The sequence below is a fragment of the Paraburkholderia sp. RL18-101-BIB-B genome, from assembly GCF_046026985.1.
GTDB lineage: Bacteria > Pseudomonadota > Gammaproteobacteria > Burkholderiales > Burkholderiaceae > Paraburkholderia.
Genome location: NZ_JARESV010000020.1, coordinates 1 through 56483 on the forward strand (window position 1 = coordinate 1; position 56483 = coordinate 56483).

53 protein-coding genes (1 of these 53 running past the window's edge) are annotated in these 56483 nt (G+C 61.9%); 25 read left to right on the top strand and 28 right to left on the bottom strand.

Annotated elements, in window-relative coordinates:
• Positions 1-123: 123 nt before the first annotated feature.
• The 4 genes from P0D73_RS25455 to P0D73_RS25470 all read right to left on the bottom strand — a co-directional run bounded on the left by P0D73_RS25455 (position 124) and on the right by P0D73_RS25470 (position 4376).
• Positions 124-1011 carry an anti-sigma factor family protein gene (locus P0D73_RS25455; RefSeq protein WP_408176734.1) on the bottom strand — a complete coding sequence of 296 codons (888 nt, stop codon included), beginning with the start codon at positions 1009-1011 and terminating at the stop codon, positions 124-126.
• Positions 1008-1553 (bottom strand): RNA polymerase sigma factor, encoded by a 546-nt coding sequence (locus P0D73_RS25460; RefSeq protein ID WP_132374479.1) that lies wholly within the window; start codon positions 1551-1553, stop codon positions 1008-1010. The genes P0D73_RS25455 and P0D73_RS25460 overlap by 4 nt, the downstream gene beginning before the upstream one ends.
• 195 nt (positions 1554-1748) lie before the next feature.
• Positions 1749-2822, bottom strand: coding sequence for a catalase family peroxidase (locus tag P0D73_RS25465; RefSeq protein ID WP_408433247.1), 1074 nt, complete (start codon positions 2820-2822; stop codon positions 1749-1751).
• Between the two features lie 453 nt (positions 2823-3275).
• Positions 3276-4376 carry a TIGR03118 family protein gene (locus P0D73_RS25470; protein ID WP_408433249.1) on the bottom strand — a complete coding sequence of 367 codons (1101 nt, stop codon included), beginning with the start codon at positions 4374-4376 and terminating at the stop codon, positions 3276-3278.
• Between the two features lie 320 nt (positions 4377-4696).
• Between P0D73_RS25470 and P0D73_RS25475 the strand changes: the two genes are divergently transcribed.
• Together P0D73_RS25475 and P0D73_RS25480 are read left to right on the top strand one after the other, a co-directional pair.
• Positions 4697-5140: a universal stress protein gene (locus P0D73_RS25475; protein ID WP_408176738.1), complete on the top strand. Its 444-nt coding sequence runs from the start codon at positions 4697-4699 to the stop codon at positions 5138-5140.
• Between the two features lie 146 nt (positions 5141-5286).
• Positions 5287-6849, top strand: coding sequence for a class I adenylate-forming enzyme family protein (locus P0D73_RS25480; protein WP_408433252.1), 1563 nt, complete (start codon positions 5287-5289; stop codon positions 6847-6849).
• A 119-nt stretch (positions 6850-6968) separates the two neighbouring features.
• Here the strand turns inward: P0D73_RS25480 and P0D73_RS25485 are convergent, their stop codons facing one another.
• Together P0D73_RS25485 and P0D73_RS25490 are read right to left on the bottom strand one after the other, a co-directional pair.
• Complete coding sequence (locus P0D73_RS25485; RefSeq protein ID WP_408311363.1) at positions 6969-7376, bottom strand: DUF2784 domain-containing protein; 408 nt, start codon at positions 7374-7376, stop codon at positions 6969-6971.
• A 323-nt stretch (positions 7377-7699) separates the two neighbouring features.
• Positions 7700-7906, bottom strand: coding sequence for a hypothetical protein (locus P0D73_RS25490; protein WP_408282350.1), 207 nt, complete (start codon positions 7904-7906; stop codon positions 7700-7702).
• A 348-nt stretch (positions 7907-8254) separates the two neighbouring features.
• Here P0D73_RS25490 and P0D73_RS25495 point away from each other — a divergent pair, with 348 nt between their 5' ends.
• Together P0D73_RS25495 and P0D73_RS25500 are read left to right on the top strand one after the other, a co-directional pair.
• Complete coding sequence (locus tag P0D73_RS25495; protein WP_408311366.1) at positions 8255-9505, top strand: metal-dependent hydrolase family protein; 1251 nt, start codon at positions 8255-8257, stop codon at positions 9503-9505.
• A 55-nt stretch (positions 9506-9560) separates the two neighbouring features.
• Positions 9561-10931, top strand: a complete 1371-nt coding sequence (locus P0D73_RS25500) for an MFS transporter (protein ID WP_408311369.1) — start codon at positions 9561-9563, stop codon at positions 10929-10931.
• A gap of 120 nt (positions 10932-11051) precedes the next feature.
• On the opposite strand, the gene P0D73_RS25505 is transcribed toward P0D73_RS25500, so the two are convergent.
• Complete coding sequence (locus P0D73_RS25505) at positions 11052-12509, bottom strand: NCS1 family nucleobase:cation symporter-1 (protein WP_408176746.1); 1458 nt, start codon at positions 12507-12509, stop codon at positions 11052-11054.
• A gap of 407 nt (positions 12510-12916) precedes the next feature.
• Here P0D73_RS25505 and P0D73_RS25510 point away from each other — a divergent pair, with 407 nt between their 5' ends.
• The 4 genes from P0D73_RS25510 (at position 12917) to P0D73_RS25525 (ending at position 16332) form a co-directional block, all read left to right on the top strand.
• A complete protein-coding gene (locus tag P0D73_RS25510; protein WP_132374490.1) occupies positions 12917-13384 on the top strand; it encodes a FecR family protein in 468 nt (155 codons plus the stop codon).
• Positions 13385-13431: 47 nt separating this feature from the next.
• On the top strand, positions 13432-13995 hold the full coding sequence (locus P0D73_RS25515; protein ID WP_408433254.1) for an OmpA family protein: 564 nt from the start codon (positions 13432-13434) through the stop codon (positions 13993-13995).
• A gap of 37 nt (positions 13996-14032) precedes the next feature.
• Positions 14033-15517: a CHASE2 domain-containing protein gene (locus tag P0D73_RS25520; protein ID WP_408433256.1), complete on the top strand. Its 1485-nt coding sequence runs from the start codon at positions 14033-14035 to the stop codon at positions 15515-15517.
• 371 nt (positions 15518-15888) lie between these two features.
• Positions 15889-16332 (top strand): hypothetical protein, encoded by a 444-nt coding sequence (locus P0D73_RS25525; protein WP_132374494.1) that lies wholly within the window; start codon positions 15889-15891, stop codon positions 16330-16332.
• A 75-nt stretch (positions 16333-16407) separates the two neighbouring features.
• On the opposite strand, the gene P0D73_RS25530 is transcribed toward P0D73_RS25525, so the two are convergent.
• Positions 16408-16848 (bottom strand): NUDIX hydrolase, encoded by a 441-nt coding sequence (locus P0D73_RS25530; protein WP_408176752.1) that lies wholly within the window; start codon positions 16846-16848, stop codon positions 16408-16410.
• Positions 16849-17196: 348 nt separating this feature from the next.
• Complete coding sequence (locus P0D73_RS25535; protein WP_408176754.1) at positions 17197-17436, bottom strand: hypothetical protein; 240 nt, start codon at positions 17434-17436, stop codon at positions 17197-17199.
• Positions 17437-17644: 208 nt separating this feature from the next.
• On the opposite strand from P0D73_RS25535, the gene P0D73_RS25540 reads away from it, so the two are divergent.
• Positions 17645-17956 (top strand): hypothetical protein, encoded by a 312-nt coding sequence (locus P0D73_RS25540; protein WP_408176756.1) that lies wholly within the window; start codon positions 17645-17647, stop codon positions 17954-17956.
• A gap of 36 nt (positions 17957-17992) precedes the next feature.
• On the opposite strand, the gene P0D73_RS25545 is transcribed toward P0D73_RS25540, so the two are convergent.
• The 7 genes from P0D73_RS25545 to P0D73_RS25575 form a co-directional block, all read right to left on the bottom strand.
• A complete protein-coding gene (locus tag P0D73_RS25545; RefSeq protein ID WP_132374497.1) occupies positions 17993-18685 on the bottom strand; it encodes an NnrU family protein in 693 nt (230 codons plus the stop codon).
• A gap of 253 nt (positions 18686-18938) precedes the next feature.
• The gene (katG, locus tag P0D73_RS25550) at positions 18939-21200 is read right to left on the bottom strand and encodes a catalase/peroxidase HPI (RefSeq protein WP_408433259.1); all 2262 of its coding nucleotides are present in this window, start codon (positions 21198-21200) and stop codon (positions 18939-18941) included.
• Between the two features lie 1621 nt (positions 21201-22821).
• Positions 22822-23559 (bottom strand): aspartate/glutamate racemase family protein, encoded by a 738-nt coding sequence (locus tag P0D73_RS25555; protein WP_408433261.1) that lies wholly within the window; start codon positions 23557-23559, stop codon positions 22822-22824.
• Positions 23556-24773 carry an S-methyl thiohydantoin desulfurase domain-containing protein gene (locus P0D73_RS25560; protein WP_408433263.1) on the bottom strand — a complete coding sequence of 406 codons (1218 nt, stop codon included), beginning with the start codon at positions 24771-24773 and terminating at the stop codon, positions 23556-23558. The genes P0D73_RS25555 and P0D73_RS25560 overlap by 4 nt, the downstream gene beginning before the upstream one ends.
• Positions 24763-27081 carry a sigma-54 interaction domain-containing protein gene (locus P0D73_RS25565; RefSeq protein WP_408433265.1) on the bottom strand — a complete coding sequence of 773 codons (2319 nt, stop codon included), beginning with the start codon at positions 27079-27081 and terminating at the stop codon, positions 24763-24765. The genes P0D73_RS25560 and P0D73_RS25565 overlap by 11 nt, the downstream gene beginning before the upstream one ends.
• Before the next feature lie 388 nt (positions 27082-27469).
• Positions 27470-28114: a helix-turn-helix transcriptional regulator gene (locus P0D73_RS25570; RefSeq protein ID WP_168794008.1), complete on the bottom strand. Its 645-nt coding sequence runs from the start codon at positions 28112-28114 to the stop codon at positions 27470-27472.
• A gap of 174 nt (positions 28115-28288) precedes the next feature.
• A complete protein-coding gene (locus tag P0D73_RS25575) occupies positions 28289-29257 on the bottom strand; it encodes an ornithine cyclodeaminase family protein (protein WP_408282387.1) in 969 nt (322 codons plus the stop codon).
• 239 nt (positions 29258-29496) lie between these two features.
• Here P0D73_RS25575 and P0D73_RS25580 point away from each other — a divergent pair, with 239 nt between their 5' ends.
• The 3 genes from P0D73_RS25580 to P0D73_RS25590 all read left to right on the top strand — a co-directional run bounded on the left by P0D73_RS25580 (position 29497) and on the right by P0D73_RS25590 (position 32804).
• Positions 29497-30285 carry an ABC transporter substrate-binding protein gene (locus P0D73_RS25580; protein ID WP_132374506.1) on the top strand — a complete coding sequence of 263 codons (789 nt, stop codon included), beginning with the start codon at positions 29497-29499 and terminating at the stop codon, positions 30283-30285.
• Between the two features lie 107 nt (positions 30286-30392).
• Complete coding sequence (locus tag P0D73_RS25585) at positions 30393-31634, top strand: NAD(P)/FAD-dependent oxidoreductase (protein ID WP_408433268.1); 1242 nt, start codon at positions 30393-30395, stop codon at positions 31632-31634.
• A 45-nt stretch (positions 31635-31679) separates the two neighbouring features.
• Positions 31680-32804: an aminotransferase gene (locus P0D73_RS25590; protein WP_408176767.1), complete on the top strand. Its 1125-nt coding sequence runs from the start codon at positions 31680-31682 to the stop codon at positions 32802-32804.
• 28 nt (positions 32805-32832) lie between these two features.
• Here P0D73_RS25590 and P0D73_RS25595 read toward each other — a convergent pair whose 3' ends face one another.
• Together P0D73_RS25595 and nhaR are read right to left on the bottom strand one after the other, a co-directional pair.
• On the bottom strand, positions 32833-33234 hold the full coding sequence (locus P0D73_RS25595; RefSeq protein ID WP_132376896.1) for a hypothetical protein: 402 nt from the start codon (positions 33232-33234) through the stop codon (positions 32833-32835).
• Positions 33235-33298: 64 nt separating this feature from the next.
• Positions 33299-34195, bottom strand: coding sequence for a transcriptional activator NhaR (gene nhaR / locus P0D73_RS25600; RefSeq protein ID WP_408176769.1), 897 nt, complete (start codon positions 34193-34195; stop codon positions 33299-33301).
• A 148-nt stretch (positions 34196-34343) separates the two neighbouring features.
• On the opposite strand from nhaR, the gene P0D73_RS25605 reads away from it, so the two are divergent.
• Positions 34344-34838, top strand: a complete 495-nt coding sequence (locus tag P0D73_RS25605; protein ID WP_408176770.1) for a CBS domain-containing protein — start codon at positions 34344-34346, stop codon at positions 34836-34838.
• 81 nt (positions 34839-34919) lie between these two features.
• Complete coding sequence (locus P0D73_RS25610; protein WP_408433271.1) at positions 34920-35879, top strand: Tim44 domain-containing protein; 960 nt, start codon at positions 34920-34922, stop codon at positions 35877-35879.
• A gap of 108 nt (positions 35880-35987) precedes the next feature.
• Here the strand turns inward: P0D73_RS25610 and P0D73_RS25615 are convergent, their stop codons facing one another.
• From P0D73_RS25615 to P0D73_RS25630, 4 genes are all read right to left on the bottom strand, one after another.
• Positions 35988-36407, bottom strand: a complete 420-nt coding sequence (locus tag P0D73_RS25615) for a RidA family protein (RefSeq protein WP_408282397.1) — start codon at positions 36405-36407, stop codon at positions 35988-35990.
• Between the two features lie 41 nt (positions 36408-36448).
• On the bottom strand, positions 36449-37273 hold the full coding sequence (locus tag P0D73_RS25620; RefSeq protein WP_408176774.1) for an isocitrate lyase/PEP mutase family protein: 825 nt from the start codon (positions 37271-37273) through the stop codon (positions 36449-36451).
• Positions 37274-37313: 40 nt separating this feature from the next.
• Positions 37314-37856 carry a carboxymuconolactone decarboxylase family protein gene (locus P0D73_RS25625; protein ID WP_408176775.1) on the bottom strand — a complete coding sequence of 181 codons (543 nt, stop codon included), beginning with the start codon at positions 37854-37856 and terminating at the stop codon, positions 37314-37316.
• Positions 37857-38141: 285 nt separating this feature from the next.
• Positions 38142-39104 (bottom strand): AraC family transcriptional regulator, encoded by a 963-nt coding sequence (locus P0D73_RS25630; RefSeq protein WP_408176777.1) that lies wholly within the window; start codon positions 39102-39104, stop codon positions 38142-38144.
• A gap of 281 nt (positions 39105-39385) precedes the next feature.
• Here P0D73_RS25630 and P0D73_RS25635 point away from each other — a divergent pair, with 281 nt between their 5' ends.
• Entirely contained in the window at positions 39386-40024 is a 639-nt protein-coding gene (locus P0D73_RS25635) for a septal ring lytic transglycosylase RlpA family protein (protein WP_408433273.1), read from the top strand.
• Positions 40025-40392: 368 nt separating this feature from the next.
• Here the strand turns inward: P0D73_RS25635 and P0D73_RS25640 are convergent, their stop codons facing one another.
• Complete coding sequence (locus P0D73_RS25640; protein ID WP_408433275.1) at positions 40393-41250, bottom strand: c-type cytochrome; 858 nt, start codon at positions 41248-41250, stop codon at positions 40393-40395.
• Positions 41251-41364: 114 nt separating this feature from the next.
• On the opposite strand from P0D73_RS25640, the gene P0D73_RS25645 reads away from it, so the two are divergent.
• The 4 genes from P0D73_RS25645 to P0D73_RS25660 all read left to right on the top strand — a co-directional run bounded on the left by P0D73_RS25645 (position 41365) and on the right by P0D73_RS25660 (position 44172).
• Positions 41365-41658: a GYD domain-containing protein gene (locus P0D73_RS25645; protein WP_168793996.1), complete on the top strand. Its 294-nt coding sequence runs from the start codon at positions 41365-41367 to the stop codon at positions 41656-41658.
• Between the two features lie 62 nt (positions 41659-41720).
• Complete coding sequence (locus tag P0D73_RS25650) at positions 41721-41930, top strand: hypothetical protein (protein ID WP_132374516.1); 210 nt, start codon at positions 41721-41723, stop codon at positions 41928-41930.
• 82 nt (positions 41931-42012) lie between these two features.
• The gene (gene glnA / locus P0D73_RS25655; protein WP_408433277.1) at positions 42013-43518 is read left to right on the top strand and encodes a type I glutamate--ammonia ligase; all 1506 of its coding nucleotides are present in this window, start codon (positions 42013-42015) and stop codon (positions 43516-43518) included.
• 183 nt (positions 43519-43701) lie between these two features.
• Positions 43702-44172 (top strand): universal stress protein, encoded by a 471-nt coding sequence (locus P0D73_RS25660; RefSeq protein WP_132374518.1) that lies wholly within the window; start codon positions 43702-43704, stop codon positions 44170-44172.
• A 124-nt stretch (positions 44173-44296) separates the two neighbouring features.
• On the opposite strand, the gene P0D73_RS25665 is transcribed toward P0D73_RS25660, so the two are convergent.
• Positions 44297-45196, bottom strand: a complete 900-nt coding sequence (locus tag P0D73_RS25665) for a LysR family transcriptional regulator (protein WP_408433279.1) — start codon at positions 45194-45196, stop codon at positions 44297-44299.
• A gap of 155 nt (positions 45197-45351) precedes the next feature.
• Between P0D73_RS25665 and dld the strand changes: the two genes are divergently transcribed.
• The gene (gene dld, locus P0D73_RS25670; RefSeq protein ID WP_408433281.1) at positions 45352-47091 is read left to right on the top strand and encodes a D-lactate dehydrogenase; all 1740 of its coding nucleotides are present in this window, start codon (positions 45352-45354) and stop codon (positions 47089-47091) included.
• Positions 47092-47217: 126 nt separating this feature from the next.
• Here dld and P0D73_RS25675 read toward each other — a convergent pair whose 3' ends face one another.
• From P0D73_RS25675 to P0D73_RS25690, 4 genes are all read right to left on the bottom strand, one after another.
• Entirely contained in the window at positions 47218-47421 is a 204-nt protein-coding gene (locus tag P0D73_RS25675; RefSeq protein ID WP_408433283.1) for a hypothetical protein, read from the bottom strand.
• Positions 47422-47706: 285 nt separating this feature from the next.
• Positions 47707-48297: a hypothetical protein gene (locus P0D73_RS25680; RefSeq protein ID WP_408176787.1), complete on the bottom strand. Its 591-nt coding sequence runs from the start codon at positions 48295-48297 to the stop codon at positions 47707-47709.
• Between the two features lie 313 nt (positions 48298-48610).
• Positions 48611-49615: a hypothetical protein gene (locus tag P0D73_RS25685; RefSeq protein ID WP_408433285.1), complete on the bottom strand. Its 1005-nt coding sequence runs from the start codon at positions 49613-49615 to the stop codon at positions 48611-48613.
• A gap of 427 nt (positions 49616-50042) precedes the next feature.
• Complete coding sequence (locus P0D73_RS25690; RefSeq protein ID WP_408433287.1) at positions 50043-51236, bottom strand: MFS transporter; 1194 nt, start codon at positions 51234-51236, stop codon at positions 50043-50045.
• A gap of 190 nt (positions 51237-51426) precedes the next feature.
• Between P0D73_RS25690 and P0D73_RS25695 the strand changes: the two genes are divergently transcribed.
• The 5 genes from P0D73_RS25695 to P0D73_RS25715 all read left to right on the top strand — a co-directional run.
• Entirely contained in the window at positions 51427-52389 is a 963-nt protein-coding gene (locus P0D73_RS25695; RefSeq protein ID WP_132374524.1) for a GlxA family transcriptional regulator, read from the top strand.
• Between the two features lie 187 nt (positions 52390-52576).
• A complete protein-coding gene (locus P0D73_RS25700; protein ID WP_408282415.1) occupies positions 52577-53518 on the top strand; it encodes a PTS sugar transporter subunit IIA in 942 nt (313 codons plus the stop codon).
• A 367-nt stretch (positions 53519-53885) separates the two neighbouring features.
• A complete protein-coding gene (locus P0D73_RS25705) occupies positions 53886-54641 on the top strand; it encodes a hypothetical protein (RefSeq protein WP_408433289.1) in 756 nt (251 codons plus the stop codon).
• 137 nt (positions 54642-54778) lie between these two features.
• Complete coding sequence (locus P0D73_RS25710) at positions 54779-55687, top strand: LysR family transcriptional regulator (RefSeq protein ID WP_132374527.1); 909 nt, start codon at positions 54779-54781, stop codon at positions 55685-55687.
• 115 nt (positions 55688-55802) lie between these two features.
• A protein-coding gene (locus tag P0D73_RS25715) for a class II aldolase/adducin family protein (RefSeq protein ID WP_408433291.1) crosses the window boundary here: on the top strand, positions 55803-56483 show its 5' portion. It continues 189 nt past the right edge of the window; only the first 681 of its 870 coding nucleotides appear in the window; it begins with the start codon at positions 55803-55805; its stop codon lies beyond the right edge, outside the window.

The following is a 56483-nucleotide window of genomic DNA, read 5'->3' on the forward strand; positions in this document are numbered from 1 at the left end:
CCCCCCCCCCCCCCCCCGCCCCCCCCCCCGCCCCCCCCGGCCCCCGCCCCCCCCCCCCCCCCCCCCCCCCCCCCACGCCACGGCCCGATGCGTCACTGTCGCGTGACGCGCTCGGGCATGCCGTTATCCGGACACGGGACGCGCGATCGGCGAGGCATCGCTGAAAAGCGGCGCCATGTCGAGATTGGAGATGCGCTTGCCGAGCGCGGCGAGATTGACGTTGCCCGACTGCCCGATGAGTGCATAGCTCAACTCCGCTTGCCGCCACGTTGCGACGTCCATGGCATCGACCGTCTTCGTCGCGACCGGCTGGTCCGGCTTCGAGTCTTTCATCACGCACAGCGCAATCGGCGGGCCATTTTGCGGCAGATAGACGATCTGCACGAGCGGCTTGTTGTTAAAGCGCAGCCGTTGCACCGACTTGAACGTCAGCCCGGCGCTCGTCAGGTCCGGCACGCGCAGGGCGAGCTTGTCGTCGCTGCGGATGTCCCTGACGATCTTCGCCGCGGCCGCCGGATCTTCCTCCGTGTACGCGAGGGTGTCGCGCGTGTACAGCTTCTGATACCCGACCGCCGCCGCCACCCACGGCGATACGTCGGCGTTGGCGGCCATCTGCATGCCGCCGCCCGCAAGCGGGCCGACCCGCACGAACAGGCCGCAGGCGAAAGCGCCGGCGACGCAGGCCGCCGCAAGCCAGACCGGCATGCCGCGCAGGCGCGAGCGCACGGGTTCGGAGGGTGCTTTTTCGCTGGCGGGCAGGACCGGGTCGTTCGATTCCCGGGCGCGCTGCGCGCGGACCATCTCGTCGATCTTGAGCTTCAATGAATCGGGCACTGGCGGGAGGCTCTGTTGCGCGAAGGCGTCCGCGAAATCGAGCCGCGAAGCGCGCAACAGTGCGACCTTTTGCCTTGCTTCGGCGGACTCGCGCAGTCGCGCTTCGACCGCGCTGCGATCCTCGGGCGACAGGCCGCCATCCACGTAAGCGAGCAGTTGAGCGTCGTCAGCCATCATGCGATTGAATCCTTTTGTGTCTTCGCGGGCCGGGCTTTCGGCGTCTCGCCGCCAAGCAGCGCGCCGACCGCCTGGCGGGCGCGCGACAGGCGGCTCATGACCGTGCCGATGGGCACCTCGAGCACGTCGGCGGCCTGCTGATAGCTCAGGCCTTCCACGGCGACGAGCAGCATCACGACGCGCTGCGCCTCCGGCAAGCGTTCGACTGCGTCGATGATCTGCCCGTGCATCAATTGCGTTTCGGGACCCCGGTCGACGGGGTCGGGAAGATTTTCGAGGAAGTCGTCATCCCAATCGAAACTGGACCGTCGTCGCACGCTGCGGGCGCGCAGCTCGTTGATCCAGGTCGAATGGACAATCGAGAACATCCAGCTCAAAGGAGCCGTGTCGGGCTGAAGCTGATGGGCGCGTTCGAGCCCGCGCAGGCAGGCGCGTTGCACGAGATCCTCGGCGTCATGCTGGTCCCCCGACAGGCGAAGCGCGAACGCCCACAGGCGCGGCAGCATTTCGGGAAGCATGCCAGGTAAATCTACACCGTTCATTGAACGAAAATCTCCCATGTTCCCCGAGACGGGTTCGACAGCATTGCGAACCCGTCGACCTCGCACAAAAAATTGCACTGTCGTTCGCCACCGTTTTTTTTTGCTACGAAGTTCGAACGGTGTAGTTTAACTTGAGACCGCACAACGTGTGAAAGCCGTCTTTATTCCATCGAGGAGATCTCGATGCCGCCCTTTCTAGCGGCGGTGCGTGCCAATTCCCGCCTCTTCGCGCGTGCGCCGGTTGAAAGAAACCGCGTAGACCGCCGAGCGCGCGGCGAGTAGCGGATCGTCCGAGGGCGCGATGCCATAGGGAAGGATCAACGGATCGAAATTGATGTCCCGGCAGGCGCCGTCGATCTGGCTTTCGGCGCGCTCGATCACGATCGTGCCGGCGTCCACCCGATGCAATTCGCGCTCGGGCGGCCATGCGCGCGTCGCGTCGTCGACCGGATCCCCCGGGCCTGCCGGCGTGAGCATGAGGTGCCAGGAGACGGGGCCGGCCTGCAAGCGCAGATAGAGATCGTGTGCCAGAAAGTCGGGATCGCGCGCCGGGTTCGTGCGTTCGGTCGACGGCGCATAGGGCGTGTCGGGAACCACACTCCAGCGGACGAAACGTGTGTTGCCATCGGCATCGACGAAACGGAACGCGTCGATGCTGAAGTAGCTCGCGTTATAGAAAGCCGTGGAAGGCGGATGGGTGTCGACCCACTGGTGAAAGGCCATTGTTTCGGGGTGCTGCGCAAGAAACGCGTTCAGTTTCGCGGGATCCGGCCGGCCGGTCCGCGCATCCGGGCGCAGCGCCACCAGTTGTTCGTACAACGCCTGTGGCGTGGCGACCTGGAAGATCGGCACGGAGTTCATTGCGGTGCGCCATTGCTCTGCGTTGCGCACCGAGAACAGCAATGCAAAGCTGCGCACGGATGCGTCGGCGTCGTCCTGGGCGGGATTGCCGCCCGGTGCGGAGAGGCGGCCGATCACAGGCGTGCGGCCGCGCTCGAACACGCTCGCGCGCGAAAGCGCGGCGCCGTTTCCGTTGCTGTCGAAATAGCCGCGCACGCACACGCCCTTGGCATGATTGCGGCGAAAGCCGGGGTGCCTGCCCATGCTGTTCTCGAAGGCGTCGATCATCCGGGCGGGCGTCAATGCGGGCTCGCTGCCCGGCCAGCGAATCCAGCCGGCGACCCACGCGAACGCTCCCGCGACAGCCGCAATGACGATCACGATGAAGGCGTAGCGAAGCAGAAGCGCTGATGGCTGGGGTCGGGACATGATGCAGCGTGAAAGCGAACGCGCCGATCCAAAAAGCTGACGAGTATAGAGCAGGGTACGTTTCGGTGCAGGGCCGCGCAATGAAATCCATTCGCGGCGAAACGCATGTTTCGCTATCTCGCGGCGGAATAAAAAGGCTTATGGGGTGTTATGCGAAGACGCACAGACGGACGTTCTTGCCGTGCAACTGACCGGGCAACGGCAACAGGCGCTGGACTATGAGGCGGGAAAAACGCCGGCGCACTCGACTACCACCCGCACCAGAATTTGCTTCAGCCCGATCGCGCGGCCGACGCGCGGACTCTCGCGTCGTTCGTAGTGGAGGGGCTGTTCATCGGCGTCGGCATGGGTGGCACCGGGTTTGGCTTGCGTGGTCAGAGTCGGCGTCCGCGGCGCATGCGGATCCTGAGAGCGTCCTGGGTAGGCGCCGCTCGCGCCGCGTCCGCCGGCTGGTTACTGGGCGACGTCGAGCCGGCCGTAGACGCCGGTCGTCGGTGTCGGGCCGGCGGCGAAGAACAGGGTATTGAGCGGTTGATTGGCAGCGTTGTTGCCGAACGAGATGCCCCAGATACCCGGCTGTTTGAAAGTCGATCCGTCAGCTTGTGTCACTGCACCGATGAACGCCCCGGAATTGGGATCGAACGCGTCGAGCGTGCCGTCGCCGAAATTTCCGACCAGCAGATCATTGCTAAGTGCACCGAAATTCGCCGGCGCCACCGCAAGACCCCAAGGCGAATTCAGCGATCCGCCCACGGCAATGCGCTTCGTGAGGTGCCCCGCTGTATCGAACGCGTCGACCGCGCCGTTGCCGGGGCCGTTCACCTGTGTGTGTCCATCGGGACCGAGCTTCGCAAACGTCACATAGACGGTCGTACCGACTACACGGATGCCGAAAGGGGACAAGCCGGCAGGCAAGTTGGGATCCTTGAATTGCCCGTCGAGTTGGATCTTGTTGAACGACTTGTCGAACACATCGACCTTGCCGTTATGAAAGTCCGCCGCGTAGAGCAGGTTCTGACCGGCATTCGTGCCGATGGCAAGGCCCTTGTAAACGGCGCCGCCGGTGCCGTCGTCGTGCGCGTTGACGGCTTGCGTCGGCAGTACTTTCGGTGACCAGCCGGCGATCGTGCCGGCGTCGGTGGCCCAGAGGAAGACCGCGTTGCTCGTGAGGCCGTTTGCGCTAATGCCGAAGTCGGTGCTGGTATTGAACACGATGCCCGTCGGCCCGGCAGCCTGTCCACTCGCCGCGGGCGGGATCGTCACGACGAGCGACTGCACCACGCCATTGCCGTCATAAAGCGTCGACTTTTTCGTATTGTTGTCGGACACCCACATGACGCCGGTCGGGTTGAAGGCGATACCCCAGCCGTTCTTGAGATTGGCGTCCGTGTTCGGTGCGCTTACGCTGCCATCGGAAACCAGCACGGTGGCTTTGAAAGGACCGGTGGCCGGGGCCGGTGGTGTGGAATTGTCGCTGCCGCCGCCACACGCGGTGAGCGTTGCCGTGCAAGCGGCGAATGACCAGGCAAGCACTGCCTTTTGACGCAGTTTCATTTCGCGATTCCTTTTATGTTCGGAGTAGCGCCCGCCGCAATCGTCTTGTATCTGCGATGCACGCGAACGAACGATCCCTGAGTGCGCAAAGGAATGGGCATGCAATCAGCGAACAGTGAGTCCGCGGATTGAACTGCCCGATCTCTTTGGCGCTGAATCGTCCTCCTCCGAACGCCTGGTGTTTCGGTTTTATTCCGTGACGGCAAAGAGCCGCGAGCGAAAAGAAGCGTTGCGCTTTTCTGGAATACCTCGTCGGCCACGGGTGTTATGGGGATGACGCAACCGCCGCCACTCCCTTCGTCGCACGATTCGAGGATCCCATGCCTGACCACTACAACCTGCTCGTCTACTACGATGGATCGCCTGAATCCAGATCGGCATTACTGCGCGCGACCCGTTTGGGATATGCGTTGACCGCTACTGTTCATGTACTGTCGGTAGTGGATATCGGCTCGGCTGTGGGCAGCAGTCTTGGATACTTATCGGACGTCGCGTGTTCACAGATGGAAGGCACGGCGAAGCAGACCTTGAAGGAAGCGCTGGATCATTTGAGAGAGAGCGGAACGGTTGCACGCGGCTATGTCGCAGTGGGGAACGTGGTCGATAGCATGGCTAACTATGCAGGCTTGCTCAACGCGGATCTGCTCGTGCTGGGTCACCGGAATCCGCGTGGACTGGCCAGATGGTTAGGCCAGCCATCCAATCACGCGGAGCTGGTGAAACGCGCGGCAGGGCGTGCTGTTATTACCGTGCCGCTGGACTAGATGACGGCGCCATGGATCGACTTGTCGTTGTCATTGACACGGGAAGAGGAGTTGGTTCAACACAGGTGCCGGAATAATCTGCGAGCGTTGTCTGTTGTGAGGGCAGACCTGTCATTGACAGCCAATCGACCCTTGGAGCAACCGCCATGTCTTGTCCCGGAACACGCCCGCAACCCATACGAGAACCGCAACTCATTACGCTGCACGAACGCCTGTTCGGCTCTGCGGCAGCCCGCCCGCATGCCATTGCGCTGATCGCCGGAGATGACACATGGACCTACGATCGCCTGACACGGTATATCAGAAGGCTTTCGCAAGGCCTGCTCGCTCACGGTCTGAGACCTGGCGATCGCGTTGCGCTGCACATGACGAACAAACCGGAAGCCGTCGCCGCGTATTACGCGTGCATGCTGACAGGCATGATTGCGGTGCCGCTGAACAACCGGCTCACACGCGCGGAACTCGAGCCGCAACTGCGACGGTTGCAGGTTTCGTTGTATCTGGGCCAGCTGGATCTATACGGTGCGATTGCCGGCATGGATGCTTCGATTCTCGTTGCGGACAAGCGCTTTCTTGTCGACGGCTCGGCGCAACGCGCGGGCGGCAGAGCATGGAGTGAGTTGATCGAGCACGAGGCAGACGAGATGCGGCTCGAGCCGGTGCGCGTCGATGAACCGGCGCTTCTGCTGTCGACGTCCGGCACCACGGGAGAACCGAAGTTCGTCACGCACACCCCGCGCACTGCGTTCGCGATGATGCAAGCTTGCCAGGCCATTGCGTCGAGGCCATACGACGTCACGCTGATTGCCACGCCCATGATGCATGCTGCAGGGCTCTTCACTGCGCTCGCGACGCTCGCCACAGACGGCACCTGCGTCCTGATGGACCGATTCGAACCCGCGGCCGCGCTTGACCTGATAGAACGGCACCGTTGCACGATGATGATGTGGTTGCCGTTCATGTATTCGGCGGCGATCGTCGAGCAGATCGCGCAGCCACGCAACGTCGCGTCACTGGGCACCTGCCTCGTCGGAGGCGACGCGACGCCGCCGAGTCTGCAGGAGGAGTTTTTGCGGGTGTTCGGCGTCAGGATGCGCAATTTCCTCGGCATGAGCGAAAGCGCGGGCACCTTCACCTATGGATTCGATAGCGGGCCCGTGTGCCGCGCGGTTGACGTGGACCGCGTTCGTCTCGCCGACACAGAAGGCAACACGGTCAGGCGCGGCGAAGCGGGCGAACTGATGCTGCGCGGACCGAACCTGTTCGTCGGCTATTGGCTCGGCCCCGGGCGCATCGACGACGCACGCAAGGATGGTTGGTGGGCCACCGGCGACGTGATGCGCCAGGACGAGGCCGGCGACTTCTGGTACGTCGCCAGAAAGAAAAACCTGATCATTCGCGGCGGGTCGAACATCTCGCCGACCGAAATCGAGCATGCGCTCACGGTCCATCGCGGCGTGCGCGAGGCGGCGATAGTCGGCGTGCGGGACGCCGTCCTCGGTCAGCGCGTGATCGGTTTCGTTGAACTGACCGAAACCGCGACGCAGGTCGAGGACGTGTTGCGTGATCTGTCCACCAGGGTTGCGAACTACAAGATGCCGGAGCGGCTCATCGTGGTTGACCAGTTGCCGCGCAATTCGTTAGGCAAACTGGACCGGGCCAAGCTGGAAGCAATCGGCGAGCGACTGGACGATTGGCGCGCCGCGTGAGCGGGCAATATACGTGCGCCGGCGGTGGAACACGTATCTGCGCGATACGGGCCGTGGACATTCAGATGGCCATCGCACCGGTTGCTCGTCTTTGGTGTGTCCAGCGCGTTAGTTCTGACTCACGAGCGCATTGCTTTCGAACGACGTGCGCTCTCAGGAGGAATCAGCCGCCAGGTCAGCAACACCACCAGACCGAAAGCGACGTACAGAAGCGTGAAGACCCAGCCCGGCAAATCGTAGTAGAGCAGGCGGCTCACCCAGCGCTGGATGAAGCCTTGCGTGAATCCTTGCGTATCCAGCGAACCCGTACGCAGCCAGTCCTCCAGCGTCGTCAACGGGCACGCGATACCCAGCAGCGACAACGTGGCCACGATAACGATCGCTGACAGATGAACGAGCCGGAAGAAACGCTGGCGTATCCACTTCCAGCGGAGGCCGGCGCCCGCCCAGATCGCGACGAATCCGCACACGATGAACAACGCAAGCAGCGCGTGCGCGACAAGCACCGCATTGGCTAGCCAGTTCATGATCGGCTTTCTCGTGACCTGCTCGCTGCGGGTCCGCTTGAATCAATCAGGTCCGCAAGACTGCGCGCAATATCCGCATAAGCCACTTGATGCCGTGACTATCGACGCATCCGGCAGCGCGCCTTCAGCGCCTGTGGCGCATCACTTCCCAGCAATCGTGATGGTTCATTCGTCTGAGCTGCCGACGCCTGATCATCTCGAGCCAATAATGTCCGGCGACCAACAGCATGGCGACACTCAGACCACACAGACCCACGACGATTCCCGCCCCCGATTCGGCCATGCAACACTCCTTGACTGTGCAACTGATCAAGCGATACGTGTCATTCGTCGTTCAGGATACGAGCGGCGGCCTTCAGAAAAATTTGTCCGTCCTCGGTAATGAGAGGGCGTTGTTGCCCGGAAGCGAGCTCTTCCAGCGTGACGAGTTGGCGCTCCAGAAGCGCTTCCAGATCGGCACCGTCCAGACTCGGTAGATCCGGTGCATCCTTGAGCAACATGAGGGTCGCAAATTCGTGTGGACTGAGCATCGTCGTCTCCTGGCTGAGCTTGCTGCCTGGCTGGGAACCTGATCCATTGGCCTCGCTTCGCGAGCAGGATCAATTCGGTGTGGTGGCCGCTGCGGGATGTCACCTTGCGTTTGGGTGGCATGTCGCGCGCCGAGGTGCCCATCTTAATGCGGACAGCTGCAATAGATCAACATGTGGGAAAAGCTTTTTTTGGATCCGCTTTGCGGCATGTGTTGGTCAGCGCCATACTTGATACATGCGGGATTTATCCTGATGAATATCCTGGCAGCGCTTCCATACGCCAGCCTCCATACTCGAAGCGAGGCCCGTATGCCCGGCGCTGCGGTCGAAACCTGAAGGAGATAACACTTGACCAGCTTTCTCTTACGTAACGGCGCGCTTCTCGATCCCACCCGTCCTGATCTGCTGGAAGGCTTCGAAATTCTCATCGAGGACGGCTTCGTCCGCGAAGTGTCCGATAAGCCGATCAAGAGCAGCAACGCGCACGTGATCGACGTCAAAGGCAAAACGATCATGCCGGGGCTGATCGATCTGCATGTGCATGTCGTTGCAATCGAGTTCAATCTGCCGCGCGTGGCGACACTCCCCAACGTGCTCGTCACGCTGCGCGCCGTGCCGATCATGCGCGCGATGCTGCGCCGCGGCTTCACCACCGTGCGCGACGCGGGCGGGGCAGGGTATCCATTCAAGCAGGCGGTCGAATCGGGGCTCATTGAAGGTCCGCGCCTCTTTGTATCCGGCCGCGCGTTGAGCCAGACGGGCGGTCATGCCGATCCGCGCGCCCGCTCCGACTACATGCCACCCGATTCACCGTGCGGATGCTGCGTGCGCGTGGGCGCGCTCGGCCGCGTGGCGGACGGCGTCGATGAAGTGCGCCGGGCCGTGCGCGAGGAACTGCAAATGGGCGCCGACCAGATCAAGATCATGGCTTCGGGCGGGGTTGCTTCACCCACCGATCCGGTCGGCGCATTCGGTTACTCCGAAGACGAGATCCGCGCCATCGTCGCCGAAGCTCAGGGGCGTGGCACGTATGTACTGGCGCATGCCTATACGCCCGCGGCGATCGCGCGCGCCGTGCGTTGCGGCGTGCGCACGATCGAGCACGGCAATCTGATCGACGAGGAGACCGCACGTCTCGTGGCGGAACACGGCGCGTATGTCGTGCCGACCCTCGTCACTTACGACGCCCTTGCAAGCGAAGGCGAGAAATATGGACTGCCGCCGGCCAGCATCGCCAAGGTCGCGGACGTGCATGGCGCGGGACTGCACTCGATTGAAATCATGAAGCGCGCCGGCGTGAAGATGGGCTTCGGCACGGACCTGCTCGGCGAGGCACAGCGGCTGCAAAGCGATGAGTTCCGGATTCTGGCCGACGTCATGTCGCCGGCCGAGGTGATCGCGAGCGCGACCGTCGTTGGCGCGGAAGTGCTCGGTATGCAGGACAAGCTCGGCAGAATCATGCCGGGCGCGCATGCCGATGTACTGGTGGTCGATGGCAATCCGTTGAAGTCCGTCGATTGCCTGTTAGGCCAGGGCGAGCATATTCCGCTCGTAATGAAGGATGGCCGGATCTTCGTCAACGAACTCGAAAGCGCTTGACCTTATGAGCCCGCCCGCGTTCGCGGCGCCCCAATGTCCCAATCGGAGCTTGTCCATGTCGATGATTGCCGCTCGCATCGAGCGATTGCCGTTTTCAGGTTTTCACCGCCGTCTGTTGTTGATGGGCGGCCTCGGCTACACCTTCGATGCGATGGACGCCGCCGTGCTCGCATTCCTGCTGCCGGTGCTGCGCACGCAATGGGGGTTGACGAGCGTGCAGACCGGCGTGCTGGGAAGCGGTACGTTCATGGGCTATTTCGTCGGCGCGATGCTCGCGGGCATGCTCGGCGACATCATCGGCCGACGCAAGGTCATGATGTATGCGCTCGTGATTTACTGTGTCGCGTCCCTTGCCAGCGCGCTCGCGAACGACTGGGGATTTTTTCTGGCGACGCGCATTGTCGCCGGCCTGGGGACGGGGGCGGAAAGCGCCATCGTCGCGCCGTTTCTCTCCGAGTTCGTGGCACGGCGATATCGCGGCAGTTTCACCGGCAGCCTCGCGGGATTTTTCTCGTTTGGCTTCGTGGCGGCCGCACTGCTGGGCTATCTGGTGATTCCGCTCGCCCCCAATGCATGGCGCGCGGTCATGGTGATCACGGCGCTGCCCATTGTGATGCTGCTCTGGTGGCGCCGCGCGTTGCCCGAGTCGCCGCGCTGGCTCGAGGCACGCAACCGGCACGCGGAAGCCGATGTGATCGTGTCGCGAATGGAAGCGGAGGTGATGAAAGCCGGCATACAGTTGGAGCCGCTGTCTCCCGCGCGCGAGGGATCCGTTCCGCTCGCGGCCGGGCGGGCCTCGATCATCGCCAACGTCAAGGCGCTGTGGGCGGCGAAGCTCGCGCGCATCACGGCCATGACGTGGCTGATGTGGCTATCCATCACGTTCAGCTACTACGCGTTTTTCACGTGGATTCCCGGCTTGCTGGTTCAGAACGGGATGACGATCACGCGGAGCTTTTCGTATTCGCTCGTGATTTACATCGCGCAGATTCCCGGATACTTTTCGGGCGCGTGGCTCAACGAGAAGATCGGCCGCCAGGCGACGATTGCGTCGTACATGATATTGGGCGGCATCTCGGCGCTCGGGCTTGCGTTGACGGGTACGGATACCGGCATCATGGTGTCGGGCATCCTGCTTTCGTTCTTCATGAACGGCACCTATGCCGGCGTTTATGCCTACACCCCGGAGGTTTTTCCCACCGACGTGCGCGCGACGGGCACCGGGCTCGCTTCGTCGATTGGCCGGCTGGGCGCGATTGCCGCGCCTATCCTCGTCGGGTACGTCTATCCGCTGCTGGGCTTTGCCGGCGTGTTCGGGGCGACGACGCTTGTGCTGCTGATCGGCGCGTTGGCGGTGTTGCTCATGGGCGTGCCGACCCGCGGAAGATCGCTAGAGGACATTGCGGCAGGGCAGATCAACCAGTGAGAAAAACAAACCCGGCTATCGCGACGAACCGTCCGCCTGCGGGATGCAGCGCATGCTAATGCTTGGCTCTGCCTCGTGGAGCTGAACGCGGGTCACCGCGTCCAGCTCCACGAAGAAGCCTTAAGCGCGGGTCGTCACGATGGCCGTACGTGGCCGCAGCGTCGCCATGATCAGATAGGTGCCGCCACCAATCAGCACGCCGAAGAACCAGCCATAAGTGTTCCACCAGACCGGCAGCAGGTTGGTGAAGTTCGGCAGAAAGGTCGAAAACACGCTGCCGATCGCCGCCGCGATCAACGCGTTGACGTTCCAGCCGCCTTCGTAACGGTACTCGCCGTGCTCCTGATAGAGCGCCGCGACGTTGATGTTGCCCTTGGCCACCAGATAGTAGTCCACCAGAATGATCCCCAACAACGGGCCCATCGTCGCGCCGATGGCGTTGACGAAGTGCGCGGCGTTGCCTTCCCACGGCGCGAACGGGTAGAGCACCAGCGCGATGGCCGCGGCAATATAGCCGCCTTTCTTGAAGCTGATCTGCTTGGGGAACACATTGGAGATGTCGAACGCCGCCGAGACGAAATTGGCGACCACGTTGATGCCGAGCGTGGCGACCGCGAAGGTCAGCGCAGCGATGAGCGCCAGTACCCAGCTGTCGAACTTGGCTGAGATCTGCTCGGGGTGCAGCAGGACTTCGCCATACACCTTGAAGGCGGCGATGGTGGTGATGCCCGCGACCAGCGAGAACGCGATCAGGTTGACCGGCAGGCCCCACAGATTGCCTTTCTTCACGGCTTCGCGATTCTTTGCGTAGCGCGAGAAGTCACAAAAGTTCAGGTACAGCGCCGCGAAGTAGGTGATCCAGGTCGCGCCCACTGCCATCAGCGCCCAGAACGATCCCGGCTCGCCGCTGACACCGGCGTCTTTGGTTTTGTCGAGCAGCACGTCCATCGGAATGCCGTGCGAGAACGAGAAGCCGCCGGCCTTCACGCACAGGCCGATCGCGAGTATCAGCATCGCGACCCACACCGCCGGGCCGGCCCAGTCCTGAAACTTGCGCACCGTCTCCATGCCCTTCTGGATGATGAGCAACTGCAGCGCCCAGATCACCACGTAGCAGATCACCTCCAACCCCGAGTGGCCGAGGAAGTGCGTGCCCTTGTAGAACGTCATCATGCTGTCGTTGCGGATAAGCAGAGCGACCAGCGCGCCCGCTGCCGCGGCCGTCTGCGCGCCGTACCAGAAGCAGGCCACCACGGCGCGCACCAGCGCCGCGAGGTTGGCGCCCCACACGCCGAAGGAGGCGCGCGCCAGCACCGGGTAGGGCACGCCGGTCTTCTCGCCGGCGTAGCCGATCAGGTTCATCAGCGCGAAGATCACCAGCGAGCCGATTCCGATCGCCAGCACGAAGTTCGTAAACGTGCCGCACAGCAGGAACAGGCTGGCTGCGAGGTAGTAACCCCAGAGGCTGTGCACGTCCGAAGTCCAGACATTGAAGATGCTGAAGGCACCCCAGTTGCGTACCCTTGAAGGGGCGAGATCTTCGTTGTAGAGGCCGGGGGAAGGGTTGCGGATTTCCATCTGTCTTCTCCTTTGAGTTCGTGGAACTGAGGAAACACTGCCGGAAGTCCTGGGCGGCAATCCCCCCGCGTCTGAAGCAAGCTCGTATGCAAGAACTGTATGCACTTTGATGCGCAGTTCTGAATGGGTTAACCCTTAATCGAACGGCGCGGCGACACAAACAGGCTGCCAATCAAGTGTCTCGTGGCGATATGCGCGGAAGCGCACAGAGTCACCCAGGGGCGCGGCGCTAGTCTGATCGATGCCGTAGAAAAGTCTCCCCGGCTTCCCAGGAGCCGTATTTCTGCAAGTCTTTCGCAAGCCCCAGCTCTGCGAGCGGTCAGGCAATGATTGCTCACACACCAGGTCGACATCAGGGAGCCGCGCTGTCCCGCGGAATGCAGCGTTTACGCCATCAGGTGCCACCGATGCGTCTCCAAGCCGCCCAATATGCGTTGCTTCTAGCCTGCGGGTGCATGGCTGTCGCGGATGCACTTGCCGACGATGCTGCCGGCGTCGTCAAGACCGTCAAGGGCACGGTGCAGATCGAGCGGTCCGGAGCAAGTTCGGGCGCGGCCATTGGCAGCGAGGTGTATGGCAAGGATCGTATCGTGACCGGCCCGCAGTCCTCCGTCGGCATCACGCTGCGTGACACCACCCAGCTCTCGGCCGGCGCCGATACCATCCTCGACCTCAACAAATTCGCATTCAATACCACGACCCATGACGGCGTGCTCGACGCCTCCGTCAAACGCGGCTCACTGGCCGTGATTTCCGGAAAACTGGCGAAGGCGAATCCGGATGCCGTCCGTTTCAGCACACCGACTACCACGCTTGGCGTGCGCGGCACTGAGTTCATCATCGAAGTCGGGGATAAAGGGGAGGGCGCACATTGAAGGCTGCAATCCGACGTCGCGGGCTGGCATGGGCAGCGGCATTCGTCATGCTGGCCTTGCTGGCCGCGTGCAGCACTCCGGACAAAATCATTCTATTGCCGGATCCCGACGGCAAGGTCGGCGCGGTCGTTGTCCACAGTGCGACCGGAGAGCAGACCATAGACAAGGCCTATGCCGGAGTCGACGTCACGAAGGGCGGCGCCATCGAAAAAACGCTGGATAGCCAGTCCACTGTGCAGGCACGATATGGTGAACTGCTCGCGGCCCGGCCGCCGCGCCCCATGACCTTCACGATCTTTTTTCTCTTCGATTCCGCCACCGAATTGGCCCCGGAGTCGGCCGCCACGGTTAAGAAACTGAAGGCCGTCCTCGCGACCTGGCCTGCGCCCCAACTCGTGGTGGTCGGTCATACCGATCTCGCCGGCTCGCAGGACTTCAATGACAAACTGTCCATGCAGCGGGCGCAGACGGTGGCGACATTCCTGATCAAGCAAGGCATTCCTGCCCAACAGATTGAGATCGCCGCCCGGGGCAAGCGCGAACCACTGGTCCCCACGGCGGATGGCGTTCCCCATCGCATGAACCGGCGCGCGGTCATCACCGTCCAATGACCCGCGCCAGTCATCGGCGCTGAGTGGCCTTCCGTCGATGAAACGCTATTTCGACCCATGGATTGCCCGGACCAGGCATCTGCTGAAGGCCGCCCAAGGGCGTCCGGTGGCGCTGGCGTTGTTGTTCGGCCTGAGCCTGCTCAATCTGACCAGCGAATGGCCGAGCGACATACCGCGTCCGGCTTTCGTCGACGCGCTCGACGCGGCGCTGCCTGATTCCTTCAAAACCGCCCGGCAAATTCTGTTCGATCAGTATCAACGTCACTTCCCGCGGGTTCCGACCGCGCAGCCCGTGACCATCGTGGAGATCGACGAGGAGACGCTGGCGACCGTCGGTCAATGGCCGTGGCCGCGAAATCGACTCGCGAGCCTGGTGGATGCCATCGACGCACTGAAACCGCTGGCCATCGGTCTCGACATCTACATGCCCGAACCGGATCAGACCTCGCCCGACAAGGTGGCCGCCAATCTGCCGAAATCGGCTGCGGCTCTGGCGGCCGGCTTGCGGGCGCTGCCCAGTCACGAGGCCATTCTCGAGCGATCGTTGCGCGCCGCGCCGACCATCCTGGGGGCCGCGCCGCTCGATCACGCAACCTCCGCCGCGAGCACCGATCTGCGCAGTGCGCCGATCCTCGTGCATGGCGCCGACCCACTCGACTCTGTGCAGCGGTTCGACTATGTGCTCGCCAGCTTGCCCGAATTGCAGGCGGCGGCTCACGGTCAGGCGATGCTGAGCGTGGCACTCGAACAAGGCGTGGTCCGGCATATTCCGTTGATCATGGGTTTGCGGGAGAAGCTGGTCCCCAGTCTGCCGATGGAAATGCTCCGCCTCGCCACCGGATCTTCGGCGATCGACGTGTTTGCCGACACATCGGGCGTGCAGGCGGTGGGCGTCGCGGATGTGCAGGTGCCCACGCAACCCGGCGGCGACATCTGGTTGCATTTCGCATCCATTCGCTCGACGCTGAGCCGCTACGTGTCGGCGCGCGACGTCCTGCAGGGCACAGTCGACCCCGACCGGATCCGCAACAAGCTGGTGCTGGTCGGCCTGACCGGCGCGGGCGTCACCGACATGCGCACGACCGCGCTGGGGGAACTGGTGCCAGGTATCGAGATTCAGGCGCAAGTGATCGAGACGATCGTCGAAGGGCGTTTCCTGCGTCGGCCCACCTGGCTGAAATGGGCGGAAAGCGCCTTCATCATGACGTTCGGGCTGCTGATCATCTGGTATGTGCCTCGCCGGCAATCGCGGCTTGCGGTCTTCATACGCGCCGTCCCAAAGGGTTCCACCGTTCTGGGCTTACTCCTGCATCTGCTGAATGTTTTGTGCTGCTTCCTGATTTTTATTCGTTTCGGGCTGCTGGTCGATGCGGCCTCGATTTTTATTATCCTGTCCGCCGTGATGGGCTGCTTTCTTACGCCCGCATTGCTTCATGCCGACGAACCAGGCAGAACAGAAACCACGCACGCGCAGGGGCGTGAAGAAGCCGACGGTCGCACCGGCAAGGCGCGAGGACCCTGAGGGAAACGCTGATCATGGGGTGCGTCGGTCACCGACGAAAGCTCGATGCAGGTGAAGCGCGCCCGCCTGAATGATGTCGGCTTGCAGCGCATCCGGCTGCAATTCTACGAGTCATCCAGGCGAGCACGAAACGTCATTATTCCATCGAATCATGGCGCCTGGGTGACCGCGCACGTTAAAGAGCTGCGGATGAATTTCACACTGAGGGCGCATGGCAAACGCGGCTGTTACTAGTTGCCGGGACGACTCGAACTGCAGATTTGCTGCGCTGCGTAAACGCCGGTAATCGGCACATCCTCCAGGTCCGCGACTCATGCCGCCAAATAACCGTATATACTGTTTATACCGTTAATTTTTGCATGGAGATCCTGATGAGTGAGCCGAGCCTCAAGAAAGCAACGAAGAAGACTTTTCATTTCCCGAAGGGTGCCGGCGCCGCCCCCGAAACTGAGAGCGACGTTGCCGAGCCAACCGCGAGCGTCGCGGTAAAAAAGAAGAGCGCAAGCGCGAAGAAAGTGCCGAAGGAAAAGACGGTTGCCGCTGACAAGGCCGCGCCTGTCAAAGCAACTGTGGCGGTCAAAGACAAGCGCGCGAAGAAAGAGAAAGTCGTGCGTGACAGCTTCACGATGCCGAAGTCCGACTACGACAAAATTGCTGCGCTGAAACAGAAATGCCTGGAGGCTGGCGTGTCCGTGAAGAAGAGCGAAATTCTACGCGCTGGATTGGTTCTGCTCGAATCCGCGGCGCTGAAGCGTCTCCTTGCAGCCGTGTCCGCTGTGGAGCAGGTCAAGACGGGGCGCCCGGCAAAGTCGTAGGCTTCGACGAGCTTTGATTCGCTGTAGATGCCGCCCATTCAGGTCGTGATGGCTATGCTGCCTAGGGCGGTTTCATCAGCGAGAGAACTGGGCTCCGATATCGGCTGCCTGGTCGTAGTCGCTGGGCAGTCTTGATGCACCGTTGGACGCCATGGCCAACACTTCAACGATTCCCTTCGTAGAAGTACTGACCGGCAGATTGGCGACCTCCGTGACCTTCGCCCAGGTACAACGCGTAATTTCGTTGCTGGGCACGGGCTGCTCGCCATCGGCAATCGTCGCAACGAATACATGATGACAGGTGTGGATGCCGGTGAAGCCGAACATGTACCGCATGTCCATTGCATGAATACGCGTTTCCTCCATCAATTCGCGCATCGCGGTTTCACGAAGATCTTCCCCTGTCACGGGCTTGCCGCCAGGTAGCGACCAACGGGTGCCTTCCCGGCTGACCAGGAGGATTCGCCTGCCAAGCTGGCAGACAACAGTCGCTCGTTGCTTCACGGTGTCTCTCATGTTTTTCGCCGCGTTGTGTAGAGCACGTCGCATGCCTGGGATCTGGCGAAGCGGTGCGACACTGCGGTCACTATCGTCGGGACAGCGACAGAATTTCTGCGCCGTGCCGCCCGTCCGGGCCAGGGACGGTGCAACCACCGATCGTCGTTTCAAAGTGTGACAATAGTGTGGCGACGGCGCAGCGGCGAATTTCATATGCGGCGTGGCGCGGGCGATCGAGGCTCGTCCGATGCTCGTCTTTTCCCCGCAAGCCTTCCTGGTCGCCGACGCGACCATCGATCTCAAGGTGATTCAAGGAAGTGCCGCGCGGCGCGGCTCAGGCTCGATCGTCGCCGCGGGCGATTGAACTCACGCGACGTCGGTAGTGAGCCGGTCGCGCGCACCGCTATCTGCCAGGCTTTCTAACGCCTGGCTTCCGTCCGTGCGAGCGGCGTCCTCGACCGCGAACGTTCTTTCGCTGAAGGCGATCAGTTTGAATCCGCTTCCCTTCGCGCGCGGGACCGTGATGCCCCAATGCCAGCCTCCGGCTTGCTCGAAGACATGCAATACAGGGACGGTTGGAGTGTGTGAAGACTGAGAAGTCGTCATGGCGCATTCTCCCGTCATATTGCGACCGTGGGTGCCCAATTGCAGTTGCCCCGTCCTCAGTCTACAGGTATTTGCTGCGCTGCAATATGGCGACCGTGGTAAAAATGTCAAATGACGACCCGTCACAATTTTGAAAAGATTCACCGCCCGCTGAGATGTGCGACCATGAATTGACGAATTTTCGATCGACATGATCTACGGGGGCTCCATGGGTAGCCATTCGCTCATTTGGGCAGCGGTGCCGCACAACAGTGACGGCGTCGTCTTTCAGATTCGCATCGTCCACGGACTTCAACGTTTCTACGTCTCGCGACGCGTGCTCGAAGATGTGTTCGACCTCGAACCACGAGCTTCGGACGCGAAACAACTGCAGCACTTCTATTCGCATCTCACGCGGATCCTGGCCCGAGCCAGCGCGAAGCGGTCGTTCTCCGGTCCCGATACGGTTCCACTTCAGGCCGCCGATTTCATCTCGACGAGCAGAGAGCAGTTCACATCGAGTCGGCATGCAGTGGCATGAAGCGCGGCTTGAGCGACGGCATTGACGAGGCTGCGTCTACAACCAGCGCCAGATGCCCGCCGCCCAGCCGGTGAGCGGGATATGAGCCCAGGTCGCCGCAAGCCAGACGACCAGCCCGCCCAGCAGCGCGTGCATGCCGAACCCGCTCAGCCGCGCGCGGCCGGCGGCGATCGCCGCGAACGGCAGGTAGCTGGTCTTCGCTTCCCATGCGGGCCAGAGATCGGGTTGGAGTTGCTGCTTCTTGCGGTCCTGCAGCGCGGCGCCGACGAGTGCGAGGATCACCATGGCCGCTGCAAGAATAATGTTCTTGGCCACGGGGAACACGGCGATGTGGCACAGCCCCCAAAGCGCGAACGACCACATCATCGGGTGACGCGTGATCGCGAATACGCCGCGGGCCGCGTCGGGAAACGAGCCGGGCCGGCCGCCGGTGGGCAGCGCCGGATTGCGGATCAGGGAACCCATCAGCAGGATCGACGCAATCAGCATGATCACGGTCGCAATCGCCCAGAGCCCGTCGCCTACCGGCCATAGCGGTGCGGAGAGGGGCGCCTTTCCGTAAGCCACGATCAGCCAGCCGAGCGTCAGGAACGCAACCAGCGAATAGACGCCCTGGAACGCCGTTTCGCCAATTGCGCGAACCAACGGTCCGCGCAGTGGATGGGATAAGAGAAAGTGGCTGCCCAGGAAGGCGACTGCCGCTGCCGCAACTGCACTGGTGCTTCCCATTGATCCGGCTCCTCAAGTCGTTGACCGTATCGCCCTCATTGTCGATGACGCGGTGCGCGGGCTCTTGACCTTGAAACAGGGTTTCGCCCATCCGCCACTCTCGCACACTCCCACATCGTTTCGCGCAAAAACAAACGGTGCGGCTCCGATACAGCGGGGCTCGCACCGTTGGTTTAACCTGGCAGTTTATCTTTCGTCCGGCGGGGCAACGTTCCGTCAGGGCGGCAACCCTGACGGAACCGCGGCGCCCCGCTCAGGCGAGATCGAACCGGTCGAGGTTCATCACCTTGACCCACGCGGCAACGAAGTCGCCGACGAATTTCTCCTTCCCGTCCTCGCTTGCATAGACTTCGGACAGCGCCCGCAACTGCGCGTGCGAACCGAACACCAGATCGACGCGGCTGCCGGTCCACTTCAACTCGCCGGTTTTGCGGTCACGTCCCTCGAACACGTCCTGGGCCGACGAGGCCGGCTTCCATTCCGTGCCCATGTCGAGCAGGTTGCGGAAGAAGTCGTTGGTCAGGGTCTCCGGCTTGCTGGTAAAGGTGGCTTGCGGATTCTGCCCGGTTCCTACCTTCAGGGCGCGCAAGCCGCCGATCAGCACCGTCATTTCCGGCGCGGTCAACGTCAGCAATTGCGCCTTGTCGATCAGTAGAGCCTCAGCCGGAACGCCGACTTTGCCCTTCAGATAGTTGCGGAAACCATCGGCGAATGGTTCGAGCGCGCCGACGGACTCGACGTCAGTCTGCTCCTGCGAGGCGTCCATGCGTCCCGGCGCGAACGGCACCGTCACCTGATGGCCGGCGCTCTTTGCCGCCTGTTCGATGCCGGCGTTACCCGCCAGCACGATCAGGTCCGCCAGCGAGATTTTCTTGCCGCCGGACTGCGCGCCGTTGAACTCGCTCTGGATGCCTTCGAGGACCTTCAGCACCTTCGCCAGTTGCTCGGGCTGGTTGACGGCCCAGTCTTTCTGCGGCGCGAGGCGAATGCGCGCGCCGTTGGCGCCGCCACGCTTGTCCGAGCCGCGGAAGGTCGACGCCGACGCCCAGGCCGTCGACACCAGTTGCGAGACGGGCAGCCCCGACGCCAGGATCTTCTGCTTGAGCGAGGCGACGTCCTCGTCATTGACGAGCGGGTGGTCGACTGCCGGAATGGGGTCCTGCCAGATCAGTTCTTCAGCAGGCACTTCCGGCCCGAGGTAGCGGGCACGCGGTCCCATGTCGCGGTGAGTCAGCTTGAACCATGCACGGGCGAAGGCATCGGCGAGCTGGTCGGGATTGTCCAGAAAGCGTCGCGAAATCTTCTCGTAGACGGGGTCCATGCGCAGCGAGATGTCGGTGGTGAGCATCGTCGGCCGGCGCTTTTTCGACGGATCGTAAGCGTGCGGGATCGTCTCGTCGGCGCCCTTGGCGACCCATTGGTTGGCACCGGCCGGGCTCTTGGTCAGTTCCCATTCGTACTTGAACAGGTTCTCGAAGAAGCCGTTGCCCCATTTCGTCGGCGTGGTGGTCCAGGTGACTTCCAGACCGCTGGTGATGGCGTCGGCGCCCTTGCCGGTGCCGAAGCTGTTCTTCCAGCCGAGTCCCTGGTTCGCGAGATCGGCGGACTCGGGTTCGGGACCGACGTTGTCGGCCGGACCTGCGCCATGCGTCTTGCCGAAGGTGTGGCCGCCGGCGATCAGCGCGACCGTTTCCTCGTCGTTCATGGCCATGCGAGCGAAAGTTTCGCGGATGTCCTGTGCGGCGGCGATTGGGTCCGGATTACCGTCGGGACCTTCCGGGTTGACATAGATCAGGCCCATCTGCACGGCGCCCAGCGGATTTTCCAGGTTGCGTCCGTTGTCGTCGCGGCTGACCTCTTCGCCGTGCTTCTGTTCGTCCGCGACGATCACGCCGCCGTCGTCGTTATCGCCCGCGGCTCCCTTGCCATAACGGACGTCGCCGCCCAGCCACGTCTTTTCGTTGCCCCAGTAGACGTCCAGGTCCGGCTCCCACGTGTCGGGGCGACCACCGCCGAAGCCGAAGGTCTTGAAGCCCATGGTTTCGAGCGCGACGTTGCCGGTGAGGATCAGCAGATCGGCCCAGGAAATTTTCTGGCCATACTTTTGCTTGATCGGCCAGAGCAGGCGGCGCGCCTTGTCGAGGCTGACGTTGTCCGGCCAGCTGTTGAGCGGCGCGAAACGCTGCTGGCCGCGCCCGGCGCCGCCGCGGCCGTCGCCGATGCGGTACGTGCCGGCACTGTGCCAGGCCATGCGGATGAAGAGCGGCCCGTAGTGGCCGAAGTCCGCTGGCCACCAATCCTGCGAATCGGTCATCAGCGCGGCGAGGTCCTTTTTCACCGCCGCCAGATCGAGGCTCTTGAAAGCCTCCGCGTAATTGAAGCCGCCGTCCAGCGGGTCCGACCTGCTTGAGTGCTGGCTTAGCAGGTCCAGCCGCAGCTGCTTCGGCCACCAGTCACGGTTCGTCGTGCCGCCGCCGGCAGTATGGTTGAACGGGCACTTTGCTTCGGTTGACATGCGCTATCTCCTTGAGAGGACGTACCCACTATTTGTTCTGTTACGGTGTTTGTCTTCTGTGGCGCATTGCACGATCCCGCGCCGAGGGGGCTGCCGGAACATTACCTGGTGGGCTCTTGTGGGGGTACTGGGTGTACCACTGCGATTACCCGACGCACATGCTCTCCATCCGATACGGATATCGTGGCATGCATTGGACGAGCATAGCTCGCGTCGGCAGGCCTGCTGCTGCAACTCAAAATATAGGTGAGAGTCACCATCAATAGAATGAGATTAAGGCAATGCCGTCGATAGTACACGCCTATGAAATACCGCGGGTTTTCGGTGTCATAGGCGGCAATGGCCGGCACCATTGCTCGGGGCGGCCGAAGGCGGCGATGTTGCGGCAAGTGGACGAAACCAGTGCCGGCGTTCGGGCGAACACCGGCGGAAGAAGGGGATGCAACCGGCTGGACCCAGCCGATTCATTCGATTGAAAGCGTTGTGTTTGCTCGTTGCCGCGCGGTCCGCCAAACAAGGCCAACCGGCTACCGACGCGTGTCGGCTAACCGTTCAATTCGGCAACGAGCCGGGACAGACGGGCAATGCGATAGCCGAACAGAGGCGCGTGTGGACAATTTTTCAGATGCTCGACGCGGTCGCGCCAATAGGTGGGCGGAAAGGGCTCTCGCGACGCGCAGGCGATTACGCGTTCCAGATGAACGAGTTCTCTCTCGAAAATGTGGTGATGCATTGTTTGAAACCCCGTAAATGGCCAGTGTGGTCGACTCGCGAGGTCTAACAGTCTGACGCCGCGTAGGGTTGCCAGTAGCAGATTCTGTTCCACGCCTGGTGCCGCGTTTTCACCGCGGTCGGCGCAGACTGATTAGAAAGAACGAGCCGCCGCTGCTTGTCTCCGGAAGGGAGGGCAACGACGGCCGAACCCCGTAGCAGCTCGCCTGGTGCATAGCCAGACGGTTTCCGCCATTTCGCAGTCGCGCATCGCAACGAACTTCTCTATGGAAGCATTCGGTCGCGATGCGCTGACACACGACAGTCACAACTACAACAACTGCACAGCCCTCTCTCGGTCTGTTGCCAACGACTCGACATCGTTGGACTCGATCGGCGCGTCAACTATTGTTCGGATCACTAACCGAATGGCCTCGCTGAATAGCGGCGTCCCGGGTGTCGGCGGCGCCGGCGATTCGGCAGCAATCTGCACGTCGCCGGACGTCGGTGTGTCGAACGCTTTGCAGCGCGTGATCTTGTTGGTCTCTCAGGTTCCCCCGGCTTGTCGGACGGATTTGCTGCGTGTTCCGGAAACCGCCTGTCCAGGGTGTTTTTTCAGGCGGCATTTTGTCTCACTATTTAAGCAATGACTGTGCCAGGCATCGAGACTGCATCGGAGCGGGCATGCCGGAAAATTTCACGCGCGAAATTGGTCAGTCTCGTCCATGCATACCCAAAAGATTGGACGAATTCGTCCAATTGACCGTATCCGGCAGGGCGAGAGGGCGCTTTCGTCCACATGGGGACGAAAGGCGATTGCGAGGCAGGCGAAAAAGGCGGAACTGGAAGGCGAGAGCATCCGGCGCGGCAAGCGCGCCGCGCCGGACGAGCACGGAGAGAAGTGTCCCGCTTACGACTGGAGACTGACCTTGCTGTAAGTCAACCGGCTCGGGCGTACCTTCATCCGCACCAGCGAGACAAGGAAGCTGAAGCCGGCCTGATTCGGATCGATCACCGGCACATACGCGCCGAGCGCCTCGCCGAGCAGCGTGGAGACGCGGCTCGCGACGTCGACGAAACCCGTGCAGCCGAGCAGAATGGCTTGCGCGCCGTCGTCCTTAATGGCCTTCAGCGCCGCCTCGAAGGTGCGAACGACCACCACGTCGACGTTATCGAGCTGCGCGACCGGGCAATCGATCGCGTGGATCGATGCGAACGTGTCCTGGATGCCATAGGTCTGCGGATGACCGCGCTGCATCGCCAGCGTGCTTTGCAGGATCGTGATGATCGAGAACCGCTGGCTGAGCATCAAAGCCGCGAAGGCCGAAGCGGGAAACCCGCCGATGATCGGAATGTCGATGACTTCCCGCGCGGCCTCGACGCCGCACATATCGAAGTCGGTCAGCCAGATGCCGTCGAAACCGTCGTTGGCAATGGACTGCGCGAGTTCGACCACCGGCATGCCGTTCTGCAGCCAGTTCGTGCGGCTCTCGATATCGGGATGCCCCTCGGTGATATTGCGAATTTCGACCTGCACGTCCGGCGGCACGACCGGCGCGATGGCTTTCATGATGCGGTCGTTGTAGGCCGATGTGGCGACGGGCACGAGCACGCAGATGCGCAGAGGTGAGTTCGAAGGCGAGGTCATGATGCGTCTCCCTTGCGCGCGAACTGCAGCGACTCAAGCGGCACATACGGCCCGAGATAGCCGAGCGAGTTCAGCAACTGCATGAAGCTGTCGAGAATCAGGCCGGGCTTGCGCAATTCGGCTTCGGCACGCCAGGCGATCAGCGTCACGGGGCGCTTGCCGATCACCGGGTTCAACGAACCGTCATCCTTAAGCAGGTCGCCGTTGCTGAAGATCGCCTGGCCTTCGCCGCCAACGAAATACGCGACGCTGTCCGGCGCCAGCACGATCGGCTGCGGACATGCGCTGTCCCACGCGAGCAGCGACTCGTTCTGGTACATCACCGTATAGGTGCGCTGTCCGGCCTGAATATGAACCTTGCCGACGTCGAAACCGCCGCTCGTATCGACTTCGGCGGAGACCAACTCGCCGGGCTCCGAAATGGCGCGCGCGGCGAGCCCGCAATGTTCGGCGAGATAGCCGATCATCTGCTGGGCGCTGCCGATCCGCCCGGCCTGCGCCGCGCGCCCGAGCTCCAGCGCGCGCGTCAAGGTGCCATGAATCGGCGTCGCGCGACGGATATCGGCCGGCTTCATCACCCACATGGCGAGGCCGCCGAACTGGCCGAACTCGGGATCGGCGACGACCGGACGCATCATCTGCTCGACAATCGCCGACACGTCGCGTTGATGGGTCGGGCCACCCTGGTTGCTGGCGCGCGGCGTCACGTCGAGTTCGACACACAGGCCGCCCTGGCTCACGAGGAACGCCGGGCGCGGATCGATCTCGGCCGCCGCGAAGGTGAGCATCGGCAGCGAGGGCACGGCGCGGCCGGCGCCGTCGGCGTCGATCACCGCGAGGCCGAGTTTCGCCGCCACGAGCGCCGCCACCGTGAAGCCCAGCGCGCCGCTTTCCGGCGGCATCACGTAGGCGAGCTTCGTCGCTTGCGAGGCGAGCCGGGCCTGGACATTCTGCACGGCGGTCACGGGTCCGATCGGATAGATGGCGGAATTGATCGCTTCAGGCGCGCCGAGATAGGCGACCATGACGGCCGCGCCTTCGGTGGCCTCGTCGACCGACACCACCTTGACCGTGTCGGACGGGTAATAGTCGCCGGTGACGAAGTGCTCGGCCAGATGCCGCGCGGATTCGATCGTGCCACCGCCGCCGCTTCCGAAGAACGCTGCTCCCAATAGCAGCGGTTCCAGATCTTCCCGGCGTAATTCATATGCCATTTGCGATTCCTTTACTGTCGAGGTTGAAAGAAGCGTCCTGCTGAAGTTCGGCAAGCAAATTCGCGGCACTGGTGACGCGCGTGGTCGGATCCGTCGTCAGCGAGCGCAGACCGCGCTCGAGTGTGTCGATGGCTTCTGCGCCGCGGCCGATGGAGCGCAGCAGATCGGCGAGGTAGCGCGCGGCGTCCACGCGCGCCGGCACCGAACCGAAGGCGAGCGCGGTGGACAGCGCGGTGCGCAGACCGAGTTCGGCGGCGTTCACATCGCCGAGGGCCCATTGCGCGCGCGCCCGGGTGACCAGCAGTTCGCCCAGGTAGACACGTTCCTGACGGGCGAGGGTCTCGTCGATCGCGGTGGCGAGAATCGCCTCGCAGGCCTTCGCGCGGCCGGCGCGCAGCAGCAGTTCGCCGTGCTGCCACGTCTTGAAGGAATAGAACAGCGCGCCGCCATTGCAAACGACGTGGTTGTCGTAGCCGTCGAGCATCACGGTTTCCGCTTCGTCGGAATGGCCGAGCGCGCTGAGGTGGCAGGCGCGGAGCACCTGGCCCACACCCCGATAGAACGCGAAGCCGTTCGCGATCGACACCGATTCGAGTTCGCTCGCAAGATTGCCGAGCCGGTCGACGTCATCGAACAGGCAGGCGAGCCAGGCGGCGCCCTGCAGGTTGACGGCGTGAGCGAGCGCGTGCGCGCCCGGTTCGGACGCGCGCAGGATCAACATCTCCATGGCGCGCCGCGCCTGCCCGAATGCGCCGATCTGATAGGCGGCCAGCCCTTCGAAAGTCAACGCGAGGCTGGCCAGATCGATCCCTTGCGAGCCGGTACGGGTGTCGTTGCGCCCCACGCTGAGCAGGTTGCCGCGCGCGAGACAGGCCAGCGCTTCCTCGCTGTCGCCAAGCCAGAAAAGCGTGTTGGTCATCGCGACGTGAGCTTCGTCGAGTGAGACCCGGTCGCCGCCATTCTGTGCGCGCTCCAGCATGTTCTGCGCGGTCGCGCGCGCCTGCTTGAGCTGAAGCGTCGTCAACTGCGTGGTCCAGATGCCGAACTGGATCGCGGCGATTTCGGCGGGCTCGCAAACGCCTTCGCCGATCGTCAGCGCGGCGGCGTAGCAGGCGGTGGCCTCCGCGTACAGCCAGCCGTGCACGCTGCGCAAGCTCATGCCGAGCAGCCGGTACGCGTCGAACTGCAGACGGCGCACCGCCTCCTGTTCGTGGGGCGTCTGCAACACGTCGAGGCAGCGGCGCAACAGCGGAATGGCTTCGGCGAACTTCGACTCCTCGATCAGCGCGCTCGCATGTTCGAGACATTTGCGCGCTTCCCGGTGATGCTCCTCGCGTGACTTCAGACGCCGCTCGATGGTCTTGCGGCCCACGCCGAGCATGGTTGCGGCCGCACTCTTGTTGCCGCTGGTCCGCTCGAGCGCGCGGTCGATCAACAGGTCCTCGGCGGCCGCGAGCTTGTCGCGGCCTTCGAGTTGCAGCAGCATGTCGGCAAGGCTCGCGCGCGACACCGGTCCGCTGGTTTCGTTGGCGAGAAACGGTTCGAGCGAGTCGACATCGATGAGCGTGTTTTCGGCGAGCACGCTCAACTGGCTGATCAGATTGCGCAATTGCCGGATATGCCCCGGCCACGAATGCTGGCAAAGCCGCCGGATGGCAGCCGGCGAGAACTCGAGACGGCGCGCGTGCTGTGATGCGAAATGGGTGACCAGCGCCGGGATGTCCTCGATGCGTTGCTCGAGTCCAGGCACTGCCAGCACGAAAACCGCGAGCCGATAGAACAGATCCTCGCGGAATAACCCTTCACGCGCGAGTTCACGCAGGTCGCGGTGGGTCGCGGCGACGACGCGCCCGGCGAAATGCAGACTGGTGGACGAACCGATCGGACGGAAGGTGCGCGTTTCAAGCACGCGCAACAGTTTGGGTTGCAACGCAAGCGGCAGTTCGCCGATTTCGTCGAGCAGCAGCGTACCCTTGCCGACCTGCTGGAAAAGTCCCTGGCGGTTTTCGCCCGCGCCGGTGAACGCGCCTTTGACATGCCCGAATAGTTCGGCTTCGACGAGGTTTTCTGGAATCGCGCCGCAGTTGACGTCGACGAACGGTTGGTCCTGGCGCTGGCTGTGGGCATGCACGCGGCGAGCGACCAATTCCTTACCCGAACCGGTCGGGCCGAAGATGAGCAAAGGATGTTCGGTCGGGGCGACCCGATCGATCATGCGGACCAGTTGGCGAAATGCCGGGGCGCCGCCCACGAAGGCGCCCGAATCAGCCTTGTCGTGGGCGAACGGAACGACAGGGGTGTAACTCATTGCAAAGCACGCTCCACTTGAACCGCGCGTGGCGCTACGCGGAAATTGCCGTCGAAAGGACGGGACGGACGGTCATGCATCGAGCGCGTTTCCGGCGAAATCTTCCGGTTACGTTGTCGGGACCGTCCGCCGCAAGAAGAGACAGAGTATGACGGCTTGTTGCCGATCTTGTCCTTGTCGAAATTAATCCTGGCCGGAGGTTGATGAAAGCTTGCGGCGCTGCCGCCGATTCGGCGACAGGCATGGTATAGGGCGTGTAAAGGCAAGGCACGAATGGGTATTGGCCGCGACGGCGAAAGCGCGCCTGGCCGATTGACGATGCGTTACCCTGATAACGGCGTTTCAGCGATGATTCTTTAATGGAAGTCGGACTTCCTATTAGGCCCTATCAGGCTGCCGCGCCTCGCAGATCCCTGATATGTTGATAGACCGTGGCACGCCCCATCCCGAGTACGTTCGCCACATAATTCGCCGCGCTTTTCCCCTTGAATGCGCCCTCGGCCCACAGCGCTTCGACCAGTTCGCGGCGGTGGTCGCGAGTCAGGGAGTTCAATGCCAACTGGCGCTCCTGAAGCCACGTGTGGAGAAACGTGTTGATGCGCTCCTGCCAGTCGTCCTTGAACAATTCCTCGGGCTGCTTCACCAGGCCGGCGCCGGAGATCACGCGGTCGATGACATGCTTCACGTCTTCGAATACCGCAATGTTGTAGTTCACGCACATCACGCCGATGGCGGCCTCGGCGTCGTCGAAGAGCACCGTGCTGACGCAGCGCATGCGCCTGCCATCCCAGTTGATCTTTTCATACGGGCCGATGGTGCCGGACTCGGCTGAATGGTCCATTTCTTCCAGCGCCGACTCGTCGCCCAGCTCGCGCTTGGACAGGTTGTTGGCTATGTAGGCCACGGTCTGGCTTTGCAAGTCATGGATGACAATTTCGACGTACGGGAAGAACAGCAGCGCGATGCCGTCGGCGACCCGGCTGTAGCGATCCAGAAGAAGCCGGCGTGCGGCTGTGGTCTTGGTCTTGCGCATAGGGATGGGTGAAGTTCCAGTTTTCGGAAAGTCCGCAGCGTGTTGCGTCATGGTGCTGCAAGTCCGTGTGTTGTCCGCCATTTTGCCATGAGCGGGATCTCGATCCAGTTGCTCTCCCGGCGCTCGTCGCGCCGTGCTGGACCTGCTCATCGCACGCCCTGTGTCACCGCAATGTCACGCATCCCGCTGCGTCAAATACCTGAAGAGTTCGAACGCGATGGCCACGTCTTCCAGGCCAAGTCCGATCGAGCGAAAAAACGCGTGTTTGTGATAGGACGGCTTTTGCGCGACGCCCGAAACGAGTTCGGGCAAATCAGCCACGACCTTGTCGGCGGACCATCCGTGTCGCTGCGCGGCCAACTTCATTTCGCCCGCGCTGGCCGGCGTGGTTTGCCGGTAGTCGCAATAGACATCCATGGTGGGAATCCATGAGGGCGGAATTTCGTGGGCGTTCACGGCGTTGGTGCTGATCGACGTAATGAGCGCCGGTTTGCCGAGCATGCCTTCGTGCAGCACGGGCGTACCCGATGAGGTGCACAAGACCACCACATCGGCTTCGCGCACGCAATCTTCAATCGTGTTGGACACGACGACGCGCTCGTCGAGGGCCGCGACCGCCGCGCGCTTCGCCGCGTTGTCCTTGAGATCGGGCGAGAACACCTGAATCGAGCGCCACTGACGCACCGACGCCAGGTGGCGCAGATGCGCCTGGCCCACCGCGCCCGAGCCGATGATCGCGAGTTTTCCCGCATCGGGCGCGGCGAGGTGCTCGACGGCAAGCGCCGTTGCACCGGCGGTGCGCTCGATCGTGAGCAAGCCGGCATCGCACCACATCAACGGCTGTCCCGTTTCCATCGACATCAGCGCGGTCCACGCGGTAATGACCGGCTTCGTTGGCGTGACGATGTACGGCGACAGTTTCGCGCCGAATACCTTGGCGCTCGCCATCACGCCGAGGTACGTAATGAAGTCTCCCGCGCCGCCTGGAAACAGAGTCAGCGTTTGGGGCGGCTGCACCGCGGCGTCGTTGCCGAGCGAGCGAAACATCTGCGTCAACGCATCGCGCACGTCGAGATGAGGTAGGGCTTCGCGAACGGTTTCCTGATCGACGATCAACGGAACGGCTTTTTCTATCTTGCTCATTGGATTGCTCTCCACAACGTTGCCGGCCTCCGGCGTGGAAGCAATTCTAAAGTCAAAAAGTCCAGTCTGGACTTTTATTTTGAAAATTGCTTGCTTTTACCGGAGTCCAGAATAGACTGTTGATCCAGAGAGAGTGTGAGGCCGGCTTCGCGCAGCGCCCCATGCGCCGTCTCGAGGCTTTGCGGTCAGCCGTTGTCCGTGCCCTCAATTCGCGATGCCCAACTACCCAGGGAGCCACCATGCTTCAGAAGCTGTCACTTTCAATTTTCGTCGCTGCTGCGTTGCTCGGTTCGGTCGGCACCGTCAGCGCGGAGACTCAAAACACCTTGCGCTTCGGCATCGAGGCAGCGTATCCGCCGTTCGAAAGCAAATCGCCGACGGGGCAACTGGAGGGCTTCGACGTCGACGTCGGCAACGCTGTTTGCGCCAAGATGGGCGTGAAATGCGAGTGGGTGGAGAATGCATTCGACGGGCTGATTCCCGCGTTGCAGGCCCGCAAATTCGATGTGATCAATTCGGCCATGAACATCACCGCAAAGCGCAAGCAGACGATCGATTTCACGCGGCCGATCTATGTCGTGCCGATCGTGATGGTGGCCAAGCGCGGTTCGGGCTTGATGCCTGACGTGAAGAGTTTGCAGGGCAAACGCGTGGGCGTGCTGCAGGCGTCGTCGCAGGAAGATTTCCTGAAACGCCACTGGGCGAATGCCGGCGTGTCGATCGTCTCATACGCCGACCAGGATCAGGTGTACACCGACCTCGTGGCGGGGCGGCTCGATGCGGCCGTTCAGGAAGCGCAGACTGTTCAGGACGGTTTCCTGAACAAGCCCGCAGGCCATGACTATGCGATTGCCGGCCAACCGCTCAGCGATCCGGCAACGCTCGGCGAAGGGACCGGTTTCGGTTTGCGCAAGGGCGACAAGGCGCTGGCCGGGAAGATCGATGCCGCGCTCGACGCGCTGAAAAAAGACGGCACGCTCAGCGCGCTTTCGCAGAAGTACTTCAAACGCGACATCATTGCGAAGTAAGGCGTTGTCGAACCGGTGCGAACCGGTGCGAACGGATTCGCGCCGGACCCGCGTGCGAGTTGTCGCATGCGCGCTTCCGGTCCCGTCAGTGAAAGCAGAGCGAGCGTATGGATTTCGATGTAATCGTGCTGGGCGCCGGGATCGTCGGCGTGTCGTCCGCGCTGCACTTGCAGGATCGCGGCCAACGGGTGGCGCTGGTCGATCGGCGCGGTCCGGGTGAAGAAACCAGTTTCGGCAACGCCGGCCTGATCGAGAGTTCCTCGGTCGTACCGTACGCTTTTCCGCGCAATCTCGGCACACTGCTGCGCTATGCGCGCAATCGCTCGACCGATCTTTACTGGGACTATCGGGCGCTGCCGTCTTTTGCCGGCTGGCTCGCCCGTTTCTGGTGGGAGTCGTCCCCCGAGCGGCTGATGGCCGCGGCGCACGACATGCTGCCGCTGATCCGGCAAAGCGTTGCGGAGCACGATGCGCTGATCGAGCGTGCCGGCCTCGAGCAACTATCGAGTGACAAAGGCTGGATCGAGGCGTTTCGCACGCCGGCGGAATTCTCGCGGCAGGCGGCCGCCGCCGAAGTAACGGCAAGTACCTATGGACTGCATGTAGCGGCGCTCGATGCCGCGGCGTTGGCCGCGCGCGAACCCGGCGTCGCGACGGGATTTTGCGGAGCGTTGCATTGGCAGGATCCGAAAAGCATCGTCAACCCCGGCGCGTTGACGAAGGGCTACGCACGTCTGTTCGAGCAGGGCGGCGGCGCGTTGTTGATCGGCGAAGCGACGACGTTGAAGGCGGAAGGCGGCGCGTGGACCGTTGAAACCTCATCGGGCAGGATCAGCGCGCGGGAAGTCGTCGTGGCGCTGGGCCCGTGGTCGGATCAGGTGTTCGCGCCGCTCGGATATCGCATTCCACTGCGGGCGAAACGCGGCTATCACATGCACTACCAACCCACGAAGCCGATCCTCTCGATGCCGCTCGTCGACTCGCAGCAGGGTTACGTGGTGGCGCCGATGGAAGGGCGTCTTCGGCTGACCACGGGCGTCGAAATAGCCCGGCGCGATGCAAAGCCGACAGGGATCCAGCTGGAGCGCGCCGAGCGCACTGCCAGACCGACATTCGGTCTCGGTGCGCGGCTCGACGAGCGTCCGTGGCTCGGCTTGCGTCCGTGCACGCCCGACATGAGGCCGGTCATTGGGCCTGCGGCTCGCCATAAAGGGCTCTGGTTTGCGTTCGGCCACAACCACCACGGATTGACGCTCGGCCCCGTGACAGGCCGTTTGCTGGCGGAGATGATGACCGGCGCTCAGCCATTTATCGATGCGCGTCCATTCCGTCCCGAGCGGTTCGGCTAGCTGTTCATCAACGGATCGCCTGATTGAATAACAAAGGAGAGTGACATGAAGATCAAGGACTTCGGCGTCGAGCGGTGGATGGATCTGTACGAAACCAGGTGTACGTACAACCTGGCGGAAACCTGCGTGGAATCGCTGACCGTCGATCAGTTGCTGACGCTCGCCAACAAACAGGACAGCATTCTCGACGAGCTACGCGGGCTCAAGCTCACATACGGTGCAATCGAAGGTTCGACCCGGCTGCGTGAAGCGATCTCGGCAATGTACGCGCGCCAGTCGCCGGAGAATCTGATCGTCACGCACGGCGCTATCGGCGGCAACGCGCTGGTGTACGAAACCCTGGTCGAGCCTGGCGACACGGTGATTTCCGTTCTGCCGACCTACCAGCAGCACTATTCGATTCCCGAGAGCTACGGCGCCGACGTGCGAATCCTGAAGCTGCGCGAGGAGAACCGGTTTCTTCCCGATCTCGCCGAACTGCGCAGTCTCGTCAACGATAAAACCCGACTCATCGCGATCAATAACCCGAACAATCCGACCGGCTCGCTGATGGACGAGGCGTTTCTCGCCGAGATCAGCGAGATTGCGCGTTCGTGCGGTGCGTATGTGCTATGCGACGAGGTATATCGCGGCACCGATCAGGAGGGCAGCGGCTATACCGCTTCGATTGCGGACGTGTACGAGCGCGGCATCAGTACCGGCAGCATGTCCAAAACATACTCGCTCGCGGGACTTCGGCTCGGCTGGATCGCCGGTCCGAAGGATCTGATCCGCGCCGTCGCGATTCATCGCGACTACAACACGATCAGCGTTGGCATGATCGACGATCATTTCGCCTCCATCGCGCTGGAGAACCGCAAGGCGATTCTAGCCCGCAATCACGACATCGTGCGGACCAACCTGGCGATCGTGGACGCGTGGATTGCCAAAGAACCGGCTATGTCTTATATCAAGCCGAAGTCGGGAACCACAGCATTGTTGAAATTCGACCTGCCGATGTCGTCGCTTGAATTCTGCGTGGAGCTGATCGAACAGACCGGCGCGATGCTGACGCCGGGCAGTGCGCTCGACATGGAAGGTTACGTGCGCCTTGGGTACGCCAACAACCGCGACGTACTCGAAACAGGGCTTGCGAAAGTTTCAGAATTTCTCGCGAAGCATCGAGCCTGATTCATCGTCGACCGGGACGTGAGGGCATTCACTCCTCGCACTTCACGTCCTGTCTTCGCACGACGATGATCACCGGATAGGTCCCGTGTTCGAGTTCCACGCGCGCGACGACGGACATCGTCTCATTGTCGACATCGTCGTACACGCTGACCTTTTCATTCCGCAGGCTCGTGAGGCCGGTACAACCGGACGCGCGGCCCTCGTCGGAAACCTTGCATTGAATCGGGTTGTCCGCAAGGAAGCGATATCGGTCCCGGTTGGGGGTCGCCAGGTATTCACGAAAACTCTGCGCCGATCCGCCGATGCCGGTGACATACCCAATCGCGCACTGCAGCTTGGGTGTGTCGCTGCTTCCGGCTGTCTGGGCTGTCGCGGCCGTGCTTGCGGCCGCGATGAGCGCCGCGAATGTCGATGCAAGAAGGTATTTCATGGCGCGAATCACGATGGTCGGACGAAGTGCTGGATTGTAATGGCATCTTCGCAAGCATGCTCCGCTAGACATTGAACAGCTCGCTACGCGCCGCGTCCAGAATCATCGCGACAGCCGGATGACTGATGCGGCGCTCGATCGAGATCGCAAAGAATTCTTCGACGATGGAATTGATCTGGCCGACCGTCGTCAGCTTGTGTTCGGCCTGTAGCTGGCTTTCCAGCACGGTGGGCGCGAACAGCAAGCCGCGGCCTTCTCGGGCGAACGCCATGGTCATGGCCCCGTCGTCGAACTCGCCGACGATGCGCGGCGAAATGGCATGGGACGCCAGCCAATGATCCAGCTTGCGGCGCACCGCCGATTCCGTACCGGGCAGCAACACCGGCAACTGACCGAGCGACAACGGGAAGCGCTTTCTGCCGCTCTGGATCAGCGCTTCCGCGCCGAAGCAACTGAGCGTCGAGCGGCCGAGCCGGTGATTGAACGCCTTGATGTTGACGTCGGCGGGAATGGGGGCGTCCGCGATGATCAGGTCGAGGCGGTGGAGGGCCAGTTGCGCGAGCAGCGCATGCAGCTTGCCCTCGTGGCAGATCATGCGCAGCGACACGGACGCGCTCAGCGCGGGTTCCAGCAGCCGGTACGCGATCGCCTTCGGCACCGAATCCGCGATTCCGACGCGAAACCGCGTTTGCGGGCCCGCTTCGTTCTCGCGCCGCACGGCGCTTTCGAGCTCAGAGCCTAGCGAGAATATTTCGTCGGCGTAATCGAGCGCCAGGCGGCCCGCGTCGGTGAGTTCGAGGGTGCGGCCGCTTTTCCTGAACAGCTTTTTATCCAGCGCCTCTTCGAGCAGCTTGATCTGCCCGCTGAGCGTTTGCGGCGAGATGTGCAACTGCTCGCCCGCCCGAACGATGCCGCCCGCGTGCGCCGCGACCCAGAAGTAATGCAGATGCTTGAAGTTCACGATCTCTCCGTCGATTACGCAATGCTACGGTTTTCTCGAAGTGTCAGCATTGAAAATACGTATTTTACGTTATCTCGCGTTCAGGTAGATTGAGGTCTCGCCCATGAGTTCATGCGGGGCGGCTAACGGTACCTGACGGAGGTGGCAGATGGCATCGGTTGCGCAATTCCTGCGTTCAAAGGCATCCCAGACAGTATGGTCGACCCAGGCATCCGCCGCGGTTTACGACGCGATCGCGATCATGGCTCACCGGCAGGTGGGCGCGCTCATCGTCGTCCATGAAGGGCGCGTGGCCGGCATCGTCACGGAGCGCGATTACGCGCGAAAAATCGTGCTGATGGACCGCTCGTCAAGGAATACGCCGGTGCGCGACATCATGTCGACGGCCGTGCGCTATGTCAGCCCGGAGCAGACCACCGAGGAATGCATGGCGCTCATGACGGAGCTCCGGATCCGTTATCTGCCTGTGATTACCGCGGGGCAGGTGGTCGGCATGGTGTCAATCGGCGACCTGATCAAGAATCAGATTGCCGAGCAGGAAGACACCATCCGGCAGTTGGAGCACTACATTCACGGCAACAGTCTTCAGGTTGCTCAACATGGCTTTCAGGCGCAATCACCAGCAAGTTTGACCACTCAATAATATTACTGTTCGTAATGTTTTCCGCGCGATGAAGAAAGGCGCGCGAAGCGGGCAGTCCCCTGACTCACCAAAGAGGTTTTTATGTACACGCAGATCATCAATCAACTTCGACGGGTTGCCGGCTCGGTGACGCGCGGGACGGCGGCGCTCGGACTGGCGGGGCTCCTTGCTCTCGGCGCCGTGGCTTCGAACGATGCCGAAGCGAAGCGCGTGGGCGGGAGCCAAAGCATCGGGCGTCAGTCGCAAACGGCGTCGCCGTCCGGGCAAACACAACGGGGCCAGCAAGCTCAACCGGCGCAGGCCGCGCAGACGCCGGCCGCCGCCGCGGGTAACCGCTGGATGGGTCCGCTCGCGGGGCTCGCCGCCGGGCTTGGCATTGCAGCGCTGCTGTCGTCGTTTGGTCTTGGCGAGGGGCTCGCGCAAATGCTGTCGAATGCGCTGCTGATCGGAGCGGTGATTCTCGCGGGCGTGCTGCTGTTCCGCTTTATCGCCAACCGGCGCCGTCCGGATCTTGCTTATGGACACGGTGCCGCGAACCGGCAGCAAACGGGCGGTTCAACATTCCTGAACCAGATGGGGCAATCGCGGCCTGAGGCGACTTTTCGGGGCTGGCCGCGCGCAGCGATGGGTTCGACCGGAGCAGCGAACGGCATGAAGGCGCCTGAGCTGTCGCTCGGGCCAGATCAGGCGGCATTTCTCGTATCGGCGAAGGCGATGTTCATGCGTCTCCAGGGTGCGTGGGACAGGAACGAACAGGGGGACCTGTTCGAGTTGACGACGCCGGAGATGTTCGCGCGGCTCAAGCAGGATCTGGAAGCGCGGGGCCGCGAGCCGAGCCATACGGACGTGCCACAACTCGATGCCGAGGTACTGGGCACCGAAAGCAATGCGGATGAAACGCTCGTCAGCGTTCGCTTTTACGGTCAGATCCGGGAAGACGATGCACAGACCGCGCAGCCGTTCCAGGAAATCTGGAACCTGGTCAAACAGACGCAGGGCGACCAGGCGTGGCGGCTGGCCGGTATCCAGCAGATCGACTGATAGACCGACCGATAGCGGCACGGTGAGGCCGGCGCGAAGCAGCGCCGGCCTTCGGCCGCTCATGCATTTGATGTCAAAGAGCGGCAACGAGTCGCCCTGCGACCGTCATCATCTGGACACTGAGATGCGGCTGCTGTCGATCGCCGCGACGCAATCGATCTCGATGTCGAAGTGTCCTGGCCACGCCGGCACATTGATGAAAATCCTCGCCGGCGGGTTCGGTCCAAAGAAGCGCGCATAGATCGCGTTGACGGCCGGAAACGCTTCAACCGATGTGCAATACACGTTGCACTTGAGCACCTGATCGAGCGATGAACCCGCCGTCTCGACGCACAGTTTCAGTTGTTCCAATACCCGTTCCGTCTGTAGCTCGATCGGTGCGTCCATTACTTCGCCGGTGCTCGGATCGAACGGCGGAAACCCGGACACATAGATCGTGTCGCCGTGGCGGGTGACAGCGGAAGTCGGCGCTTTCCAGCGCTCGAGCCAGCTCGAAAGCGGTTCGACACGAATGATTTCACGGCTCATGGTTCGCTCCATGTAGAAGGGGTTATTCGATGAAGAAGACGCTACGCCACATCCTGAAACATATTGTTCAACCACGCGCCCGACGGCTCCTTCGGCAAGCGATCGAAGCGGCCGTCCGCAAGCGACTGAACGCTAGTCACCAGCCCGCCCCATGCCGCGCGTGCGAGTGCGCCGCCCACGCTCACGCGCCGCACGCCGAGCCTCGCCAGTTCGTTGAGCGTAAACGCGGAAGGTCCGCCGATCAACAGATTGACGGGCTTCGGGCTGACCGCGGCGAGCACCGCTTCGATCTGCTCGCGCGTCTGGATGCCCGGCGCGTACAGACAGTCGGCGCCGGCTTGCGCATAGGCTCGTAAGCGCGCAACCACGTCGTCGAGATCGGCCACACCGACAAAGAAATTCTCCGCACGGCCGACGAGCAACGTGTCACCGCCTGTCTCGTCGATCGCGCGTCTTGCCGCGGCAAGGCGTTTGACGGCGACATCGAGCGGAAACAGCGGCGACTTCGGATCACCCGTCGAGTCTTCGATCGACAGCCCGGCGATGCCGGTATCGACCGCCATCCGGACGCTATGCGCCACCTCGGTGGGATCGTCACCGAAGCCGTTCTCGAAGTCGGCGTTGACCGGCAGATCTGTCGCGCCGACCATCTCGCGAAGGTGCGCGAGGATCGCATCGCGTGACACGCCGTTGTCCGGCCGGCCAGTCGACCACGCGAAGCCGGAGCTGGTCGTGGCAATCGCCTTGAAGCCGGCCGACGCCAGATAACGCGCGCTGCCCACGTCCCACGGATTCGGCAACACGAAGCATCCGTCTTTGTGCAACGCGCGAAACGCCGAGCGTTTTTCAGCAGTATGGCGAGACATGATCGATCTCCTTGTTTGAGGACGTGGCAGCGCGCAGTCGTTACACGACTTCGGTTTCGACGACCGGAAAATCGACCTCGGTATCGAAGGCGTTGTTGACGAAATTCGTCAGCATGAATTGCGCGGCGAGCGCGATGATTTCGACGATGTTCGCTTCGCTGAAGCCGGCTTCGCGCACGGCGTGCAGATCGTCTTCTGTGATTTTGCCGCGGGTTTCCATCAGCGCCTTCGCGAACGCGACGGCCGCGGCGGTTTTGGGCGTATGCGATTTGCCGAGCCGGTTCAGGCGAATCTCTTCGTCGTCGATATGCGCCATGTTGCTCGCGACATAGCTATGCGCAGACAGACAGTACTGGCAGCCGTTGACCTGGGACACGGCGAGCGCGATGCCGTCGCGCAGTTTCGCATCGAGCGTCTTTGCAAGCGCGCCTTGCAGGGCGGCCCAACCGTTCAGCGCATTGGGGCTGAGCGCCATGATGCGAAAGAGGTTGGGCGTCATCTTCAGTTGCTTCGTCATTGCATCGATGACCGGCTGCGAAGCGGCCGGGATAGCGTCGTTGGCAGGGAGGGCGATGCGGGTCATGGTCGTGCTCCTGTTTCGGATGATCGGGAGAAGGATGCGTCTGCATCGAAATATCGGCGTGCGTTCTCGGCTGCATTGATGAAAATTCTAGGCGTGCAGGTCAAACAAAAAATCCTGAGAACAGACGCAAAAGTCCGTGGATGCACGTGAAGGCGCGATCGCTTTAAAAACGAAACCGGCGCCTTGCCTCGGCGTTGACATGCCGGTGCAAGGCGCCGGTCAGGGCGCAAGAGCGTGCGAGTCAGGAATGCCGGGTCCGGCAAACAACGCAAGAAATCCTGGCGATCAACCCTTTACGGATCCCTCACGGTATTCGGCGGGGCCCGTATCGAACACCTCGCGAAACGCGCGCACGAACGCGCCGCGGCTCGCATACCCGGCGTGCCGTGCCACCTGATCCAGCGACAGGTCGCCGGCGCGCAACTGGGCGGCCGCCTGGCGCATGCGGATGTCGCGCAGCACCTGCATCGGTGACTGGCCGAGCGCGGCCGAAAAGCGCGCCATGAACGCCGAGCGGCTGAGGATCGCTGCATCCGCAAGACTGGCGACGGTGTGCTGCGCACCGGGGCGGGCCACCATGTCGGCGAAGGCGCGCGCGATTTGCGGATCGCCGAGCAGCGCGAATCGCTCCATCCACAGTGCGTTGGATTTCAGCGACCGGCGCACGAGCGCGACGATCACCTGTTTGAGCAACGCGCCCGACATCGCGCCGGCGCCGATCTCCTGCGCGACGAGCTCATCGAACGCCGTGCGCAGATAAACGTCGAGCCGGTCGGAAGCTTCGAACTGCTCGACGATCGGCGTCGACAACGTCCCGAACAGATTGATCGACGCGCCGAAAGACGCCTTGAAATAGCCGCAGATCATGACGGTCATCGGTTCGGCATTCCCCGCGCGGAAGCGACTGATCGAATCGACGACCTGTTTGTGCTCGCGTCCAGGCACCACGGTCGGCGCGATACCCGCCTGGTTTGCCGGGACCTCGAGCTTCAGTGAATGACGCGGCGGCACGATCAGCAGCGTGTGAGGTTTGAGCGGCACGGTCTCGGCGCCTGCGATGTGCAGGCGCCCCACGCCCGACAGGATGTAGTGGATGCCGGGCGCGTCGTGGCCATCCAGTTCCAGCATGAATCCCTGGCTGACCAGGCATTCGGAAAGCCCCAATACCTGAATGTCGAGCAGGGTGATCAGCTCGTTCAGATTGCTGGGTGATAGACGTGGCGACGAAATTGCTTGTGAAACAGGCATGGGTCATCCGCGGGAAGTGAGGCAATCAACAGATGTTTGAGCGTGGACGATGATTGTCGCAGGTTTCCGGTGAACGCAATCGTGTGCAGCAGGCGGCAGAGCCGCGCCTGGACTCGCCAGACGGCGCGTGTAGTGAACGCACGGACGTCGGATTGAACCATACGGACACCCTCCAAGCGTGGCGTGAGAGGCTTTTCTAGAAGCCTGACTACACCCTGATTTACGTGTCTTTCTTGCTGAAGTGGGTGCCCGCTGCCTTCACACGGTGAAGAGGAGCGCAAATGGAAAACAAACTTCATACCACAGAGAGCCGGTTATCCGGCCCACGTCTCGAAGCTGAACTGATGCGTGCGAAAACGCGGCGGATGCCTCGCGCGTCGCTATGCAAGGCTCGAGCGCTTCTGTTCGTGGTCTTGTCGTGCTTCCTGAGCACGGCGCTTCCAGCGCAAAAGTCGGTATCCGCCGATGCCAGTCCAGCGAGCACGCCGAGCGCCAAGGCAGCTCAACACAGCCATCTCGATCGCTCCGGCAAGTCCCGCAAGGGCAAGGCCTCGTATTACGGGCGGGAGTTCTATAAGAAGGAGATGGCCGACGGTACGCCGATGAATCCGCAATCCAATGCCGCCGCAAGCAAGACGCTACCGCTTGGCACCAAGGCCCGGGTCACGAATCTGAAAAACGGTAACAGCGAGGTGGTCGAAATCAGGGATCGCGGTCCCTATGTCAAGGGTCGAATCGTCGACCTGTCGCCCAAGACTGCGGATAAGCTCGGGTTGAAAAAAGATGGCGTCGCCCCGGTCGAGGTCAAGCCGGTGGAAGTTCCGCAGGCCGACGGTAGCGTGAAGCCGGGCGCAGGTGTACAGGAAAGCGAACGCGGCAGGGCGTCGGCAGAGTTGCAGGATAGCCATTCCTTGCGTTGAATGGATAGCGCGATGACAACGGACGCTTCCCATCGTTCGGCTTGTCAGAAGGCTTCGTGAGCGGACGTTTGCCCGCATCGACGCAATGCCGGGAGATGGCGCGCGGTTGGTGCCGCGTTATGCGGGTGGGCAACTCATCGACTTAACATGCAAGCTCTGGCAGGGATACGATTGAGGCAGCTGCGGGATCCCCGCCGCACTCAGATTCGAATCGCCACCAGTCGCGGCGCAGCCGGCGAGCATCATCGCCAGACTCGATATGACCGCGACGTGACTCCACACAGTAGATCGCATAGGTGCTCGACACAACAGGAACGGGTTGCGGTAGGGGATTTGCTTCGCGAACGCTACAGGCCTGCTGTCGATCTTCAAGGTCTGGTCACCGAAAGGTAAGCCGCGGCCTCTTCGATCTGCGAGTCGTTCAACGTCGCCGCGACGGCTGTCATTGTTCCCGGCGCCGGCGGCTTCCCCTTCGCGCGGGCCTGAAATTCGTGGAGCCGCGCAACGACAAATGCCGCCGGTTCACCCGCGATGCCCGGAAAGCGCGCGCCATTACCTTTACCGCCGGCCCCGTGACAGCTGAAACAGGCGGGAACGTTGGATCCCGCACCCATCTCGGCGAGCTGCTTTCCGGCGATCACCAGACTCTGCTGCGGCGGCGTGCCTTCGGCAAGGGGCGGGTTCTGCCTGGAAAAAAAGTTGGCGAGTTCGTGTATTTCGCTATCGGAAAGATTGAGTGCGACCGTCTGCATGACAGAACTTGCACGGGTGCCCGCCTTGAACATTGACAACGCATGCGCGAGATAATCCGCATCCTTGCCGGCAAGCCGCGGCCCACCGGTGACGGTGCCGGCGCCCAAGGCGCCGTGGCACGCCACACACGTTGCGATGGAGGGCGCCGTCGCCCCCGCGGCCATACCTTGCGCATTCACTGCGGACTGTGCATGACAGGTGCCGGCGAAACCGAAGAGCGCGGCAATCGAAAGCGAACGCAAGCCGTCGCGCAGCATGTTGGTAGAACGTGAACTGATCATCATGGTCTTCCCGATATCCTCCGGACAAGCGTCCGGTGAACGACGCTGTGAGGCGATTCTGCGGGAATGATTCTGACCAGCGAGCGACGAAAGAATTACGGATTTGTTATCTAAGGCGACGGGCCTGTCTGCCGCCCTCACGCGTCGCTCGACTGCCCATAAAGCCAAACAGCCAGTGGCGCGCGATTCCATTGCATAGAATCAGGTTACGCGCAGAACGCTTTCGGGCAACACGATCGCAGTCGCGTTCGCGGTCGAGCTTGCGCGTGTACAACGCGATTCGTACTAATCGTAAGGAGAATCGTCATGGCGACCTATGTGGTTCTTGCGCAATTCACCGATCAGGGCATACGCAACATCAAAAACAGCCCGCAACGGGCCGGTCAGGCGGCGGAGTTGGCCAAGACCTTTGGCTGTGAAATGAAAGAGATCTACTGGACGGTAGGCAAATACGACATCGTCACGGTCATCGACGCACCGGATGAGCAAAGCTTCGCGGCATTCGGCTACGCGTTGGGGTCGGCAGGCAATGTCCGCACGCAAACGCTGCGTGCGTTCACGAAGGACGAATGCAGCGCGATTATCGGCAAACTTCCATAAAACAAGCAGTCATCTGATACGTGAGCCGTTCTCTTTCCGCGACTCTTTCTCAGGAGATCACAATGAACGCAAAAGCAAACGACAGCGAAGACGTCCGTGCATTCGTTCAAACGGCCGAGCAGGCCGGCGAGTTTGTCTGGGTCATTACGCTGGTCGACTTCGGGGCACAAAAGGTCAAACGGTCGATGGTTTCGGACGACACATTCGCCATGCGCGCTGCGGCTCAGGACGCCGGCGAAGCCTATCTGAAGGGGCTGACGGAAGACCGGTAGCGAGGCGGGCAGGCGCCTTGTCTTCGCTCGCGGACAGACTAAAGTTGGACCAAAGGCAGAGGGCCGCGAGAGGAGGAAGCCAATGTCCACCACGCCACAAGCTGCGGCATCGCCTCCCACGGTGTCTGTCGAAGCAGGTCGCTTCCACGTCGATCGGCCAGCAAGCGCGAACGATGTGATCGACCTGGTGCGGCAAAAGAATATCCAGATCGTCGATTTGAAGTTCACCGACTTACCCGGACTCTGGCAGCACTTCTCGATCACGCTGCCTGAGGTTCACCCGGACCTGTTCGACGCCGGCATCGGCTTTGACGGCTCGTCGATCCGCGGCTTTCAGGAGATCCACGAATCGGACATGCTGCTCAGACCCGATCCGGCGACCGCTTTTGTCGATCCGGTTTATGACACGCCGACTCTGTCGATCATCTGCGACGTCGTCGACCCGATTTTGCAGCAGCCCTATTCACGCGATCCGCGCTTTGTGGCGAAAAAGGCGGAAAACTATCTACGCCAAACCGGCATTGCGACCACTTGCTATGTCGGACCCGAACTCGAGTTCTTCATCTTCGACTCGATCCGCTTCGGTCAGGACCAGCATTGCGGCTTTTACTATGTCGAGTCGTCCGATGGCGACTGGAATACAGGTCGTGACGAGGGTGCGTATGGTGGCGGCAATCTCGGCTATAAACAGCGCTACAAGGAGGGCTATTTCCCGGTTCCGCCTCACGACACGCTGCAGGAAATCCGCTCGGAGATCGCGTTGACACTGCAGCAGGTCGGCGTGCAGATCGAAGTGCACCACCATGAGGTAGCCACCGCCGGCCAGAACGAAATCGACATGCGGTTTGCCACGCTCACGCGCATGGCCGACAACGTGATGATCTACAAGTACGTTTGCAAGAACGTCGCGCGCCGGCACGGAAAAGTGGCAACTTTCATGCCGAAGCCGCTGTTTGCCGACAACGCGAGCGGTATGCATTGCCACCAAAGCCTGTGGAAAGACGACGAGAATCTCTTTTACGACGCGAACGGCTGGGCGCTGACTTCCGACCTGTGCCGCTGGTACATTGGCGGCTTGCTGCAACATGCACCTGCGCTGATGGCTTTTTGCGCCCCGACCACCAATTCATACAAGCGTCTGGTGCCGGGCTACGAGGCGCCGGTCAATCTCGCGATGTCGCAGCGCAACCGTTCGGCAGCGGCGCGCATCCCGATGTATTCGGATTCGCCGAATGCGCGGCGCGTCGAGTTTCGCTGTCCGGACCCGTCGGCCAATGCGTACCTTGCCTTCGCGGCGATGCTGATGGCCGGTCTCGACGGGATTGAGAACAAGACTGATCCGGGCGACCCGCTCGACCGCAACATCTACGACCTTTCGCCCGAAGAAGCCCGCAACATACGCCAGGTTCCGGGCTCGCTCGACGCGGCGCTCGCAGCGCTGGAGGACGACACTGCGTTCCTGCGCAAAGGCGATGTTTTCACCGACGACGTGCTGCAGACCTGGATCGACTACAAGCGCAGACACGAGATCGAGCCGATCAAATTGCGTCCGCATCCCTGGGAGTTTTACCTCTATTTCGATATTTAAACTGAACATTCGGACCGGACATAACGAGGCGGGCAGGCTTCGTTTTGACGATACGCAGTGCCTGTGAGGCGAGGGTGACTATACTCAAAGAGGCCGCCTCTGATTCAGGTTCACCGGGTTCAGGTGGTAGAGGCGCCGCGCAGGATTTCAACGCGAGCCGGCCGGGTCGCGCGGGAGAAACGTATGTTCAAGCATCTGCTGGTGCCGACCGACGGCTCGACGCTTTCCGAGGCCGCCATTCAGATGACGGTCACGCTCGCCGTGGAAAGCGGAGCCAAAGTCACGGGCCTCCATGTCATTCCGGAGTTTCATGTCCTCGCTTATGGCACGGAGATGATCGCGGACAACGAGGATCGAATCATTCAGGCCGCGCGACAGCGTGCGGACGACTACCTGGAAGTTATCAAAAAAGCCGCTGCGCAAGCTGGTGTCGAGTGCAATATAGTTGCCACGAGCCGCGCCCATCCTTATGAGGCGATTATCAGCGTTGCAGCAGAGCAGAACTGCGATCTCATTGTCATGGCGTCGCACGGTCGAAGTGGCATGCGGGCATTTTTGCTCGGCAGCGAGACCCAGAAGGTCCTGACGCACAGTCAGATCCCGGTTCTCGTCGTCCGGCAGTCGACGCCAGCCGGCGCGCATCCAGGGCGGTAGTCCGGCTCGTAGCCGAACGGGTGCGTCGGCCCGGAAGTGTACGAATGAATTGAATCGGAATCCTTTTATAGGATCCGGCATTCGCGCCACGGGGGCGGTTCTTAACTCGTGTGGCACCGTACCGTCACCCCTTGCGGGCGGCGACTCGTTGTTGCCGCAAAATCCTCACAAAGTTCAGTACAGTCGGGGACTTTTCGCGTTGCCGATGAATCAACGCGATACCCGTCGACAGCGGATTGCCCCGCAGCGCGTGATACGACACGCTTTCGACCTGGATCTGCCGGATCGATGCGGGAACCACCGCAACGCCGAATCCAGCCGCCACGAGATTGGCCGCCGATGAGATCTGCGGCGACTCCATGCCAATCGAAGGCGCGAAGCCGGCTTCGCGGCAGGCGCCGATGATCGAGTCATACAAATCCGGGCCAATGGGACGTGGAAAAAGGATGAACGGATCGTTTGCAAGATCCGCCAGATCGATGCGCCGTCGCCGGTTCAAGCGATGATTCGTCGGCAACACCGCCAACATGTCTTCGTCGACGAGCGGTTCGACAATCAGCTCCCGGCAGTTCAGCGGCATGCGCACCAGGGCGGCATCGATCTGCCGCTCGGCGACTTTATCCAGCAGCAGCGAACTGTTGCTCTCCTCGCAACTGATCGACACGCGCTCATACGCATGCCGGTAGCGCTGCATGGTCATCGCGACCGCTGGATGAAACACCGTCGAACCCGCGAAACCGAGCGAAAGCCGCCCGGTCTCTCCGCGTCCGGCGTTCTGCACCTCGACGAACGCCTGCTGCGCGTCCTCGACGATGCGTCGCGCGCGTTCGCGAAAGAGTCGTCCTGCCTCAGTCAATTCGACGCGACGCGGATGACGGATAAACAGCGGCGTGCCGATTTCCCGTTCGAGCTTCAGGATCTGCTGGCTCAACGGTGGCTGGGCGATGCCCAGATGAGTCGCGGCATCGGTGAAATGCAGGTGTTCGGCGACCGCGAGGAAGTAACGCAATTGGCGAAATTCCATATGTTTTTCGTCTCCAAATAGCGACTTCAAGATATTGGACTAATGACTGGACTGATTTTAACCTTCGTGTCAATCCGATGCGCTCAAAGGTCGCAGCCGAATTCGCTGGACCCAGGCGACGCGCATCGCGCCCAACGCCTCACGAGGAGAAATCGATGTCAGCAGCGCACACACCATGGGTAGCCGCCCGGCCCGACGTGGCTCACACGTTGATCGCGGAGTTACGCAGCATCGTCGGCAAGAAACATACGTTGACCGATGACGCCGCAACCCGCCGCTTCCGGACCGGCTTTCGTTTTGGCAGGGGCACGGCGCTCGCGGTGGTCCGGCCAGGCACGATCGTCGAGCAATGGAAAGTACTGCAGGCATGTGTAGCGGCGAACATGATCGTGATCACGCAGGCGTCGAATACGGGCCTCACTGCCGGCTCGACGCCCGATGGCGACGACTATGATCGCGACATCGTGATCGTTAGCACGAGCCGTATGAAAAAGGTGTTTGTGATCGACGGTGGCAAGCAGGTCGTCTGCCTGCCCGGCGCTACGCTCGACCAGCTGGAAAAAACGCTGAAGCCTCTTGGCCGGGAGCCGCACTCGGTGATTGGCTCGAGTTGCATCGGAGCGTCGGTATTTGGTGGTGTCTGCAACAACTCGGGCGGTGCACTGGTGCAGCGTGGCCCGGCGTATACGGAAATGGCGGCATTTGCGCAGGTCGATGAAACGGGCAAGCTGCACTTCGTCAACCATCTCGGGATTCAGCTCGGTGAGACGCCCGAGGATATGCTTGGCCGGCTCGAGCACGGCGAGTTCTCGGATTCCGATGTCCGGCACAACGTGGGCGCCGGGTCGGATCACGGTTACGCGAGCCATGTGCGTGAGGTCGATGCCGACACGCCGGCGCGCTTCAATGCCGACCCGCAGCGTCTTTATGAAGCGTCAGGCTCGGCTGGCAAGCTGATGGTGTTCGCAGTGAGGCTCGACACGTTTCCGATCGAACAGAACGCCAAGGTGTTCTATATCGGCACAAACCATCCCGACGAACTCACCGAGATCCGCCGCCACGCGCTGCACGACTTCAAATTCTTGCCGATCTCGGGCGAATATCTCCATCGGGACGCTTTCGACGTCGCTGAAGAATACGGTAAGGATACTTTTCTGGCGATCAACTATCTCGGCACGTCGCGGCTCCCCGCGCTGTTCGGACTAAAGAGCCGTTTCGACGCGCTGTTCGATCGTCTCGGCTTTCTCCCTTCGCATTTCACCGATCGCGTCATGCAGGCCGCGAGCCGGCTGTTCCCGAGCCATTTGCCGCCGCGAATGAAACAGTACCGCGACAAGTACGAGCATCACCTGATGCTGAAGGTCGCCGCTGAGAGCGTCGACGAAACCCGCGCGTTCCTCTCCGGCTACTTTGCGAAGGCGACGGGTGGTTATTTCGAATGCACCGATGAGGAGGGCAGGAAAGCGTTCCTGCATCGCTTCGCCGCCGCCGGCGCCGCGGTTCGCTATCGTGCCGTGCACACCCGCGAGGTGGAAGACATCGTTGCGCTCGATATCGCACTGCGCCGCAACGATCGCGACTGGATCGAGACGCTGCCGCCCGACATCGAGGAATCGATCTCCATCAAGTTGTACTACGGCCACTTCCTGTGCCACGTGTTCCATCAGGATTACATCGTCAAGAAGGGCAACGACTGCGTCGACGTCGAACACAAGATGTGGACGCTGCTGGACCGCCGCGGCGCCGAATATCCGGCGGAACATAACGTCGGCCATCTTTACCGCGCGAAGCCCCAGCTTGCGGCGTTCTATCAGCAACTCGATCCTTGCAACTGCTTTAACCCAGGAATCGGACAGATGTCGAAGTTCCGGAACTATCGGGAAGCGGCGGTCTAGCGGAACACTGCCATTGCGGAGTGCCCGCGCGCTTCATTGCACGGCACGCTGATTTCGCAGTAGATCGTGGAAAGGCTGAAATTCTCGACGGAGCGCGCCATAGAGCGCGCGCCTCGCCGCGCCATATCAAACGTGGTAATAGCCGTCGCCAACGGAATTCTGCAGCACGCCGTCGACGTAAACGCCCACGGGATCCCCGTCGGCCGATGTCAATATTGCGCCGTTGGCATGTTGGCCGATGAGCTTCATGCGGCCTCCGTGAACTTCGGCCATCGCCTCGCGGTCCAGGTCAATGGACGTGGAAAGGTCCATGATCGTTAGTGCTTTCATGATGCGCTCCTTAGGTGAGTAGAGGATGAGGACTGGACGAGCGGCCGGACGCTTGCAAGAACAATGCATATGTCGTGCCATCGCGCGGGTTTGCGCTGGCTTGTCCATCCAACGGCATCGGAGTGAGGCGCGGTGGGCTAACGGCCGCCACCTGAAGTGATTTCAGTTGCCCGCACGCCAACACTGCAGTAGCGACGAGAGTCGAAACGTCGCGTGCGAGCGTTGGCAGGGGCGGCCCGCGGCCAGTACAACAGCGCGAGCAGGATGTAATGAATCTTTGGGTGTCTACTTCTTGACCGCCGGCTCCACGGATATCGCGAGGGCCTCGGTGTACAGGGCCTCCACCTGATCACCCTTTTTGATGTTGGCGAACTGTTCGGGGTCTTGCACTATCAGGTCTAGTGTGTTGCCCTTTGGACCTTTCAACGTGACGGTCTTGTTTTTTGGATTGACGGCGACGACATTAGCCACGATTTTCACTTCCCGGCCTACGGTGCCGCCGGGCTTGCCGCCAGCGGGTGCGCGCTCCATCGACGGGCGCTCTTCGACCGAACTAATGCCGTCGCCTCCTTTCTTCAGGTTCAGGCTAAGTGCTTCACGGTAAACGACTGTGACGATGTCGCCAACCTTGAGCTGGTCAAAGTTGCGTGCCTCGTCCCCGACTTCCACCTCGACGACCTTGCCGTTTTTGCCCTTTAGCAGGACAGTTCTTGTCTCGCGATCAATGTCCTGCACAGTGGCCGTCACGCTCCTCGTTCCCTTGATGGTGACCGAGCCAGGCGCTCTCGTCACTTGCGTGTCGGCTTCCTGCTGTGCCCATGCCGCGGGCGCCACGGCCACCAAGGCGGCGATGACGAGAAATTTTGCGTTCGTCATGAACTGCTCCTTTGAGACGCTAAGGCTTCGTTGGTAGCGGACCGGCCGTGCGCGGATCGCGTTGCGTGTGTGGATTACGCGCCCCCCGGGGAAGGCGCTCGCCTACACACGTGAATCGTCCTTGCGGCACAAATCATGTCCTGTGAGCTGGCATTGCATGTTGCGCGGCCTGTAGGATCGCTCATTCATCAACTATCGTCGCGAGGCAGGCGCCTGGCAATAGGACCTTAGGCCAATGGTTTCTGCCCGGAAGATCTCGGCGGGATATCTCTCACGCGGCTCATGGTTGCTTTGAGCGATGGCCGGCAAGGCCTCAAAAGCGCAAGCCTACTCCGGCTTCGATCAGATCCGTGTCGCGGTCGTAGCGCGTGACGATGCGGTTCCATGTGATACGTGTGAGCCAGTGCTGGCCGAGCCGGTAACTCGCTGATACGGCTACGAGCGCCGAGACGCGGCCGTCGCCGGTGCGGTTTTGCGGAAGGTCATCGTTGTGTGTGATGGAGACATAGGGCCCAACGCCGATCGACAGCGTGAGTTCATCGTCGAAGAAAGCGCGGGTCGCCCAAAATTGCGCGGCAATACCGTCGCGGCGCGACTGGATTTTCCCTCCTTCGTGGATGTATGAGGCCGTCACATCCACATAGCGCCACAACCCGCGCCGGTATTCGAGACTTCCGGCATTGGCCGACTCGGAGTTGTCGCTGTTCAGGATCGTCTTGCCGAACATCGCGGTGACTTCGTTATTCGTCACCTTCGTTGTCCGTGGTATCGGGCGCTGTCGTGGACCGGGCTCGCCCTTGGCTTCGAGTTGATAGCCGATGCCGAACAGCAGCGCGGTCGTGTCTGGACCGCCAAACACCTGGACGTGATTCAACTGCGCCTGCGCAATCCACCGGCGATCGAAATAATATGCGGCGCGTACGCTCCACAAGAGACCCCAGCCGTGCGTGTTCGAATAGTCACCGCCGGATTGAGCCGCGGTTGTGTCGAAGTATCGGTACGGCCCGGTGCCGGCCGATAGCTCGAACCGGTCGTTCCACAACGGCAGACGCCCCCAGGCTTGCACGGTCTGGCCGTCACGATGGTGCTGCGGAATGTGACCTTCGTTGATCCAGGAAAAGCTCCACGCGGCGTAGCGGCCGAGGCCTTCGCGATAAGTGGCGTCCCACGAATAGGTGTTTGCACTGTCACTCACGAGAGGGCCGGCCAGCAGCGAGAATTCCTGTGCACTTACGGGTGAAGACAAGATGAGGAGGGTGCCGATCAGAAGCGTCGACAGGGCAGTAATGCGGTCCTTATCGCTTTGGATTGTGGACACTATCCTGCCCTTGGCAGACTGGGTATAGGAAAGATAGCTTCTCGGGACGGGTTACGCTACCCGAAGCGATATCCGCAGAAAGGAATGCAGTGAACAAGACGCACGACACGCGGAAATTACCGCACCGACATGCTCCAGTATGTGTGTTAGCGAACGTACCTGATCTACGTTGTGGCGCAGACGCGTTGCGTGCAAATGTATCCGTTATGCCTTGTAGCGAAACACCGTCACGTTGCCGCGAGGTCGGATTCAACCGGTGGATACAATAGTTTGCTGGAATCGACGGTTGTACATGTTCATCAACCCTATCGCGATAGTGAGCGCTGACGCAACTTGGGTGTAGTCGAGACGTTGCATGTCACTGTCCATGTTGTTTAACAGGTGTGGTCAAGACGTGATCTTCGGTATCGACGACGATCGCGGCGAATCAGACGGTCTCGGTCTCGCGACGATGGGTCGTCGCGCGGTACTGTATGCACGGCGGTTTCATGCAACGATGCGCGGCTTCGGCGAACAGGAAAGCGATCGCAATCAGCGCGGCCGCAACCAGACTCAGGTACTGCCCGCCGATCGACTCGAGCACTGCACCGCCAAGCACGCCGGAGCAGGCAAGCCCGATGTATGTCGCGGTATTGTTGAGGGCCAGCAGCAGGGGTGCCACGCCCGGCGAGAGCTGAACGAGCCGATGTTGTTGCGGGACGATGAGCCCCCAGCCGCATATGCCCCAGATCGTGAGCGCAACTGCAGTGCTGAATGCATGCGCGGATGTCCACGGCAACGCACAAAAATTGATGATGGCAAGCCACAGCATCGCATTGATGATGTTGCGGCTCTTGAATCGGTCCACAAGGCGGCCGGATAAGAGGTTCCCGGCCGTCGCCGCCACGCCCCAGAGCAAAAACATCCCGGCGAGAATGCGTCCGTCGCCGTGCGTGACACGCTGCAGCACCACGCCCGCATACGTGTACACCATGAGGAACCCGCCAAAGGCGAATAGCGAAGTGAGCAAGGTGAGCGCGATCCGCACATCGCGGACCGGCGCAAGCCGTTCTCGCAACCTGACAGATGCAGGCCGGGGAACGGATGGCAGCATCGTCCAGACGCCGATCATCGCCACGACCCCGAGCAGGGTGACGAACCAGAGAGTCGTTCTCCAGCTTCCGAAACCGCCGATAAACGTGCCGATCGGCGAGCCGAGAGCTGTCGCTCCCGTCAAGCCGGCTGTGACCGCAGCCAACGCTCGGCCGCGTTTTTCGGGCGGGGCAAGCGCAGAAGCAACGCCCAATGCAGTAGGCGAGAACAAAGCTGCGCCGAATCCCGACAGAGCCCGGCTAAATAAAACCCAGTGCAAGTCCGTAGCGACCGCGCTGAGCATGTTGCCGGCGACGAAGATACCGAGCGCGGAAACCAGCAGAAGCTTGCGCGGCCAGCCGCCCGCCAAAGCCGCCATGACCGGGGCAGCCAACGCGTAAGTCAAGGCGTAAAAGGTGACCATCAGCCCGGCGAGGCTGACGGATGTATTCAGCGATGCAGCGACGCCTGGAAGAATACCGGCGACCACGAAGTTGTCGGTACCCATTGCGAACATGCCCACGGCCAGTATCAGTAGTCGACGGTCCATACGAAAGCTCTTGCAATAAGCGGTTTGAGGTTGAGTTGGAAGACGCGCGTCGCGCTTGGACTGGCACGCGATCACGGGGTCCATCCGGCCGGCTTTTTGCGCCGGAGCGGTATGGGTAGAGAATAAGCGTCGTTGACCATGTCTCAAATGTCATATATACAAGCGATTCAGGACATGACCTCGGCACGCTATGCACACGATCGGCTTCGTTGTATTCCCGAATTTCTATCTAATGGGCTTCGCGGCGGTCACCGCCTTTGAACTGGCGAACGTCGTGCTCGCAGAGCAGGCATACCAGGTGACGGTTCTGTCTGAAGAGGGCGGCCTTGTATTGTCCTCGGCAGGTATCCGTGTAGAAACGCAGCCATTCAGCGACGCCGCGTTCGACACCGTCATGTTTGGCTCCGGCGTCGAGATCGACATCGTCTCTGCCGCATTGACAGCCTTCGTCAGGCGCGCGCTGAGTACGTCGCGGCGCATCGCGGCACCCTGCACGGGCGCTTTTATCCTGGCTGAAGCAGGGGTGCTGGACGGTCGACGAGCGACGACACATTGGCGCTTCGCGCACGATCTGCAGTGCCGTTTTCCCGAGATAGCCGTCGAAGAGGACCAGATTTTCATCGTCGACGGACCGATCTGGACGTCGGCAGGCATGACAGCCACGATCGACATGGCGCTCGCCATGATCGAGAAGGATCATGGTCAGGACGTATCACGCGCCGTCGCCCGCAAGCTCGTCGTTTATCATCGCCGCGCCGGCGGGCAATCGCAGTTCTCCACGTTGCTCGACCTGGAGCCTAAATCCGACCGGATCCAGAAAGCGATCGACCATGCGAACGCCAATCTGCGCAATGCCTTGACCGTCGAGGAATTAGCCGACGTCGCAGGCCTCAGCCCACGCCAGTTCAGTCGGGCGTTCAGTGCTGAAACGGGCCAATCTCCCGCCAAAGCCGTTGAACATTTGCGAGTGGAAGCCGCGAGGCTATTGCTGGAAAAAGGGCGTTTATCACTGGATGTGATCGCAGACGAAGTCGGCTTCTCGGATCGGGAGCGAATGAGGCGCGCGTTCCTGCGGACCATTGGGCAACCGCCCCAAGCGGTCCGTCGCTCCGGCAGGGACACCCGTGGGCCGACTGCGCGCGACCACCAATAACCGTGCGCTCGTTGCCGTCAACCTCGCGTTTGGTCGAGGCCGCACGGTATCCGGTCGCAGCTTCTTGCGAAACGGCAAGCGATGCCTGTCCACGACGCTCTGATCTGTTTGCGCGTCGCAGCGATTATTTACAGCAAGTTAACGGCGATTTGGTTAACCTGATGACAGACAATGCACAGGAGCCGCCATGAGTCGCGCGCTGGTTGGTCTACGGACTCTTCTTGGACTCGGCAAAACTCAGCCCCATGACCGCTCGCGGTCCGCGCCAGGCCGCAATGTGATGATGCGGGTCACCCTGGACGCCCAGCACGCCACGCCATTGCGCCAGGCGCTGATCCGAGACTGCGGCGATCAGCAATGGACCATTCGTGTCGCGCCGCTGCACGGAACGGGCCGCGTGCGGTTATCGCTCTATCTACCCAAGGACGCAGTCAACGGAGCGATTCAACGGCTCGCGCATCTGGCGCCGGCCGCCGAGGTGGGGCGGCTGCTTGAAATCCCCGAGGCGCCGACGGACGCCTGGCGGGATTTGATGGATGGCGAGCCGCGCGCCGACTCGCCATCCAACGGCATCGAAGCGGTTGAAAAAGGGGACACCCTTGCGCAACTGCTTACACCGCATCATGTTCTGCTCGGCCTGGACGTGGCTGACCGGGAGACACTTTTCGCGCAGTTCGGCCGTTTCTTCGAACGGCACTATGGGTTACCGGCAACGGGCGTGGCTGCAGGGCTCACGGCACGTGAGGCGCTAGGCTCGACAGGCCTCGGCCAGGGCGTAGCCGTGCCGCACGGTCAAATACGATTGCTGCGCCAGGCCATGGCTTTTTACGTTCGTCCCGCGACGCCGATTCCGTTCGATGCCCCCGATGGCAAACCGGTGAGCGACGTGGTCGTCCTGCTCGTCCCGGAATGGGCAAACAGCACGCACCTGCGGCTGCTGGCCGATGTCGCGCAGCGCTTCTGTGACCATCGGTTCCGCGAACTGCTGCATGGCTGTCTCGATGCGGGAGCCGTGTGCCAGTTGTTCGCAAGCTACGAGGAGGCGGATCGTGCGGAGCGCGGCATTTCGCACGGCGATCCCGCCCGTCACGACGGTGCGGCGGGCAAACGGGTCCGCGCGCACGGCTAGCATCGTTCCCGGGTCTCTTCCGGGTTGCCGAACACCCGGTTGATTCCGGCGCGGTTTATGCCGTCGCCGTGTCCTGAACCGCGCCTTCGTCCTCGGACTGCAATCCATCAGATTAGGCCGGCGTATTGCGCCAGGCGATCCTCGTCTCGAAGGTCCTTTCCGGCTTGTCATGCGGTAGCGCGCCGACGCGATGTCTCTGATCACGCGAGCGGCGTCGATCTCCTTGTATTCGTTCACCAGCCGATAACACAGCGAATCTGATTGAGGTTGCAACGACCTCGGGGCATCGGACGCTAAAATAAAACGTAGCGCCGGTCTTTTGCGTGAAACCGATTGTCCGATCCCGATCTATCAATGGCAGGCAACCATGAACACTCACTATGCGTGTTTCGTTCGCCCGGCAGTGGCTGCAATTTGCGTGGCTTCGCTTGCAACGCTCGTCGCGTGCGGCGGAAATACCTGCATTAGCCTCGGCGGGTGTGTCAGCGGAAATAGCGTGCCCGACGTCACGCTATCCGGGACGGCCGCCACCGGCAAGGCGCTCGCCAGCGCGGCGGTCAGCGTCAGTTGTGCTCAGGGTTCGGGCTCCACCCTGTCGGACGGCGGTGGGCACTACACCCTCACGTTCAACGCCGCGCTGCCCTGCATCCTTACCGTGACCTCCGGCGGCACGAGCCTGCATTCGCTCGCATTTGCCGGCGGCACCTTCAATACGACGCCAGAGACCGAGTTGATGCTGGTCTATCTCGCTTCTCAACTTGGCACCACCGAGACCGCTCTGATTGCGGGCTTCCCGAGTAACGCACAGTTCCAGCAAGTGCTAGCGAATCAGGCCGATGTGCTTGCTGCGCAATCGGCGGTCGTCACCAATCTGCAACAGCGCTACGGTGTCACGCTGACGGCGCCGGCGTTTCTGACGACGCCGTTTAATGTTGGGCAAGCCGGCGTCGACAGCGATCTCGACGCGCTGGCGGCAGCGGGCGCGATCGACACCAACGGCATGCCCGATCAGGCCGCCGTCGCGCTCCTGTCAGCGGCGGGGCTCGCCCATCCGCTTACAGCGGCGTCCTCATCTTCGTCCGGCGCCGGCAGCACAAGTACCGCCGCCGGCGGCATGATGTGACGTTTGGCAAGCCGCAGGCCATGGAATCAGCCTCAGTAAGAGCCATGCTTTCCACGATCCGTAGATAGCGGACAGGGAAGGTATCGAAGCCAAACCGGGTAAATTGTGCAGCCCGTTGCTGCACATGGATTCGACAGATGAAAGATGAAAGATTGCTCGAGATGCGCGTCTTCAAGGCGGTCGTGGAGGCCGGCGGCTTCACCGCGGCGGCGAATCTTCTGGGGGTCAGCCAGCCCTTTGTCAGTCAAAGCGTCAACAGTCTCGAGCGCAGGCTCGGCGTGCAACTGCTGCATCGTTCGACGCGCACGCAGCGGCTCACCCACGAAGGCGAGCGTTTTCTTTCGTCCTGCAACGACATTCTCGATAGCCTGGAGGAAGCGGAAGCGCAGGTCCGCTCCAGCGAGCCGACCGGCAACTTGCGCATCAGCGTGCCTCAGGCGTTTGGCATGGATCAACTGGTGCCCGCGTTGCCCGGTTTCCTGTCGTCCTATCCGAAGTTGTGCGTGCATTTTTCCCTGTCGGACTCCAACGTCAACCTGATCGAGGACAACTTCGATGTCGCGGTCCGCATGGGCCGGCTGCAGGATTCCTCTTTGCGCAGCCGAAAGCTCTGCGACCTGCAACGAATCGTCGTCGCTTCGCCGGACTATCTCGCCGCGCACGGCACGCCCGTGACGCCGCTCGGCCTGTCCAGGCACGCCTGCCTGACCTGGGAGTCGCCGCGCGAGCATCTGAACCAGTGGCCGTTCATGATCAACGGCAGGCTCGAACGCGTCGTGGTGCAGGGTAGTTTCCGCAGCACCGACGGCACGACCCTGTTCCAGCTGTGCGTGGCCGGCGTGGGCATCATGCGACTCGCCGCCCACCTTGCCTTGCCCGCGATCCGCCGAGGCGATCTGGTGCCGCTCCTCTCGGAGTACCAGGCGAAGGACGACACCGCGATCCATGTCGTCTATCTGCCCGAGCGCCAATTGGTGCCGCGCATCCGCGCCTTCATCGACTACTTCGTCGAAGTCTTCCGCGAGCCGCCCTGGCAGAAGCCCTAGGCGCCCGGCATTTATATATCGGCGTAATAAATCCTATTGTCCGGCGCGCCTAGATCGGCGCCGGGTGTTTCCTTATCGTTAGCGGCATGCGATCACCGTCAACACAGGAGACACCATGAGCACCGGCACTGGAAAAAACGATAGCAGCGCGCAGCAGGCCGAACTGCGCCGCACGATTTCGCATCCTTCGAACAATTCCATCTATCGGCCGAAGCAGGCAGGGCTGAAGTTCCCCGAGCTGCCCGACTTTTCGTCCTTTGCGCAGGAGCGCCAGCACCGCAAGGAACGCCTCGTGGCCGCATGCCGCGCCTTTGCGCTGCACCATCTCGATTACGGTTTCGCCGGCCACCTCACCGTGCGTGATCCCGAGTTCCCGGAACTGTACTGGACCAATCCGATGGCCGTGCATTTCTCCCAGGTGAAGCTCTCCAACCTGATCCTGGCCGACCATACGGGCAAAGTCGTCGAAGGCAAGTACGCGCTCAACCGCGCCGGCTTCGTCCTGCATGCCGCGGTGCATGAAGCCAATCCCGACATCGTGGCGATGTGCCATGCGCACACCGTCTACGGCACCGCGTTCGCGGCGCTCGGACGTCCCCTGGACCCGATCACCCAGGATGCCGCGGCCTTCTATGAAGACCATATCGTGATCAAGGACGAGGCCGGCGTAGTCGCGGTCGAGGAAGAGGCCGGGCTGTCGGTTGCCGACTACTTCAAAAACGTCAAGGCGGCGATTCACCAGAATCACGGGCTGCTGACGGTGAGCCGCCACAGCATCGAAGCCGCCGCGTTCTGG

What these genes read in the sequence shown, in the direction of transcription:
- P0D73_RS25455 (WP_408176734.1), bottom strand. Translation starts at nt 1,011, where the DNA reads ATGATGGCTGACGACGCTCAACTGCTCGCTTACGTGGATGGCGGCCTG.
- P0D73_RS25460 (WP_132374479.1), bottom strand. Translation starts at nt 1,553, where the DNA reads ATGAACGGTGTAGATTTACCTGGCATGCTTCCCGAAATGCTGCCGCGC.
- P0D73_RS25465 (WP_408433247.1), bottom strand. Translation starts at nt 2,822, where the DNA reads ATGTCCCGACCCCAGCCATCAGCGCTTCTGCTTCGCTACGCCTTCATC.
- P0D73_RS25470 (WP_408433249.1), bottom strand. Translation starts at nt 4,376, where the DNA reads ATGAAACTGCGTCAAAAGGCAGTGCTTGCCTGGTCATTCGCCGCTTGC.
- P0D73_RS25475 (WP_408176738.1), top strand. Translation starts at nt 4,697, where the DNA reads ATGCCTGACCACTACAACCTGCTCGTCTACTACGATGGATCGCCTGAA.
- P0D73_RS25480 (WP_408433252.1), top strand. Translation starts at nt 5,287, where the DNA reads ATGTCTTGTCCCGGAACACGCCCGCAACCCATACGAGAACCGCAACTC.
- P0D73_RS25485 (WP_408311363.1), bottom strand. Translation starts at nt 7,376, where the DNA reads ATGAACTGGCTAGCCAATGCGGTGCTTGTCGCGCACGCGCTGCTTGCG.
- P0D73_RS25490 (WP_408282350.1), bottom strand. Translation starts at nt 7,906, where the DNA reads ATGCTCAGTCCACACGAATTTGCGACCCTCATGTTGCTCAAGGATGCA.
- P0D73_RS25500 (WP_408311369.1), top strand. Translation starts at nt 9,561, where the DNA reads ATGTCGATGATTGCCGCTCGCATCGAGCGATTGCCGTTTTCAGGTTTT.
- P0D73_RS25505 (WP_408176746.1), bottom strand. Translation starts at nt 12,509, where the DNA reads ATGGAAATCCGCAACCCTTCCCCCGGCCTCTACAACGAAGATCTCGCC.
- P0D73_RS25510 (WP_132374490.1), top strand. Translation starts at nt 12,917, where the DNA reads ATGCGTCTCCAAGCCGCCCAATATGCGTTGCTTCTAGCCTGCGGGTGC.
- P0D73_RS25515 (WP_408433254.1), top strand. Translation starts at nt 13,432, where the DNA reads ATGCTGGCCTTGCTGGCCGCGTGCAGCACTCCGGACAAAATCATTCTA.
- P0D73_RS25520 (WP_408433256.1), top strand. Translation starts at nt 14,033, where the DNA reads ATGAAACGCTATTTCGACCCATGGATTGCCCGGACCAGGCATCTGCTG.
- P0D73_RS25525 (WP_132374494.1), top strand. Translation starts at nt 15,889, where the DNA reads ATGAGTGAGCCGAGCCTCAAGAAAGCAACGAAGAAGACTTTTCATTTC.
- P0D73_RS25530 (WP_408176752.1), bottom strand. Translation starts at nt 16,848, where the DNA reads ATGAGAGACACCGTGAAGCAACGAGCGACTGTTGTCTGCCAGCTTGGC.
- P0D73_RS25535 (WP_408176754.1), bottom strand. Translation starts at nt 17,436, where the DNA reads ATGACGACTTCTCAGTCTTCACACACTCCAACCGTCCCTGTATTGCAT.
- P0D73_RS25540 (WP_408176756.1), top strand. Translation starts at nt 17,645, where the DNA reads ATGGGTAGCCATTCGCTCATTTGGGCAGCGGTGCCGCACAACAGTGAC.
- P0D73_RS25545 (WP_132374497.1), bottom strand. Translation starts at nt 18,685, where the DNA reads ATGGGAAGCACCAGTGCAGTTGCGGCAGCGGCAGTCGCCTTCCTGGGC.
- katG (WP_408433259.1), bottom strand. Translation starts at nt 21,200, where the DNA reads ATGTCAACCGAAGCAAAGTGCCCGTTCAACCATACTGCCGGCGGCGGC.
- P0D73_RS25555 (WP_408433261.1), bottom strand. Translation starts at nt 23,559, where the DNA reads ATGACCTCGCCTTCGAACTCACCTCTGCGCATCTGCGTGCTCGTGCCC.
- P0D73_RS25560 (WP_408433263.1), bottom strand. Translation starts at nt 24,773, where the DNA reads ATGGCATATGAATTACGCCGGGAAGATCTGGAACCGCTGCTATTGGGA.
- P0D73_RS25565 (WP_408433265.1), bottom strand. Translation starts at nt 27,081, where the DNA reads ATGAGTTACACCCCTGTCGTTCCGTTCGCCCACGACAAGGCTGATTCG.
- P0D73_RS25570 (WP_168794008.1), bottom strand. Translation starts at nt 28,114, where the DNA reads ATGCGCAAGACCAAGACCACAGCCGCACGCCGGCTTCTTCTGGATCGC.
- P0D73_RS25575 (WP_408282387.1), bottom strand. Translation starts at nt 29,257, where the DNA reads ATGAGCAAGATAGAAAAAGCCGTTCCGTTGATCGTCGATCAGGAAACC.
- P0D73_RS25580 (WP_132374506.1), top strand. Translation starts at nt 29,497, where the DNA reads ATGCTTCAGAAGCTGTCACTTTCAATTTTCGTCGCTGCTGCGTTGCTC.
- P0D73_RS25585 (WP_408433268.1), top strand. Translation starts at nt 30,393, where the DNA reads ATGGATTTCGATGTAATCGTGCTGGGCGCCGGGATCGTCGGCGTGTCG.
- P0D73_RS25590 (WP_408176767.1), top strand. Translation starts at nt 31,680, where the DNA reads ATGAAGATCAAGGACTTCGGCGTCGAGCGGTGGATGGATCTGTACGAA.
- P0D73_RS25595 (WP_132376896.1), bottom strand. Translation starts at nt 33,234, where the DNA reads ATGAAATACCTTCTTGCATCGACATTCGCGGCGCTCATCGCGGCCGCA.
- P0D73_RS25605 (WP_408176770.1), top strand. Translation starts at nt 34,344, where the DNA reads ATGGCATCGGTTGCGCAATTCCTGCGTTCAAAGGCATCCCAGACAGTA.
- P0D73_RS25610 (WP_408433271.1), top strand. Translation starts at nt 34,920, where the DNA reads ATGTACACGCAGATCATCAATCAACTTCGACGGGTTGCCGGCTCGGTG.
- P0D73_RS25615 (WP_408282397.1), bottom strand. Translation starts at nt 36,407, where the DNA reads ATGAGCCGTGAAATCATTCGTGTCGAACCGCTTTCGAGCTGGCTCGAG.
- P0D73_RS25620 (WP_408176774.1), bottom strand. Translation starts at nt 37,273, where the DNA reads ATGTCTCGCCATACTGCTGAAAAACGCTCGGCGTTTCGCGCGTTGCAC.
- P0D73_RS25625 (WP_408176775.1), bottom strand. Translation starts at nt 37,856, where the DNA reads ATGACCCGCATCGCCCTCCCTGCCAACGACGCTATCCCGGCCGCTTCG.
- P0D73_RS25630 (WP_408176777.1), bottom strand. Translation starts at nt 39,104, where the DNA reads ATGCCTGTTTCACAAGCAATTTCGTCGCCACGTCTATCACCCAGCAAT.
- P0D73_RS25635 (WP_408433273.1), top strand. Translation starts at nt 39,386, where the DNA reads ATGGAAAACAAACTTCATACCACAGAGAGCCGGTTATCCGGCCCACGT.
- P0D73_RS25640 (WP_408433275.1), bottom strand. Translation starts at nt 41,250, where the DNA reads ATGGAATCGCGCGCCACTGGCTGTTTGGCTTTATGGGCAGTCGAGCGA.
- P0D73_RS25645 (WP_168793996.1), top strand. Translation starts at nt 41,365, where the DNA reads ATGGCGACCTATGTGGTTCTTGCGCAATTCACCGATCAGGGCATACGC.
- P0D73_RS25650 (WP_132374516.1), top strand. Translation starts at nt 41,721, where the DNA reads ATGAACGCAAAAGCAAACGACAGCGAAGACGTCCGTGCATTCGTTCAA.
- glnA (WP_408433277.1), top strand. Translation starts at nt 42,013, where the DNA reads ATGTCCACCACGCCACAAGCTGCGGCATCGCCTCCCACGGTGTCTGTC.
- P0D73_RS25660 (WP_132374518.1), top strand. Translation starts at nt 43,702, where the DNA reads ATGTTCAAGCATCTGCTGGTGCCGACCGACGGCTCGACGCTTTCCGAG.
- P0D73_RS25665 (WP_408433279.1), bottom strand. Translation starts at nt 45,196, where the DNA reads ATGGAATTTCGCCAATTGCGTTACTTCCTCGCGGTCGCCGAACACCTG.
- dld (WP_408433281.1), top strand. Translation starts at nt 45,352, where the DNA reads ATGTCAGCAGCGCACACACCATGGGTAGCCGCCCGGCCCGACGTGGCT.
- P0D73_RS25675 (WP_408433283.1), bottom strand. Translation starts at nt 47,421, where the DNA reads ATGAAAGCACTAACGATCATGGACCTTTCCACGTCCATTGACCTGGAC.
- P0D73_RS25680 (WP_408176787.1), bottom strand. Translation starts at nt 48,297, where the DNA reads ATGACGAACGCAAAATTTCTCGTCATCGCCGCCTTGGTGGCCGTGGCG.
- P0D73_RS25690 (WP_408433287.1), bottom strand. Translation starts at nt 51,236, where the DNA reads ATGGACCGTCGACTACTGATACTGGCCGTGGGCATGTTCGCAATGGGT.
- P0D73_RS25695 (WP_132374524.1), top strand. Translation starts at nt 51,427, where the DNA reads ATGCACACGATCGGCTTCGTTGTATTCCCGAATTTCTATCTAATGGGC.
- P0D73_RS25700 (WP_408282415.1), top strand. Translation starts at nt 52,577, where the DNA reads ATGAGTCGCGCGCTGGTTGGTCTACGGACTCTTCTTGGACTCGGCAAA.
- P0D73_RS25705 (WP_408433289.1), top strand. Translation starts at nt 53,886, where the DNA reads ATGAACACTCACTATGCGTGTTTCGTTCGCCCGGCAGTGGCTGCAATT.
- P0D73_RS25710 (WP_132374527.1), top strand. Translation starts at nt 54,779, where the DNA reads ATGAAAGATGAAAGATTGCTCGAGATGCGCGTCTTCAAGGCGGTCGTG.